The organism is Planobispora rosea, assembly GCF_014648175.1.
In the GTDB taxonomy this organism is placed as follows: domain Bacteria; phylum Actinomycetota; class Actinomycetes; order Streptosporangiales; family Streptosporangiaceae; genus Planobispora; species Planobispora rosea.
Map to the genome: position 1 here is coordinate 57143 of NZ_BMQP01000015.1, position 57265 is coordinate 114407.

The 57265-nt window shown below is 71.9% G+C and carries 49 protein-coding genes and 3 pseudogenes (1 of these 52 only partly in view); 26 read left to right on the forward strand and 26 right to left on the reverse strand.

The features are described from left to right. Both IEZ08_RS16770 and IEZ08_RS16775 read right to left on the reverse strand, forming a co-directional pair. A protein-coding gene (locus IEZ08_RS16770) for an MMPL family transporter (RefSeq protein ID WP_229803184.1) crosses the window boundary here: on the reverse strand, positions 1–275 show its beginning. It extends 3358 nt beyond the left edge of the window; 275 of the gene's 3633 nt are visible here — the first part of the coding sequence; the start codon lies at positions 273–275; its stop codon lies off the left edge, out of view. Then, entirely contained in the window at positions 275–2041 is a 1767-nt protein-coding gene (locus tag IEZ08_RS16775) for a fatty acyl-AMP ligase (RefSeq protein ID WP_229803186.1), read from the reverse strand. The genes IEZ08_RS16770 and IEZ08_RS16775 overlap by 1 nt, the downstream gene beginning before the upstream one ends. Before the next feature lie 167 nt (positions 2042–2208). On the opposite strand from IEZ08_RS16775, the gene IEZ08_RS16780 reads away from it, so the two are divergent. Beyond that, the gene (locus tag IEZ08_RS16780) at positions 2209–2853 is read left to right on the forward strand and encodes an IclR family transcriptional regulator (RefSeq protein ID WP_229803187.1); all 645 of its coding nucleotides are present in this window, start codon (positions 2209–2211) and stop codon (positions 2851–2853) included. Between the two features lie 70 nt (positions 2854–2923). Here IEZ08_RS16780 and IEZ08_RS16785 read toward each other — a convergent pair whose 3' ends face one another. Genes IEZ08_RS16785 through IEZ08_RS16800 form a run of 4 tightly spaced genes read right to left on the reverse strand, consistent with a single transcriptional unit; the run spans position 2924 to position 6550 of the window. After that, positions 2924–4156: an ABC transporter permease gene (locus IEZ08_RS16785; RefSeq protein ID WP_068927613.1), complete on the reverse strand. Its 1233-nt coding sequence runs from the start codon at positions 4154–4156 to the stop codon at positions 2924–2926. Then, complete coding sequence (locus IEZ08_RS16790; protein WP_189242453.1) at positions 4153–4968, reverse strand: ABC transporter ATP-binding protein; 816 nt, start codon at positions 4966–4968, stop codon at positions 4153–4155. Before IEZ08_RS16790 ends, IEZ08_RS16785 begins: the two co-directional genes overlap by 4 nt. Continuing rightward, entirely contained in the window at positions 4965–6029 is a 1065-nt protein-coding gene (locus IEZ08_RS16795; protein ID WP_189242454.1) for a peptidoglycan-binding protein, read from the reverse strand. Before IEZ08_RS16795 ends, IEZ08_RS16790 begins: the two co-directional genes overlap by 4 nt. Then, positions 6026–6550 (reverse strand): hypothetical protein, encoded by a 525-nt coding sequence (locus IEZ08_RS16800; RefSeq protein WP_068927617.1) that lies wholly within the window; start codon positions 6548–6550, stop codon positions 6026–6028. The genes IEZ08_RS16795 and IEZ08_RS16800 overlap by 4 nt, the downstream gene beginning before the upstream one ends. Positions 6551–6696: 146 nt before the next feature. Here IEZ08_RS16800 and IEZ08_RS16805 point away from each other — a divergent pair, with 146 nt between their 5' ends. Together IEZ08_RS16805 and IEZ08_RS16810 are read left to right on the forward strand one after the other, a co-directional pair. After that, positions 6697–7359: a response regulator transcription factor gene (locus tag IEZ08_RS16805; RefSeq protein ID WP_068927619.1), complete on the forward strand. Its 663-nt coding sequence runs from the start codon at positions 6697–6699 to the stop codon at positions 7357–7359. Between the two features lie 80 nt (positions 7360–7439). Then, positions 7440–8627, forward strand: coding sequence for a HAMP domain-containing sensor histidine kinase (locus IEZ08_RS16810; RefSeq protein WP_084780742.1), 1188 nt, complete (start codon positions 7440–7442; stop codon positions 8625–8627). Positions 8628–8641: 14 nt separating this feature from the next. On the opposite strand, the gene IEZ08_RS16815 is transcribed toward IEZ08_RS16810, so the two are convergent. Beyond that, positions 8642–8821: a hypothetical protein gene (locus IEZ08_RS16815; RefSeq protein ID WP_068927621.1), complete on the reverse strand. Its 180-nt coding sequence runs from the start codon at positions 8819–8821 to the stop codon at positions 8642–8644. Between the two features lie 104 nt (positions 8822–8925). Here IEZ08_RS16815 and IEZ08_RS16820 point away from each other — a divergent pair, with 104 nt between their 5' ends. Further along, complete coding sequence (locus IEZ08_RS16820) at positions 8926–9513, forward strand: TetR/AcrR family transcriptional regulator (protein ID WP_068927623.1); 588 nt, start codon at positions 8926–8928, stop codon at positions 9511–9513. 526 nt (positions 9514–10039) lie between these two features. Here the strand turns inward: IEZ08_RS16820 and erm are convergent. After that, the gene (erm, locus tag IEZ08_RS16825; RefSeq protein ID WP_084780743.1) at positions 10040–10879 is read right to left on the reverse strand and encodes an ErmE/ErmH/ErmO/ErmR family 23S rRNA (adenine(2058)-N(6))-methyltransferase; all 840 of its coding nucleotides are present in this window, start codon (positions 10877–10879) and stop codon (positions 10040–10042) included. Positions 10880–11232: 353 nt separating this feature from the next. On the opposite strand from erm, the gene IEZ08_RS16830 reads away from it, so the two are divergent. Together IEZ08_RS16830 and IEZ08_RS16835 are read left to right on the forward strand one after the other, a co-directional pair. Then, positions 11233–12090 carry an alpha/beta fold hydrolase gene (locus tag IEZ08_RS16830; protein ID WP_068927625.1) on the forward strand — a complete coding sequence of 286 codons (858 nt, stop codon included), beginning with the start codon at positions 11233–11235 and terminating at the stop codon, positions 12088–12090. A 192-nt stretch (positions 12091–12282) separates the two neighbouring features. Continuing rightward, complete coding sequence (locus IEZ08_RS16835; RefSeq protein WP_068927627.1) at positions 12283–14844, forward strand: ATP-binding protein; 2562 nt, start codon at positions 12283–12285, stop codon at positions 14842–14844. A gap of 84 nt (positions 14845–14928) precedes the next feature. On the opposite strand, the gene IEZ08_RS16840 is transcribed toward IEZ08_RS16835, so the two are convergent. After that, a complete protein-coding gene (locus IEZ08_RS16840) occupies positions 14929–16566 on the reverse strand; it encodes a histidine kinase N-terminal 7TM domain-containing diguanylate cyclase (protein ID WP_084780745.1) in 1638 nt (545 codons plus the stop codon). Between the two features lie 166 nt (positions 16567–16732). Between IEZ08_RS16840 and IEZ08_RS16845 the strand changes: the two genes are divergently transcribed. The 11 genes from IEZ08_RS16845 to IEZ08_RS16895 all read left to right on the forward strand — a co-directional run bounded on the left by IEZ08_RS16845 (position 16733) and on the right by IEZ08_RS16895 (position 29339). Then, on the forward strand, positions 16733–17710 hold the full coding sequence (locus IEZ08_RS16845; protein ID WP_068927631.1) for an aldo/keto reductase: 978 nt from the start codon (positions 16733–16735) through the stop codon (positions 17708–17710). Positions 17711–17882: 172 nt separating this feature from the next. Then, positions 17883–19052, forward strand: a complete 1170-nt coding sequence (locus tag IEZ08_RS16850) for a homogentisate 1,2-dioxygenase (RefSeq protein ID WP_068927633.1) — start codon at positions 17883–17885, stop codon at positions 19050–19052. After that, positions 19034–19894, forward strand: a complete 861-nt coding sequence (locus IEZ08_RS16855; RefSeq protein WP_229803188.1) for a hypothetical protein — start codon at positions 19034–19036, stop codon at positions 19892–19894. Before IEZ08_RS16850 ends, IEZ08_RS16855 begins: the two co-directional genes overlap by 19 nt. After that, positions 19891–21036 carry a fumarylacetoacetase gene (gene fahA / locus IEZ08_RS16860; RefSeq protein ID WP_068927635.1) on the forward strand — a complete coding sequence of 382 codons (1146 nt, stop codon included), beginning with the start codon at positions 19891–19893 and terminating at the stop codon, positions 21034–21036. Before IEZ08_RS16855 ends, fahA begins: the two co-directional genes overlap by 4 nt. Before the next feature lie 89 nt (positions 21037–21125). Beyond that, positions 21126–22292: a L,D-transpeptidase gene (locus IEZ08_RS16865; RefSeq protein ID WP_068927637.1), complete on the forward strand. Its 1167-nt coding sequence runs from the start codon at positions 21126–21128 to the stop codon at positions 22290–22292. Positions 22293–22422: 130 nt separating this feature from the next. Continuing rightward, complete coding sequence (locus IEZ08_RS16870) at positions 22423–22860, forward strand: NfeD family protein (protein WP_068927639.1); 438 nt, start codon at positions 22423–22425, stop codon at positions 22858–22860. A 3-nt stretch (positions 22861–22863) separates the two neighbouring features. Further along, entirely contained in the window at positions 22864–23973 is a 1110-nt protein-coding gene (locus IEZ08_RS16875; RefSeq protein WP_068927641.1) for an SPFH domain-containing protein, read from the forward strand. A 337-nt stretch (positions 23974–24310) separates the two neighbouring features. Continuing rightward, positions 24311–25903: a cellulase family glycosylhydrolase gene (locus tag IEZ08_RS16880; RefSeq protein WP_068927643.1), complete on the forward strand. Its 1593-nt coding sequence runs from the start codon at positions 24311–24313 to the stop codon at positions 25901–25903. A 247-nt stretch (positions 25904–26150) separates the two neighbouring features. After that, positions 26151–27179, forward strand: coding sequence for an L-threonine 3-dehydrogenase (tdh, locus tag IEZ08_RS16885; RefSeq protein WP_068927645.1), 1029 nt, complete (start codon positions 26151–26153; stop codon positions 27177–27179). Continuing rightward, a complete protein-coding gene (locus IEZ08_RS16890; protein WP_189242480.1) occupies positions 27179–28360 on the forward strand; it encodes a glycine C-acetyltransferase in 1182 nt (393 codons plus the stop codon). The genes tdh and IEZ08_RS16890 overlap by 1 nt, the downstream gene beginning before the upstream one ends. Positions 28361–28412: 52 nt before the next feature. Then, positions 28413–29339 (forward strand): LysR family transcriptional regulator, encoded by a 927-nt coding sequence (locus IEZ08_RS16895; protein WP_068927649.1) that lies wholly within the window; start codon positions 28413–28415, stop codon positions 29337–29339. A 74-nt stretch (positions 29340–29413) separates the two neighbouring features. Here IEZ08_RS16895 and IEZ08_RS16900 read toward each other — a convergent pair whose 3' ends face one another. Then, positions 29414–29980: an isochorismatase family protein gene (locus IEZ08_RS16900; RefSeq protein ID WP_068927651.1), complete on the reverse strand. Its 567-nt coding sequence runs from the start codon at positions 29978–29980 to the stop codon at positions 29414–29416. A 171-nt stretch (positions 29981–30151) separates the two neighbouring features. On the opposite strand from IEZ08_RS16900, the gene IEZ08_RS16905 reads away from it, so the two are divergent. Both IEZ08_RS16905 and IEZ08_RS16910 read left to right on the forward strand, forming a co-directional pair. Further along, positions 30152–30739, forward strand: coding sequence for a TetR/AcrR family transcriptional regulator (locus tag IEZ08_RS16905; protein WP_068927653.1), 588 nt, complete (start codon positions 30152–30154; stop codon positions 30737–30739). A gap of 106 nt (positions 30740–30845) precedes the next feature. After that, positions 30846–32051, forward strand: coding sequence for a cytochrome P450 (locus tag IEZ08_RS16910; RefSeq protein WP_068927655.1), 1206 nt, complete (start codon positions 30846–30848; stop codon positions 32049–32051). A gap of 14 nt (positions 32052–32065) precedes the next feature. On the opposite strand, the gene IEZ08_RS16915 is transcribed toward IEZ08_RS16910, so the two are convergent. Both IEZ08_RS16915 and IEZ08_RS16920 read right to left on the reverse strand, forming a co-directional pair. Next, positions 32066–33952 carry a GTPase gene (locus IEZ08_RS16915; RefSeq protein ID WP_068927658.1) on the reverse strand — a complete coding sequence of 629 codons (1887 nt, stop codon included), beginning with the start codon at positions 33950–33952 and terminating at the stop codon, positions 32066–32068. Further along, positions 33949–35742 carry a GTPase family protein gene (locus IEZ08_RS16920; protein ID WP_229803189.1) on the reverse strand — a complete coding sequence of 598 codons (1794 nt, stop codon included), beginning with the start codon at positions 35740–35742 and terminating at the stop codon, positions 33949–33951. The genes IEZ08_RS16915 and IEZ08_RS16920 overlap by 4 nt, the downstream gene beginning before the upstream one ends. Positions 35743–35923: 181 nt before the next feature. On the opposite strand from IEZ08_RS16920, the pseudogene IEZ08_RS16925 reads away from it, so the two are divergent. From IEZ08_RS16925 to IEZ08_RS16935, 3 genes and pseudogenes are all read left to right on the forward strand, one after another. After that, a pseudogene (locus IEZ08_RS16925) lies at positions 35924–36013 on the forward strand (transposase family protein); the annotation flags it as partial. Then, positions 35991–36564 (forward strand): annotated as a pseudogene (locus IEZ08_RS16930) (DUF6461 domain-containing protein). The pseudogenes IEZ08_RS16925 and IEZ08_RS16930, both read left to right, overlap by 23 nt. A 400-nt stretch (positions 36565–36964) precedes the next feature. Then, on the forward strand, positions 36965–37687 hold the full coding sequence (locus IEZ08_RS16935; RefSeq protein ID WP_068927662.1) for a DUF6882 domain-containing protein: 723 nt from the start codon (positions 36965–36967) through the stop codon (positions 37685–37687). Between the two features lie 127 nt (positions 37688–37814). Here IEZ08_RS16935 and IEZ08_RS16940 read toward each other — a convergent pair. From IEZ08_RS16940 to IEZ08_RS16985, 10 genes and pseudogenes are all read right to left on the reverse strand, one after another. Then, positions 37815–38311: pseudogene (locus tag IEZ08_RS16940) on the reverse strand (transposase family protein). A 385-nt stretch (positions 38312–38696) separates the two neighbouring features. After that, positions 38697–39395, reverse strand: coding sequence for a response regulator transcription factor (locus IEZ08_RS16945; RefSeq protein WP_068927664.1), 699 nt, complete (start codon positions 39393–39395; stop codon positions 38697–38699). A gap of 104 nt (positions 39396–39499) precedes the next feature. Next, positions 39500–40363 carry a bifunctional 5,10-methylenetetrahydrofolate dehydrogenase/5,10-methenyltetrahydrofolate cyclohydrolase gene (locus tag IEZ08_RS16950; protein ID WP_068927666.1) on the reverse strand — a complete coding sequence of 288 codons (864 nt, stop codon included), beginning with the start codon at positions 40361–40363 and terminating at the stop codon, positions 39500–39502. Positions 40364–40406: 43 nt separating this feature from the next. After that, positions 40407–41027: a cyclodeaminase/cyclohydrolase family protein gene (locus tag IEZ08_RS16955; protein WP_068927668.1), complete on the reverse strand. Its 621-nt coding sequence runs from the start codon at positions 41025–41027 to the stop codon at positions 40407–40409. Positions 41028–41170: 143 nt separating this feature from the next. Next, entirely contained in the window at positions 41171–42559 is a 1389-nt protein-coding gene (locus tag IEZ08_RS16960) for a sensor histidine kinase (protein WP_068927670.1), read from the reverse strand. Then, a complete protein-coding gene (locus tag IEZ08_RS16965; protein ID WP_068927672.1) occupies positions 42559–43266 on the reverse strand; it encodes a response regulator transcription factor in 708 nt (235 codons plus the stop codon). Before IEZ08_RS16965 ends, IEZ08_RS16960 begins: the two co-directional genes overlap by 1 nt. A 35-nt stretch (positions 43267–43301) precedes the next feature. Next, positions 43302–44504 (reverse strand): L-2-hydroxyglutarate dehydrogenase, encoded by a 1203-nt coding sequence (gene lhgD / locus IEZ08_RS16970; RefSeq protein WP_189242455.1) that lies wholly within the window; start codon positions 44502–44504, stop codon positions 43302–43304. A gap of 177 nt (positions 44505–44681) precedes the next feature. Continuing rightward, entirely contained in the window at positions 44682–44888 is a 207-nt protein-coding gene (locus IEZ08_RS16975; RefSeq protein ID WP_068929239.1) for a cold-shock protein, read from the reverse strand. Between the two features lie 342 nt (positions 44889–45230). Then, complete coding sequence (locus IEZ08_RS16980) at positions 45231–48056, reverse strand: SCO7613 C-terminal domain-containing membrane protein (RefSeq protein ID WP_189242456.1); 2826 nt, start codon at positions 48054–48056, stop codon at positions 45231–45233. Between the two features lie 191 nt (positions 48057–48247). Further along, positions 48248–49435 carry a hypothetical protein gene (locus IEZ08_RS16985; RefSeq protein WP_229803190.1) on the reverse strand — a complete coding sequence of 396 codons (1188 nt, stop codon included), beginning with the start codon at positions 49433–49435 and terminating at the stop codon, positions 48248–48250. Positions 49436–49835: 400 nt separating this feature from the next. Here IEZ08_RS16985 and IEZ08_RS16990 point away from each other — a divergent pair, with 400 nt between their 5' ends. The 4 genes from IEZ08_RS16990 (at position 49836) to IEZ08_RS17005 (ending at position 53613) form a co-directional block, all read left to right on the forward strand. Then, a complete protein-coding gene (locus IEZ08_RS16990) occupies positions 49836–50372 on the forward strand; it encodes an RNA polymerase sigma factor (protein WP_068927678.1) in 537 nt (178 codons plus the stop codon). After that, positions 50372–51514, forward strand: coding sequence for a CU044_5270 family protein (locus tag IEZ08_RS16995; protein WP_189242457.1), 1143 nt, complete (start codon positions 50372–50374; stop codon positions 51512–51514). The genes IEZ08_RS16990 and IEZ08_RS16995 overlap by 1 nt, the downstream gene beginning before the upstream one ends. 341 nt (positions 51515–51855) lie before the next feature. Then, the gene (locus IEZ08_RS17000; RefSeq protein WP_189242458.1) at positions 51856–52560 is read left to right on the forward strand and encodes a class I SAM-dependent methyltransferase; all 705 of its coding nucleotides are present in this window, start codon (positions 51856–51858) and stop codon (positions 52558–52560) included. 84 nt (positions 52561–52644) lie between these two features. Then, positions 52645–53613 (forward strand): aldo/keto reductase, encoded by a 969-nt coding sequence (locus IEZ08_RS17005; RefSeq protein ID WP_068927684.1) that lies wholly within the window; start codon positions 52645–52647, stop codon positions 53611–53613. 208 nt (positions 53614–53821) lie between these two features. Here the strand turns inward: IEZ08_RS17005 and thpR are convergent, their stop codons facing one another. The 4 genes from thpR to IEZ08_RS17025 form a co-directional block, all read right to left on the reverse strand. After that, a complete protein-coding gene (gene thpR, locus IEZ08_RS17010; RefSeq protein ID WP_068927686.1) occupies positions 53822–54439 on the reverse strand; it encodes an RNA 2',3'-cyclic phosphodiesterase in 618 nt (205 codons plus the stop codon). After that, positions 54393–56075 (reverse strand): MFS transporter, encoded by a 1683-nt coding sequence (locus IEZ08_RS17015; protein WP_229803192.1) that lies wholly within the window; start codon positions 56073–56075, stop codon positions 54393–54395. The genes thpR and IEZ08_RS17015 overlap by 47 nt, the downstream gene beginning before the upstream one ends. Continuing rightward, positions 55982–56437: a MarR family winged helix-turn-helix transcriptional regulator gene (locus IEZ08_RS17020; RefSeq protein WP_068927688.1), complete on the reverse strand. Its 456-nt coding sequence runs from the start codon at positions 56435–56437 to the stop codon at positions 55982–55984. Before IEZ08_RS17020 ends, IEZ08_RS17015 begins: the two co-directional genes overlap by 94 nt. Before the next feature lie 181 nt (positions 56438–56618). Further along, positions 56619–57080: a hypothetical protein gene (locus IEZ08_RS17025; RefSeq protein WP_068927690.1), complete on the reverse strand. Its 462-nt coding sequence runs from the start codon at positions 57078–57080 to the stop codon at positions 56619–56621. Positions 57081–57265: the final 185 nt, after the last annotated feature.

The following is a 57265-nucleotide window of genomic DNA, read 5'->3' on the forward strand; positions in this document are numbered from 1 at the left end:
AGGGCTGTCTGCACGGCCTCCTTGAACCGGTCGTCGTCGGCGTCGATCTGCGGGTGCGTATAGAGCACGATCACGTCGGGCGAGCTGCCGCCGAACCACTTCCCGCTCCACTGCGCGGCCTTGGTGGACTCGGCTCCCGGGTCGTCGAACCCGCCGTCGGTCATCCGGCCGAACAGCCCCAGCCCGAGGTACCCGGCCACGACGGCGAAGACCGTTCCCAGCACCAGCAGGGACCAGCGCCCGCGGTAGACGGCCCGTCCAAGCGACTCGAACATCAGGCTCCGGCACCCTCTGCGACGATTCCCCGGGCCGTCCCGAAGACGCCGTCGAGGTAGGCCCGCGCGCACGCCCGCCGGGCGATCTTCCCGCTCGACGTTCGCGGTACGGCGCCCGCCTCGACCAGCACGAAGTCGTGCAGCCTCAGGTCGTGGTTGCGGGCGACGGCGGCCCGGACGTTGGCCTCGACCTCGGCGGGGTCCCGGCCCTCGGCCTTGCGGGAGCGCTCGGCCACCACCACCAGCCGCTCGGTCTCCTCTCCCGGCACCGAGAACGCCGCCACGTGATCCCGGCGGATGGCGGCCTCGGCCTCCTGCGCGGTCACCTCCACATCCTGTGGATAGTGGTTACGCCCGTCTACGATGATCAGATCCTTGATCCGCCCGGTGATGTAGAGCTCGCCCCCGTGGATCACGCCCAGGTCCCCGGTCCGCAGCCAGGTTCCCTCCGTGCCCGCCAGCACGTTTCCGAACGTCTCCGCGGTGCGCTCCTCGTCGCGCCAGTAGGCCCTCGCCACGTTCGGCCCGCGCACCCAGACCTCGCCGACCTCGCCGTCGGGCCTGGCCGTGCCGTCCTCGGCCACGACGGCCACGTCCTGGCCGGTCGGCACCCCGCAGGAGACCAGCTCGCTGACCCGCCCGGCGGGCGCCTGTCCGGCTCCGGCGACCGGCCCGGTGATCGGTACGGCCCGCCCCGCGGTGAGCGCGTCCCGGTCGAACGCGGTCACCCGGACCGGCAGGTCCCGGTCCATCGCCGTGACGAACACGGTCGCCTCCGCCAGGCCGTACCCGGGGGTGTGCGCCTCGGGCCGGAGCCCGCAGGAGGCGAACGCCTCGGAGAAGCGGTGGATCGTGCTGCCCCGCAGCGGCTCGGCGCCGTTGAGCATGACCGTGACCCCGGACAGGTCGAGCGTGGCCTTCTCCGCCTCGGTGACGCGGCTCGCGGTGTACTCGTAGGCGAAGTTGGGGCCGCCGGTGAACACGTCGTCGTACGCGCTGAGCAGACGCAGCCAGCGGACCGGGTGCATGACGAACGCCACCGGGTCCATGAACACCGCCTGGTTCCCGCCGACGATCGGCGCGGCGATGATCGCGATCAGGCCCATGTCGTGGAAGAGCGGCAGCCACAGCGCCGCCGTGGACGTGCGGGGGGTGGCGCGGAACGCCTCCCAGAGCTGCTCGGCGTTGGCCGTGACGTTGCCGTGGCTGATCTCGACTCCGGCCGGGGCGCGGGTGGAGCCCGAGGTGTACTGCAGGTAGGCGAGGTCCCCGAGGCCGATCGGCTCCGGCTCCCACTCGTCGGCGAGCAGGTCGGAGACCGTGTCCACGGCGACGATCGCCTTGGGCCGGGGCGCGGCCTGCCCGTCGATGAAGGCCCTGACGCCCTCCAGCGCGGGGGTCGTGGTGAGCACGCAGACGGGGTCGGCGTCGCAGTAGGCCCGGACCAGCCGGTCGGCGTGACCGGGCAGGTCGGGGGCGAAGAGCGGTACCGCGATCACCCGCGCGTACATCGTGGCGAGCATCGCGACCACGTAGTCCAGTCCCTGCGGCGCCAGGATCGCCGCCCGCTCCCCGGGCCTGGCCACCTCGCGCAGCCGTACGGCCAGCGCCCTCGCCCGCAGGTCGGCCCCGGCCCAGGTGAGCGTGTGCCTGGCGCCCTCGGCGGAGTCCGCGTAGTCCACGAAGGTGTAGGCCGGGGCGTCCGGGATCTCCCTCGCCCACCGCGCGACTCGGAGGATCAACGGCTCGCTCATACTCAGTCCCATCGCCGGAGTACAGGGAGTTGGTGCCGGTCGCGGCACTGGCAACCTACGGCAGGCGAGACGCGCACTTCTTGCCAAGGCGCTGCACATTCCTCGTCGCCGCTTGTTACCGCCATGACAACAGGCGGCCCTCTCCCCGTCCCGGATAATCGGGACATGCACCGCACTCCGTGGACGCCCTGATGGCGGCCGAGTCCTCGCAGACCCTCGACCGTGGCCTGCGCCTGCTCCGCCTGCTCGCCGACGGCCACCGCGGTCGCACCCCCACCGAGCTCGCGGTCGAGCTGGAGCTGAGCCGCCCGGCCGTCTACCGCCTGCTCACGACCCTGCAGAAGGAGGGCTTCGTCCGCCGCGACGGCGACGGCCGCGTCCACCTCGGCTTCGCCGTGCTCGTCCTGGCGCGCGCCGTGCAGCCGCTGCTGCGCGAGGGGGCCCTGCCCACCCTGCGGCGGCTGGCCGAGGAGGTCGGCGCCACCGCGCACCTGACCGTGGCCGAGGGCGAGGACGGCCTGGCGGTGGCGGTCGTGGAGCCGTCCTGGACCGACATGCACGTCGCCTACCGCGAGGGGTCCCGCCATCCCCTGTCCCGTGGTGCGGCGGGCCTGGCCATCCTCGCCCTGCGCGAGGGCCGCGGCGGCTACGTCGCGACCGAGGGCCAGCTCCAGGCGGGCGCCCACGGCGTCGCCGCCCCCGTCCCCGGCCTCCCCTGGCTGGAGGCCTCCGTCGGCGTCGTCTCCTTCACCTCCCTCGACCCCGCCGTCGTCGGCCCCCGCGTCGCCACCGCCGCCGAAGCCCTCTCCCGCTCCCTGGCCTGAAGGGCCTGAAGGCCGTGACCGGAGCGACTCAGGCCGGGGGCAGGACGGCTCAGGCCGTGGACAGGGCGGCTCAGGCCGTGGACAGGGCGGCGGTCGGGGACATGCGGGCGGCGCGCATCGCCGGATAGATCCCGGCGACGGTGCCGATGAGCAGGGTGGCGCCGACCGCGCCGCCGACCGCCCACGGCGGCACGACGGGGGGCCAGTCACGGGACAGGGCGTATCCGGCGGTGGCCAGAGCGCCCAGGGCCGTCCCGGCGACCCCGCCCAGGGCGGACAGCAGCAGTGACTCCGCCAGGAACTGGACGCGGACCTGGCCGCGGGTCGCGCCGAGCGAGCGGCGCAGGCCGATCTCCCGGCGGCGCTCCAGCACCGAGATGACCATGGTGTTCGCCACGCCCACCCCGCCGACCAGCAGCGCGACCGCACCGAGCCCGAGCAGCAGGCTGGTGAAGGCGCCCGCGGCGGCGGCCCTGGCGGCCAGCGCGTCGGACGGCCTGCTGACCTGCACCTCGCCCGGGTTCTCCGGGTTGACCGTGCGGGGCAGCACCGCCCGCACGGCCTCCACCGCCTCCTCCTCCGAACGCTCGTAGATCGTCGTGGGGTGCCCGTCGAACCCCAGGAGCCGCTCGGCGACCGGGAACCCGACGAGGGCCGAGCGTTCGATCTCCGGGGCCAGCGGCATCGGCTTCAGGATGCCGATGACGGTGAACCACCGGTCGCCCATCCACACCCGCACACCGGTCCTGGTGATGCCGAGCCGTTCGGCGGCCGTGGAGCCGAGGACGACGGCGGGCTGCCGCTCGGTCGCGGCGTTCAGCCAGGTCCCCTCCGCCACGCCGCCCTCCAGCGTGGTCAGCAGTCCGGTGGTCGCGGCCTGGACGGTGAGGCCGCCGGTCACGGCCTCGGGGATGCGGTCGGTGCGCCGGACGCCGGTCCCGACGGCTCCGGTGGCGGAGGCCGTACGGACCGGACCGATGCGTTCGACCATGTCGAGCGCGGTGGTGGGCAGCCGGGCCTCCTCGCCGAACATCGTCTGCCCCGGCGACACCGTGAGCAGGTTGGTGCCGAGCCTGTCGAGCTGGCGCAGCAGCTGCTCGCGTGAGGAGGACGAGATGCCGATCACCGCGATCATGGTGGCGATCCCGATCGCGATCCCGAGCGCCGACAGGATCACCCGGGTCGGGCGGGTCCGCAGCCCGGACGCGCCCACCCGCAGCACGTCGGAGGGGCGGAGCCGGGCGGGGACGGGCCGCCGGCCGGGAACCGGCCCCCGGGCGGGAACGGGCCGCTCGCGTGTCACGTCCGGACCTCCTTCATGGTCTGCGCCGGTCTGCCGGTGCCGTCACCGCGGTCGTCGACGATCCGGCCGTCGCGGACGCGGACCCGGCGCGGGCACCACTCGGCGATCTCCATGTCATGGGTGATGATCGCGATCGTCGTGCCCGCGGCGTGCAGGTCGCGCAGCACCCCCAGCACCTCGGTCCCCGCGCCGGAGTCCAGGTTCCCGGTGGGTTCGTCGGCGAGGATCAGGGGCGGGTCACCGGCCACCGCGCGGGCCACCGCGACCCGTTGCTGCTCCCCGCCCGACAGCTGGTTCGGCCGGTGCGCCAGCCGGTGACCGAGGCCGACCCGTTCCAGCGCCGCCGCGGCCCGCTCCCTCCTGTCCCCGCGGGGGACGCCGGTGTAGAGCAGCCCCTCGGCCACGTTGTCCAGCGCGTTCAGGCCCGGGTCCAGGTGGAACTGCTGGAAGACGAACCCCAGGGTCCGGCCGCGCAGGGCCGACAGCTCACGGTCGGACAGGCCGGCGATGTCATAGCCGCCGATCCGCACGGTGCCGCCGGTGGGCCGGTCCAGGGTCCCGATGACGTGGAGCATGGTGGACTTGCCGGAGCCGGACGGCCCGACGATGGCCAGCAGCTCGCCGCCGGACACCGCCAGGTCCACCCCGCGCAGCGCGTGCACACCGCCGGGGTAGACCTTCGTGACGGCGCGGAGCTCCACGACGTACGGCGTGCCCGGATCACGGGCGTCGCAGGACGTGTCCGGATCACGGGCGTCGCAAGGTGTTCCCACGGCACGGGCGTCCCCGCCCCCGGAGTACGGGACGCTCATGTCGCGGGCACCCCGACCTTCATGCCCTCCGTCAGCCCGGCACCGCTGATCTCCACCATGCCGCCGCCGTACGCGCCGGTCTCCACCGCCACGACGCGGGTGGAACCGCCCTCGACCACCTCGACGCCGAACCCGCCCTCGCGCAGCGCCAGCAGCGCCTCCACGGGTACGGCCAGCACGTTCTCCCGCCGTTCGCTCTCCATCTCCACCTCGACGGGGGCCTGGTCCAGCCTGGTCTTGGGCGCCTTGGCCAGCGTGATGTCGACGTCGATGGTGGTGGTGCCGTCCTCTCCCTGGCCCGAGGAGGCGCGCTCGGCCACCGCGCCCACCGAGGTGATCTTCCCGGCGACGCGCTCACCGCCCGGCAGCTCCACCGTCACCCCGGCCCCCTTGCGGGCCAGGGCCTGGTCGGCGGTGTCGAGGTCCACGTGCACCAGCCGGCGGACACCGCTGACCGTGAAGGTCTCCCGGCCGGGGCCGATCCTGTCGCCGACCGCGACCTTGACGTCGGTGACGCGGATCGCCGAGGGCAGGAACACCACCTGGGACGCGTCCACCCGGCCGGTCTCGGGCAGCCCCCGGTCGTCCTGCCACTCCTGGACGGCCAGGCGGGTGGCGTAGCTGAAGTGGTCGTCCACGGTCAGGTCGTCGCCGTATCCGAGCGCCCTGAGGTTGCGCTCCAGCTGCTCCACGTCCGGCCCGTCCGAGACGCCCTGCCGCAGCTCCCGGTAGAGCGGGAGCCTGCCGTACATGAGCACGACCGGCTTGCGGTCCGCCTTGAGCAGCGGACGGCCGCGGCGGATCACCGTCCCCTCGGCGGCCACCCAGGTCACCGTTCCGGATGCGGCGATGTTCAGGCGGCGCTCGCCGGAGTAGGTGAGCACGCCGTCGACGCTCTTGGTGTCCACCAGGTCCTGCCGGGTGATCGGCGCCGTGGCCGGTACGGACGCCGTGGCGGGCGCCGCCGCACCGGTCCCGTCGTCGCCGAGGACGGTGATCGCCGCCCAGGCGGCGACCACCGCGAGCAGGCCTCCGCCCGCGAGGGTGAGCCCCTTCCTCATGACGGGCCACCGCCGGGCTCGAACTCCTTGCACGCCTCCTGGGCTTCCTTGACCTTCTCCTCCGGTATCCCCTGCGGGATCTGGATCATCATCTTGCCGTCGGCGCCGGGATCCTTCATGGGGATGCCGTGCTCGCGCATGCACTGGGCGAACTTGACCCCCTGGTCCAGCATCTTCTGGTCGGGCTTGCCCGCCCGGTCGCCGACCGCGGCGTCCATGAAGTGCTTGCACGCCTCCTGGGCCTCCTGGATCTTCGCGCGCTCCCCCTTCACCCTGATCCTGATCGCGCCGTCGGGGCCGGGATCCTCCATGTCGACGCCGTGCTCGCGCATGCACTGGGCGAACTTCAGCCCCGCCTCCCTCGGATCGACGGAGACCGAGGCCGACGGCGAGGCGGCGGCCGTACCCGTACCGGCGCCGTCCGCGCTGGCCACTCCGGTGTTCTCGGCGGGGGCGCCGCACCCGGCCAGGGGCAGTGCCAGGGCCAGGGGTACGGCGGCCAGCAGTAGCCGAACGTTCATGACTGTCGCTCCTTGACGCCGCGGATCGCTCGTCCCCGGCGCGAAGCCCACTTCAGCGGCCCCGGTGCTAAACCCGGATAAGCCAGTGCCTTATCCCCGGTTAACACCTGATCCGTCACCCTCGGGGCGGAGGAAGGGGGCACGGGATGCGGGTGCTCGTCGTGGAGGACGAGGAGGAGCTGGCCGACGCCATCGCACGCGGCCTGCGGCTGCACGCGATAGCCGTCGACGTGGCCTACGACGGCCGGGAGGCGCTGGAGATGGCGGCCTACGTGCCCTACGACGTCGTCGTCCTGGACCGGGACCTGCCCGAGGTGCACGGCGACGACGTCTGCCGCGAGCTCCGGGAGCTGGGAGCCGGGGGCGCGGGCGGGCGGGTCCTCATGCTGACGGCGGCCGGGCAGGTCCACGACCGGGTCGGCGGCCTCTCGCTCGGCGCGGACGACTACCTGGTCAAACCGTTCACCTTCGCGGAGCTGGTGGCCCGGGTGCGGGCGCTCTCCCGCCGCGCGTCGCGGGCGGTGCCGTCCACCCTGGAGCGGGCCGGGATCAGGCTCGACCCCGCACGCCGTACGGTCACCCGCGACGGGCGGGAGGTCACGCTGAACCGCAAGGAGTTCGACGTGCTGCACGAACTGATGCGCGCCGGCGGGCGCCTGGTCGCCTCGGCGGAGTTGCGCAGGAGGGTGTGGGACGAGTACGCCGACGCGGGCAGCGGGGTGCTGCGCGTCACCCTGACCTCACTGCGCAGGAAGCTCGGCGCCCCGTCCGTGATCGAGAACGTGCCCGGCCGGGGGTACCGGTTGTGAGCGCCGCGCGCCGTGCCCTCCCCCGTGCCCTCCCCCGCGTCCTCCCGCGAGTCCGCCCATGGCACCGGCTGGGCCTGCGGATGCGGCTCACGCTCCTGTACGGCGGGCTGTTCTTCCTGGCCGGGTCGCTGCTGCTCTGGTCGACCTACCTGCTGACCGCCCGAGCTCTGGACCAGCAGTTCTCCCTGAAAATCATCGACCGGGGCCCGGCCGCGCGCCCGCTGCCCGGGAGCACGGAACCCCCGCCCGCGGAGGCGGTCCCGAACGACGTGGTCTTCCAGCGGGTGGTGCAGGACGTCCAGCAGCGGGCCGGCAGCGTGCTCGACGAGCTGCTGCGTTCCTCGCTGGTCATCATGATCCTGATCGGGGTCGTCGCGCTGGTGCTCGGCTACCTGGTCGCCGACCGGGCGCTGCGCCCGCTGGACCGGGTGACCGAGACCGCGCAGCGGCTCTCGGAGAGCACCCTGCACGAGCGGATCGCGCTACGCGGCCCGCACGACGAGGTCAAGCGGCTGGCCGACACCTTCGACGCGATGCTCGACCGCCTGCACCGGGTCTTCGACGGCCAGCGGCGGTTCATCGCCAACGCCTCCCACGAGCTGCGCACTCCCCTGGCGATCAACCGTACGGTCCTGGAGGTGTCGCTGGAGGAGCCCGGCGCCTCGCCGGATCTCAAGGCGCTGGCCCGCGCGCTGCTGGCCACCAACGCCCGCTACGAGCGGCTCATCGAGGGGCTGCTCCTGCTGGCCCAGTCGGAGCAGGAGCTGACCGCGCGCAAGTCCCTCGGCCTCGACCAGGTCGTACGGGCCGCCCTCGACCAGCTCGACCTGCACGCTCCGGCCTCCCGGAAGCGGCCCGTCACCATCCACCGGGATCTGAGCCCGGTGACGGTCGAGGGCGACCCTCTCTTCCTGGAGCGCGCCGTCTTCAACCTGGTGGAGAACGCGATCAAGTACAACGTGCGGGACGGCCAGGTGTGGATCTCCTGCGGGGAGGACGGCCTGGTGGTGGAGAACACCGGCGCGCAGGTCCCGCCGTACGAGGTGGAGGAGCTCTTCGAGCCCTTCAGGCGGCTGCAGGGCGACCGCGTGCGCTCGGCCCGCGGGTCGGGCCTCGGCCTGTCGATCGTCCGCGCCATCGTGGACGCGCACGGCGGCACGGTCACCGCCGTCCCGCGTCCGGAGGGGGGCCTGCGCGTCGTCGTCAGCCTGCCCTCCTCCCCGGCCGCGACGGCCGGGGAGGAGGGTGACACCCACGGAGTCCCGTAACCCTTCACGGCAGGTCACCGGTTGCCGCCGGGCTTCGGCAGGGGCCTGGGCCGCGGGACGGAGCGCGGACGCGGGGCCTGCCGCCGGGGCGCCGGCTTGGCCGGGGGGAAGGGACGTGAGGACGTGCCCGCGGTCCACGACGGGGCGGTGGCCGGAACGGGGAAGGTGATCTGGATGTTGAGCTGGTCTCGCATCCGCGTTTCCTCTCTACCACTTTGACTGTAGTACTCCGGGTGGAGTGGTCAAAACGTAGTACTACGATTAGAGTGGTGTCAACACCGACTGAGGAGAAATTGCGATGCGGCAGAATCCGGCACGGCGGGCGGCGCTTCTCGACGCGGCCATCGAGGTCCTGGCCCGCGAGGGGGCGCGCGGACTGACCTTCCGCGCCGTCGACGTCGAGGCGCAGGTGCCCAACGGCACGGCCTCCAACTACTTCGCCAACCGCGACGACCTGCTCACCCAGGTCGGCCACCGCTTCTACGAGCGACTGGAGCCGGACCCCGCACTTCTGGCCGGCGGGCTGGAAGGCCCCCGAGACCGCGACAAGGTCACCGAGCTGATGCACGAGCTGGTGGACCGTGTCAGCCACTTCCGCTCCGGATACCTGGCGCTCCTGGAACTGCGCCTGGAGGCCACCCGCCGCCCCGAGCTGCGCCGCCTGCTCACCGAGCGCATCCGCGCCGACGTCGACGCCAACATCGACTACCACCTGAAGTCGGGCCTGCCCGGCGACGCGACCACCGTGGTCCTGCTCTACCTGGCACTGAACTGGCTGATCGTGGAGCGGCTCACGCTGCCCGACGTCTTCCCCGAAGAGCAGATCCACGCCCTGGTCACCGACGTGGTCGAACGCGTCCTACCCGGCCCCGCCCGCTCATCCTGACGCCCAGCACCCCGGCACGCCGACTGCGAGTCTTCGGCAGATTGAAAGTCGGCCTCCGTCAGATTGCACCTCGATCTTCGACAGATCGACCACATACCTCACGGCAAGCCGACCACGCACCCACCGGCAAACCGACCATGTGCTTCATGGCAGACCGACCGCACACCCTCCGGCAAACCGACCACACACCCATCCCCAGCTGGGGCGCCTTCTTCTCCATGGGTGGAATGAGGATCTTCACCAGGCATGCCGATTCCAGATGACGGAAGCCCCGGCAGACACCCGGGCGATCGTTGTGAACGGCGCCCGACAGGTAGGGAAGCGCGCTCTCGCCAAAATGATCACCGGTCGCCTTCCCGATGCCAGAGAGCTCTACCTCGACGATCCTGCGACGCCGGCAGCAGCCCGAGACGACCCCAGGGGACTCGTGCATCACGACGGCTGACGTAAAGATAAACGAGAAGCGTTCGTGAGCGTATCGGGGTCCGGCGGGGGGCCGCGGGGCGCGGTCCCCCCGCCGGGTGGGTCAGCCCACGGGGTGAAGGCGGTCGAAGACGATCCGCCATTGGTCCGGGTGGACGTGGGCGACGACCGTCGCGGGATCGACCCCGGCCTCGGCGAAGGCGGCGTCGACCCGGGCCCGCGGATAGCGCAGCAGCAGGGTCGCGTGCAGCGAGCCGCCCAGCCCGGTGAATCCGTAGGCCACGAAGTCCTCGTAGCCGGACAGGTCGGGCCCGTCCGGACGGCGGTCGATCCGCAGGACGGCGGAGTCGACCGCGGGCACGGGCCGGAACGCCTCGGCGTCGACGTGGTCCAGCAGCCGCCAGCCGTACCAGGGCCAGGTCTGCACGGTCAGCATGCTCCAGCGGCCGAAGTCGCCGGTGCGCTTGCGGGCGTACTCCAGCTGGGTGAGCAGCGTGGCCGAGGTGAGGGACGGCGCCCGCAGGCACCAGTCGACGATCTTCGAGGTGATCCCGTAGGGGATGTTCCCGGCGACCGCGAACGGCTCGCGCGGCGCGCGGGCGGCCAGGAAGTCGCCCCGGACGACGCGGATGCGAGGGTCGGTCCGGGTGCGGGAGGCCAGTCTCCCGGCCAGCAGCGGATCGACCTCGTAACCGACGACCTGCCCGCAGATCTCGGCGAGCGCCCGGGTCAGGACGCCCTCCCCCGCGCCCGGTTCCAGGACCAGGTCGTGCGGGCCCGCGGCCTTGACGAACCGGGCGACGGCGTCCGGGTCGACGAGGAAGTTCTGCGACAGGACACGCCGGGTCCGGTCGCGGTCGGTCCGGCCGGAGACGGCACGGGCCTTCTTCTGAGTGTGCTTCTGCGTGTGGGAGTAGTTGCCATGAGCGAAGGACTGCGCCACAGGTGTCGCCCTTTCGGGTCCGAGAGGAACTGGTCTCGGAAGGCCCGGGGCACGCGCAGAGAAAGAGAAGGGGTGGACTCCCCGATGGGCACGGGTTCCCGTGGAACGGGTTCCCGGACGGGGCGGACGCTCTCCGCCGATTCCCTCTCTACCGGCCCGGGACCGGGCCGCGGCGGAGGCGGATCGAGAAGAAGTGGGATGCGACGCATATTGCGGACATGCGGCTCAGGCTAGGCGGCGCCGTGCCCGGGGCACAAACGGTTTTCCGCCGGCACGACGCGCCCGGCCACCACGGTTGTGCGCCCAGGACGAACGTTCCCTCCGGGAGGGACGTCCGGCAGTAGGTTGCGGGCATGGCCATGATCGACTGCAACGGGGTACGGCTGGCGTACGACGAGGCCGGCAAGGGATCACCCGGGACGCCCGCGGTGGTGTTCGTGCACGCGGGGATCGCCGACCGGCGGATGTGGGATCACCAGTTCCGGGCCCTGTCCGCGAGCCACCGGGTCATCCGCTATGACTGGCGCGGGTACGGCGAGTCCGGCGACGCCGAGGGCGAGTTCGCCCACCACGAGGACCTGCTGGCGCTGCTCGACGCGCTGCGGGTGGAGCGGGCCGTGCTGGTCGGCTGCTCGATGGGCGGATCGTACGCGGTGGAGGCCGCCCTGGCGGCTCCCGGGCGGGTGGCCGGGCTGGTGCCGATCTGCTCGGGGCTGAGCGGCCACGAGTGGCCGCCGGAGATGCTGGCGCAGGCCCGCGAGCGGGTGCACGGCTCCGTCCCGGCCGAGCGGCTGAGCGCCTACCGCGCCCGGATCGGCCCGGTCGATCCCGCCGACGTGGAGGCGATGGCCAGAGCCCAGGTGCTGTGGCAGGTCGCCGGTCCCGGCCGGGGGCGGGAGGATCTCGCACCCGAGGTCTGGGAGAAGGCGGTGGAGATGTGCCGCGGTGTCTTCACCCGGCTCTGGAGCGGTCCCGCCTCCACCGAGCGGCAGCTCGATCCGCCCGCCAGGGGCCGCCTGGGTGAGGTCCGGCAACCGACGCTGGTGGTCAACGGGCTCGCCGACGTGCCGGGCATCCAGCAGGTCTCGGGCCTGTTGTCCGAGGGCATCGAGGGGTCCCGCAGGATCGACCTGCCGGACACCGGTCACCTGCCGCCCCTGGAACGTCCGGCCGAGATCACCGCGGCCCTCGCCGGTTTCCTCGCCGTGTGATCTCGCGCCCGCAGCGACGCCCACAGTGACTCCCACAGTGACTCCCACAGCGACTCCCACAGTGACGCCTGCAACGGCGCAGGCACCGGCTCATCCGCCGGGGATGGATTGCTTGACCTGCTGGTGGGCAGACCGACAGGGCGGCCGGTCTCACGAGGGAGATCAGGGGGAGATCAGGGGGGAGCTGAGGCCGTGACGGCGGTGAATTCCGTGCGCGGCTCGCAATGGCCGGGGGCGCTGCGCGCCACCGGACTGCCGGGCGTCCCCGAGGCGCCTTCGCTGGACCGGCTGGTCCGGCTCGCGGCCCGGGTCCTGAACGCCGCCGTCGTGTCGGTCTCCGCGGTCGATCGTGACCACTGGCTGCTGCTGGACGCGGCGGGGCCCTCCGGACGACCGGCTCTCCGGCGACAGGACTTCCCGCCGTCCCCTCTCTCCCGGCACCTCGTCGACTCCGGCACCCCGCTGGTCATCACCGACCCGCGGGGCGACCGGCGCTGGCAGGGTGATCCCGCCGTCCGCGCGCTGGAAGGAGAGGAGGCGACGGCCTACGCCGCCTTTCCACTCCGTACGGCCGGCGGCGAGGTGCTGGGCGTCATGTCCGTGATCGACACCGCGGCCGGCGCGGGGTCCGGGACGTGGAGCCGGGAGCGGACGGAGACCGCCGAGGGCTTCGCCGCGACGGCGGAGTCGCAGCTCGCCCTCTGGCTGGCGCGCGACGAGGCCGTGCTGACCGGGGCCCGGCTGCAGATGATCCTCGAACGCACCCCCTACGCCTTCATCTCGATCGCCGTCACCGGGACGGTGACGGCGTGGAACGCCGCCGCCGAGCGGCTGTTCGGCTGGTCGTCGGAGGAGGCCGTCGGGCGGGACGTGGCCGATCTGATCATCCCCCGGCCGCTCCGGCAGGCGCACTACGAGGGCCTGCGCCGGGTGCAGGAGACCGGCAGGTCGGCCCTGGCGGGTCAGCGGCTGGAGATGACCGCCGTCGACCGCAACGGCCGGGAGTTCCCCATCGAGATGGTCCTCCAGGTCAACACCGAGTACGGCGAGTCGGTCTTCCATGCGTTCCTGACCGACATCAGCGCGCGGCGCCGCAAGGAGATACTGCGGGAGGCCCAGCACGCCGTGGCGCGGGTGCTGGCCGACGCCTCCTCCACCGCCCAGGCCGCCGTCGGCACGGTCACCGCCGTCACCAGAGCGCTCGGCTGGGCGTGCGGCGAATACTGGCGGGTCGAGCCCGACGAGACCGGCATCACCCGCGTCTGCTCCTGGAACAGGCCCGACCTGGACCTGTCGGCCTTCACCGGTGACGATCCGGTGACACTGCCACCCGGGCAGGGACTGCCCGGGCTGGTCTGGGTCACCGGCCGCGACGCCTGGATCCGCGATCTGCCGACCGACCCCAAGGACTTCGCCCGCCGGCAGTCCGCCCTCCAGGCCGGTCTGCACACGGCCGTCGGGCTCCCCGTGAACAGCGGTCACAAGGTGCTGGGAGTGCTGGCCTTCTTCGCGGACACGATCGAGGACCCCGACGAGGATCTCGTGGCCACCCTCGACGCCATCTCCGCCCATCTCGGGCGTTACAAGGAACGCCGCCGCGCCGAGGAGCTCACCCTGGCCCTGGCCGCCAGCCGCCGCCATCTCGACCGGATCATCAACCAGCTCAGCGACTTCGTCTGGACCATCGAGGTGACCGCCGACCGCCGGATCCTGCCGGTCTACACCAGCCCGGACAGCACCGGGGTGTTCGGCGGGACGATCCCCCGCGGTTCCAACATCCTCCGCCTCATCAGGGAGCACATCCACCCCGACGACATCCCGGCCTTCGAGGCCTACCGCACCACCCTCGCGTCCGGGGAGCCGTCGGAGGTCGAGTTCCGCATCACCGGCGCCGACGGGGTCGTGCGCTGGCTCTGGACGAGGGCGATCCCCCGTCGTGAGGACGATCGCCTGTTCATCGACGGCATCAGCACCAATGTCACCGAGCGCCATCAGCTCGCCGAGGAGCGCGAGCGCCTGCTCGTCCGGGAGCAGGAGCAGGTGCGCCGGCTGCGGGAACTCGACCGGATGAAGGACGAACTCGTCGCCATGGTCAGCCACGAGCTGCGCAGCCCCATCGGGGCCATCCGCGGTTACGCCGAGATGCTCCTGGACGAGCCCGGCCTCCCGGACGAGCACCGCATGTTCGTCGATGTCATCGACCGCAAGAGCGCCCACCTGCAACGCCTCGTCGACGACCTGCTGGACCTGGCACGGTTCGACGCCGGGCACATCAATCTCGACTCCCGGCAGCTGTCCCTGGCCGAGCTGACCTGCCAGGCCGCCGACGACCACCGGCCCGCGGCCGAGGCCAAGGGGCTCACCCTCGACACCGACCTGGTCACCGGGGTGACCTTGCAGGCCGACCCGGTACGGCTGCGCCAGGTGCTCGACAACCTGCTGTCCAACGCGATCCGGTACACCCCGCCGGGGGGAACCGTCTTCCTGGCCGTCAGGCACGACGACGGCGGGGCGGTCGTCACCGTCGCGGACACCGGCATCGGCATTCCCGCCGAGCAGTATCCCCAGCTGTTCGACCGGTTCTTCCGCGCCTCCACCGCCCTGCAGTCCGGGATCAAGGGCACGGGGCTCGGCCTGGCGATCACCCGCGCGATCGTCGAGGCCCACGGCGGCACGATCACGGCCACCCCCCGGGAGGGGGGAGGCACCGTCTTCACGGTGCGCCTGCCCGCCGACCCCCCGGCGGAGTCGTAAGCCGGTGCGCACTCAGCCGTGAGCCGGTGCGGGCTCCCACGCCTCGCGGCTGAGACGTAGGCCGGTCCGGGGCCCGCACCGGGGTCAGGCCGCCTCGGTCCCGGCCTCGGCGGCCCCCGCGGTCCCCGGCGGCCGGGGCACGGCCCGCTCGACGCGGTCCCGGCCCAGCCGCTTGGCCTCGTACAGCGCCTCGTCGGCGATCCTCAGCAGGTCCGCCGGGCTCGACACCTCCGCGGAGAGGGTGGCGACACCGGCGCTGAACGTCACCGAGAGCAGGTCTTCCCCCACACCGACGGAGGTTCCCTTCACCCGTTCGCGCAGCGCGTCGATCCGCGCCCAGGCGGCCTCCGCCGTCGCACCGGGCAGGACGAGCACGAACTCCTCCCCGCCGTAACGGGCCACCACGTCGTCGTGGCGGACCTCGCCGACGAGCGTCCTCGCGACGTGGACCAGGACGCTGTCGCCTTCGCCGTGTCCGTAGGTGTCGTTGATCCGCTTGAAGTGGTCGACGTCGAGGAGCGCGAGGCTGAGCGGCGTACCGTCCTCCACGGCCCGCGAGAACTCCCCGGCCAGCACGTCCATCAGGCGCCGGCGGTTGTACAGCCCGGTCAGCGGGTCCCGTACGGCCTGCTCGGCCAGGTCCGCGCGGAGCGCCTCGATCGTCTCCAGCTGCTCGCGCAGCCGTACGTTGGACTCCTCCGCCTCGCGCCGCCGCCGGTTGGCCTCGGTGGTGTCGCGGGCCACGAGCACCCAGCCGATGCTCTCACCCCGGCGGTCGCGGAGGACGCTGGTCCGCACATGCAGATCGACGTCCCGGCCCAGCACGTTGGTGACGTCCTGCTCGGTGTCGACGTCCTCGGCCGGGAAGAGGCCGAGGCCGGGGATCTCGGCCAGCGAGCTCCCCTCCGGTCGGTCGGACAGACCGGCCTTGCGCAGCAGGGCCCGGGCCGAGGCGTTGACGTTGAGGATCCGGCCGGAGCGGTCGATCACACCGACCGCGTCGCCGATCGTGTCGAACACCTGGTCGAGCGCCACCTGGATCTGCTGCTGCGGCAGCGAGCGCACCAGCACCCCGTAGGCGATGATCATGCTGACGGCGAGTCCGGCCGCGGTCAGGTCCACGGTGGGGGCCGGCAGGGAAAGACCGACGACGTTGGCCACGATCGGCGGGACGAACGCGGCGATCGTCCAGTCGTGCAGCTCCCGCCGGCCCGGGGGCGCCTGCCGGCGGGCCCGCACCACCAGGACGAAGCTGACTGTGAGCAGGCTGTAGATGTAGGCAGTGTGCGGCCAGAAGGCCGCGCCCAGGACGGGGACGAGCCCTCCCCCGGGGCCGACCGGCTCGAACCGGTCGAAGAACAGGTGGTGCCACGGGTTGGTCAGCATCGCGCCCGCCGCCGCCACCGGTTCGATCGACAGCAGCAGCAGGGTCCGGCGGGTGACCCGCCAGGCGCGGTCCGCCACGATCCTGGACAGGCAGAAAACGGAGGCCACGACGACGGCCGACATCAGATACGAGGCGGTCGCGAGGAGCCAGGCGGCGGTCGGATGGGACACCAGGACCTGGGCCAGGTTCAGCAGGGACAGCACGGCGGTCACCGTCCCCATGAAGCTGTTCACACCGGAGAGCGGGGACTGCCACCGCGGGAGCCGGTGGACGATCGTCACCGCGCCGGCCACGGCGGCCGACATCGCGAACGCGATGGCGAAGGCCACTGCCATGGACTCCCCTTCTCCCCGTAACCGGCCCGGTGCGTATCGTGTTCTCCATCGGCACGGGCATCGCCCGCCTGAGCACAAGCCAGGGGAAACCGAGCAGGTCCGGGCCGGGAACCGGGGCCGGGCCCGGATCCACCCCGGTGACGGAGCCGGAGTTACGATCGTGCCCGTGAAACAGCACACATTGGGCAAAACGGGCAAGAAGGTCGGCGTCGTGGGACTCGGCGCCTGGCAGCTGGGCGCCGACTGGGGCGAGGTCGGCGAGGACGAGGCGCTGGCCATTCTCACCGCCGCCGTGGATGCCGGCACGACGTTCATCGACACCGCCGACGTGTACGGCGACGGCCGCAGCGAGCGGATCATCGGGCAGTTCGTCAAGGACAGGCCCGGCCTGACCGTGGCCACGAAGATGGGCCGCCGGGTGGCCCAGGAGCCGTCGGCCTACACCCTCGACAACTTCCGCGCCTGGACCGACCGGTCCCGCGCCAACCTCGGCGTGGACACCCTCGACCTGGTGCAGCTGCACTGCCCGCCCACCCCGGTCTACTCCGCCGACGCCGTCTTCGACGCCCTGGACACCCTCGTGCAGGAGCGGCGCGTGGCCGCCTACGGGGTGAGCGTGGAGACCTGCGAGGAGGCGCTGACCGCCATCGCCCGGCCGGGCGTGGCGACCGTGCAGATCATCCTCAACGCCTTCCGGCTCAAGCCGCTGGAGCGGGTGCTCCCGGCGGCGGCCGAGGCCGGGGTCGGCATCATCGCCCGCGTCCCGCTGGCCAGCGGCCTGCTGTCGGGCAAGTACAACGAGTCCACGGTCTTCGCCGAGGACGACCACCGCACCTACAACCGGCACGGCGAGGCCTTCGACGTGGGCGAGACCTTCTCCGGCGTCGACTACACCACCGGCCTGGCCGCGGTGCGCCGCCTGGCCCCGCTGGTGCCCGAGGGGCTGACCATGGCGCAGTTCGCACTGCGCTGGATCCTCGACCAGCCGGGTGTGTCGGTGGTCATCCCCGGTGCCCGCAACGCCGCCCAGGCCCGCGCCAACGCGGCGGCGGACCGGGCGGAGTCCCTGCCGGAGGAGACGCTGCGCGCCGTACAGGAGGTCTACGACGAGCTGATCCGGCCCCAGGTGCACCACCGCTGGTGACGGGAGGGGCGGCGGGCGGGGACCGGCCCCGGCCCGCCGCCCTCCGCCGCTCGCGGGCGGCACCCCGGCCCATGTTTGACATCTCCCACACGGTGACGGATGGTTGTTCGTATAAAGGACGTTAATGTCCGATAAGCGGACACTCTAAAGCGAGCAGGGCGGGAGAGAGCAGATGCCGTACTACCGCGTCGTGGGCGAGGTACCCCGTAAGCGACACGTCCAGTTCCGGCGACCCGACGGCGGGCTGTACGCCGAGGAGCTGATGGGCGAGGAGGGGTTCTCCAGCGACTCGTCCCTCCTCTACCACCGGCACCTCCCCACCGCGATCCTCAAGGCCGAGCCGGTCGAGCCCCCCGCCGCCTCGGCTCTGACCCCCAACCTGCCCCTCTCCCCCCGCCACTTCCGCACCCAGGACCTCCCGGCAGGCGGCGACCTGGTCACCGGGCGCGGGCTGCTGGCGGGCAACGCCGACGTCCGCATGTCGTACGTCGCGACCGAGGCCCCCAGCGAGCTCTACCGCAACTCCATGGGCGACGAGTGCGTCTACATCGCCAGCGGACGGGTCGTGTTCGAGTCCACCTACGGCGCCCTGGAGGCCGCCGAGGGCGACTACGTCGTCGTCCCGACCGGCACGATCCACCGCTGGGTGCCCGACGGCCGGGTGACGGCCTTCGTCATCGAGGCCGCCGGGCACATCCGCCCGCCCAAGCGCTACCTGTCGAAGTACGGCCAGTTCCTGGAGCACGCCCCCTACTGCGAGCGCGACCTGCGCAGCCCGCAGGAGACGCTGATCGTCGAGGGCGAGGAGGTGCCGGTGCTGGTCCGCACGCGCGGTGGCCTGACCCGGCTGGTCTACCGCAACCACCCCTTCGACGTGGTCGGCTGGGACGGCTGCCTGTACCCCTACGCGTTCAACATCAACGACTTCGAGCCGATCGTGAAGGGCATCCACGCCCCGCCCCCGGTCCACCAGACCTTCGAGGGCCCGAACTTCGTGATCTGCTCCTTCTGCCCCCGGCCGCTGGACTTCCACCCCGAGGCCGTGCCGATCCCGTACAACCACCACAACGTCGACTCCGACGAGCTGATGTTCTACGCCGGCGGTGACTACAGCGCGCGCAAGGGCTCCGGCATCGACGTCGGCTCGATCTCGCTGCACCCGGCCGGGTTCACCCACGGCCCGCAGCCCGGCGCCGTCGAGGCGGTCATCGAGGCGGTACGGCAGGGACACACCCGCACCAACGAACTGGCCGTCATGGTCGACACCTTCCGCCCCCTCGACCTGGGCCCCGCCGCCCTGTCGGTGGAGGACCCCGGCTACGCGTGGACCTGGGCGCGATGACCATGGCGACGACTCCCGCGACTCCCGCGACTCCCCCGAGCATGATGACGACGAGACTCTTCCGCGACCTCGTCGACGACGCGGGGCTGTTCCCGCCCACCGCCCTGCCGATGGACGAGGCGCTGGCCCGACACCGGAGCGACCTGGACGCGGGCCACCCGGTCCTCACCCACCGCTTCCTGTGCCCGGCGAGCCGGCTGCCCGCGCTCCGCGCCGCCCTGTCCTTCCCGATCCGGCTCGGGCTGATCCTCGACACTCCGGACCTGCCGCCGCTCGACGGCCTGGACGTGGAACTCGTCGAGATCCCGGGCGCCCGGTTCGAGACACCGTCCGGACGGATCGAGATCCCCGCCGATCCCGGGCCTCCCGGCACGAGGGCGCGCCGGTTCGTCGAGGTCACCGCGGCTCAGCTCCCGGTCGCCCCGCCGGAGGGGACCGGCCTGAAGATCAGATGTGGCGGGTCCTCCGCGGAGTCCTTCCCCAGCCCGCACGACCTCGGCGCCTTCATCTCCCACTGCGCGGGCCACGGCATCCCGTTCAAGGCCACCGCCGGGCTGCACCACGCGGTCCGGCACTTCGACCCGGCGCTCGGCACCGACCGGCACGGCTTCCTCAACCTGGTCCTCGCGGTCGTCGCGGCCGTCGAGGGACGCGACCCTGTGCCGGTGCTGAAGCTGACCGACGTGGGCGAGCTGGTCCGGCTGGCGCGGGCCGTACCGGACGAGACCGCGCGGCGGGCCAGAGAGCTGCTGGTGTCCTACGGCTCGTGCAGCACGAGCACCCCGATCGACGATCTGCGCGCCCTCGGGCTGACCAGGCTGACCAAGGAGGACGACCGATGACCGCGAGCCCCTGGGGCCTCGACAACCTGCCCTACGGGGTGTTCTCCCGCACCGGCGGTGAGACGCCCCGCGTGGGCGTCCGGTACGGCGACCACGTGCTCGACCTGGCCGGGGCGCTGCACGACGAGGTGTTCGCCACCGGTTCGCTCAACGCGTTCATGGCCCGCGGCTCCGCCGCCTGGCGCGACACCCGCGCGGTGATCCGCAACAAGCTGGCCACCGACCCGGCCGCCGTCGAGCCGCACCTGATCCCGCTGGACCGGGTCAGGCTGCACCTGCCGATCGAGGTGGGCGACTACGTCGACTTCTACTGCTCGCTGGAGCACGCCTCCAACCTCGGCCGGATGTTCCGCCCCGACGAGGAGCCGCTGAAGCCCAACTGGCGGCACCTGCCGGTCGGCTACCACGGCCGGTCCGGGACCGTCGTCGTCTCCGGCACCCCGATCGTCCGCCCGTCCGGGCAGCGCGGCGCCGGGGTCTTCGGCCCCTCCGCGAAACTGGACATCGAGGCGGAGCTCGGCTTCGTGGTGGGCGGGCCGTCCCCGCTGGGCGGGCGCGCGGGCCGGTTCGAAGATCACGTCTTCGGTGTGACGCTGGTCAACGACTGGAGCGCCCGGGACATCCAGGCGTGGGAGTACGTTCCGCTGGGGCCCTTTCTCGGTAAATCCTTCGCGACCTCGATCTCCCCGTGGATCACTCCGCTGGAGGCGCTCGCCTCCGCCCGCGTCCCGGGGCGCGCGCAGGACCCCGAGCCCCTGGACTACCTGCGACGCGCCGGGCAGTGGGGGCTCGACCTGGCCCTGGAGGTCCGGCTGAACGGCGAGGTCGTCTCGCGCCCGCCGTACCGGGAGATGTACTGGACGCCCGACCAGATGCTCGCCCACATGACCGTCAACGGCGCCTCCCTGAGGGTCGGCGACCTGTACGCCAGCGGCACGGTCTCCGGCCCCGAGGCGGGCCAGCGCGGCTCGTTCATCGAGCTGACCTGGAACGGAACCGAACCGATCAAGCTGTCCGACGGGTCGGTGCGGACCTTCCTGGAGGACGGCGACACCGTCACGATCACCGCGACCGCGCCGGGCCCGGACGGGAACGTGATCGCCCTGGGCGAGGTGTCGGGAACCGTCAACCCTGCGAGGTAAGTCCACGATGTGACTCGGCGTGCTTAGGCGCTCACTGAGCGCTAATCTTGGCAGCCGACCGTCCGTGAACTCCCCGAAAGCAGGAATCGATGCGGCGCGCCGCGGCCCCTCTCCCTGTCCTTCTCCTCCTGCTCGCCCTGGTGGGCTGCTCCACGGCCGCCGACGGCGGTGGGGAGCGAGCGGGAAAGGCGGCCGCGCCCGCGGTGCAGATCTACCCGAGCCCGGGCTCGGAACGGGCCCCCACCGGCCGGGGCCTGACCGTCCAGGCCAGCCAGGGCACGCTGACCGGGGTGGTCGTCTACGCCGGCGGGGTGCCGGTGCCGGGCAGCTTCGACGCCACCCGGACCGTCTGGCGCTCCGACCGGCCGCTGGCCCCCGGCCAGGACTACGCGGTGAGCGCCATCGCGGCGGCTCCCGACGGCACCTCGGCGAGCACCACCGGCAGGTTCCGCACCCTCACCCCCAAGCGGACCTTCCGCATCGTGTCCGTCCTGCCGGAGCCCGGCGAGACCGTGGGCGTCGGCATGCCCATCATCGTCGACTTCGACGTGCCGATCCGGGACAAGGCCGCCGTCGAGAAGGCCCTGACGGTACGGTCCGAAACGCCGGTCGAGGGCGCCTGGCACTGGACGGGGGACACCCGGGCGATCTACCGCCCCCGGCACTACTGGCCTGCCGGGCAGCAGGTCGGCTTCACCGCGCACCTGACCGGCGTCCGCGCGGACAAGGGGATGTACGGAACCGAGGACCACGTCACGCGCTTCACCGTCGGACGCTCGCAGATCAGCACCATCGACACCCGGACCCACCAGATGGTGGTCCGGCGCGACGGGAAGATCGTCCAGCGCATGGCCATCAGCGCGGGCATGGCCACCACCCGGGAGTACACCACGACGAGCGGCGTGCACCTGACCATGGACAAGAGCAACCCGGTGCGGATGATCTCCCCGAACCGGAGCAAGGGCGACCCCGGCTACTACGACGTCATGATCAGCCATGCCGTGCGCATCTCCAACAGCGGCGAGTACGTGCACGCCAAGGGGAACGTCTGGGCCCAGGGCCGGGTCAACGTCAGCCACGGCTGCATCAACGCCCGTCCCGACCAGGCCGCCTGGTTCTACACCACCTCCCTGCGCGGCGACCCCGTGATCATCCGCGGCACCGACCGCGAGCTCGAATGGGACAACGGCTGGGGTTACTGGCAGCTCCCCTGGAACGACTGGCTCAAGGGAAGCGCCCTGCACTCCGGCTCCTGACCGGCCCCGGCGCCGCCGTACGGTGAGAGCCGATCCATCCCCCCACTGTCAGGTGCGTCGGCGACGACATACGGTAGGAACAGGAACCTTCCGGATGCCGGACCCGTTGCACTGGTAGGAGGGCCTGAGCATGGACGACTGGATCATCTGGTTGATCCTCGCAGTAGTCCTCGGCGTCGCCGAGATCTTCACCTTGACCACCGCGCTGGGCCTGATCGGCGGCGCGGCCCTGATCGCCTCCCTCGGCGCCCTCATCGGCCTCCCCGTCCCGCTCCAGCTCGTCGTCTTCGCCGGCTCCCTCGCCGCGGGGGTCGTCGTCATCAGGCCCGTCGCCCGGCGGCACCTCAGGCCGCCCCCGCTCGGCCAGCGCTTCGGCGTCCAGGCGCTCGTCGGCAAGACCGCCTACGTGACCAGCGAGGTGACCGGCAGGGAGGGCCGGGTGAAGATCGGCGGCGAGGAGTGGTCGGCCAGGGCCTACGACGAGACGCTGGTGATCCCGGCCGGGGCGACCGTCGACGTCATCGAGATCGAGGGCGCGACCGCCCTCGTCTACCCCAGGGAGCAGTGACCCATGGATCCGTTGCTGATCGTCGGGATACTCGTCGTCCTGTTCGCCGTCTTCACGGTCATGAAATCGGTGCGGATCGTACCCCAGGCGAGAGCCAGGAACGTCGAGCGGCTCGGCCGCTACCACACCACGCTCAAGCCCGGCCTGAACTTCGTGATCCCCTACATCGACCGGGTCTATCCGATGATCGACCTCCGCGAGCAGGTCGTCTCCTTCCGCCCGCAGCCGGTCATCACCGAGGACAACCTCGTCGTCGAGATCGACACCGTGCTCTACTTCCAGGTCACCGACCCGCGCGCGGCGGCCTACGAGATCGCCAACTACATCCAGGCGATCGAGCAGTTGACGGTCACCACCCTGCGCAACGTCATCGGTTCCATGGACCTGGAGATGACGCTCACCTCGCGCGACACGATCAACAGCCAGCTCCGGGGCGTGCTCGACGAGGCGACCGGCAAGTGGGGCATCCGGGTCAACCGGGTCGAGATCAAGGCCATCGACCCGCCGAAGACCATCAAGGACGCGATGGAGAAGCAGATGCGCGCCGAGCGGGACAAGCGCGCCGCCATCCTCAACGCCGAGGGCCAGCGCCAGTCGCAGATCCTCACCGCCGAGGGTGACAAGCAGAGCGCCATCCTGCGCGCCGAGGGCGAGCGCAGCGCGGCCATCCTCAAGGCCCAGGGCCAGGCCCAGGCCATCGACGAGGTCTTCCAGTCCGTGCACCGCAACGACCCCGACCCCAAGCTCCTGGCCTACCAGTACCTCCAGGTGCTCCCCGAGCTCGCCAAGGGTCAGGGCAACACCTTCTGGGTCATCCCGAGCGAGGTCACCTCCGCCCTGCAGGGCGTCTCCCGAGCCTTCACCGAGTCCCTCCCCCAGTCCCCGGCCACCCGCGAGGTCTCCCACGAGGACCGGTCCACCGCCGCGAAGGAGGCCGCCCAGGCCCAGCAGGCCGCCGCCGAGGCGGTCGCGGAGGCCAGCGAGGCCGACACCGGCACCGGTCCCCGCCAGATCGGGCCCGGCGCCGTCACCCCCGACGCCCTCGCCCATCTCCAGGACGAGCGGCCCCAGGAGGAGCGGCTTCAGGAGGAGCGGCGGCAGTCCGCTCCCTGACCCCCGCGGGCACCGCACCGTCCACCGGCCGGCCGGCCCGCCGCGTCCGCGATGAAACTTTCATCGGCGCCCGCGGCGGCCGGCCGTATCGTGTAGTGACGTGTGAGCAGGGACAAGAGGGGATTCGGCGGATCTCCGGCCGCCGGTTCGACAACCGGTCACATCCCTTCAAATGTGGCTCGCAGCCATCGAACTGGTAGAAACCCCTCCGGACTTTGCAGTGCTCGGGGCCTCCCACGGCCCCTCCTCCATACGGTCCGCGAGGGGTGACACGCCGGGAAGTCGTTCCGCCGTCCCTCCTCGCCAGGGCCGGACCAGAGAACGAAAGGCCACTGTCGTGAAACCTCTCGCGCGTCCGCGCCGCGGATTCCTGAGGATCGGCGCCACCGTCGCGCTCGCGCTGGGCTCGCTGGCGGCCATGCCCGTCGGCAACGCCATGGCCACCGCCCCCGGCTGCGCGGTCACCTACACCACCAGCAGCTGGCCGGGCGGCTTCAGCGCCAACATCACCGTCAAGAACCTCGGCAGCGCCGTCGACGGCTGGAAGCTCGGCTTCTCCTTCCCGAGTTCGGGACAGAAGGTCGGGCACGGCTGGTCGGCGGTCTACGACCAGAACGGCACCGCCGTCACCGCCGCCAACGTCGCCTACAACAAGTCGTTGTCCACCGGGGAGTCGGCGCAGATCGGGTTCATCGGGACCACGACCGGCGGCAACCCGATCCCGACGACGTTCACCCTCAACGGCGTCACCTGCAACGACACGGCCACGAGGCCGCCCGCGCCGCCGACCGCCACGCCGACGCCGACGCCCACGGCGACCCGTACCGCGACGCCCACCCCCACGCCCACGGCGACCCGTACGGCCACGCCGACGCCGACGCGCACGGCGACCCCCACGCCCACACCCACCCGCACGGCCACGCCGACGCCGACGCCGACGCGTACAGCCACGCCGACGCCCACGCCGACGACCACGACGGTCCCCGCCACCGGCACCCCCGTCGCGATCAACGGCAAGCTGCACGTCTGCGGCGTCTACCTGTGCAACAAGTACAACCGCCCGATCCAGCTGCGCGGCATGAGCACCCACGGCATCCAGTGGTTCCCCAAGTGCTACACCGACGCCTCGCTGGACGCGCTCGCAGGCGACTGGAAGGCCGACCTCTTCCGGGTCTCCATGTACGTGCAGGAGGGCGGGTACGAGACCAACCCGGCCGCCTTCACCGAGCAGGTGAACAAGTACGTCGACATGGCCACGGCGCGCGGCCTGTACGCGATCATCGACTTCCACACGCTGACGCCGGGCGACCCCAACTACAACCTGGCCCGCGCGAAGACCTTCTTCGCCTCGGTCGCCGCCCGCAACGCCGGCAAGAACAACGTCATCTACGAGATCGCCAACGAGCCCAACGGGGTGAGCTGGGCGTCGATCAAGAACTACGCCGAGCAGGTCATCCCGGTGATCCGGGCGGCGGACCCGGACGCGGTGGTCATCGTCGGCACCCGGGCGTGGTCGTCGCTGGGCGTCTCGGAGGGCTCCAACGAGACCGAGATCGTCAACAACCCGGTCAAGGCCGAGAACATCATGTACGCCTTCCACTTCTACGCCGCCTCGCACAAGGACAACTACCGGGCCACGGTGAGCCGGGCGGCGGCGAAGCTCCCGCTGTTCGTCTCGGAGTTCGGCACGGTGACCGCCAGCGGGAACGGTGAGGTCGACCTCGCCAGCACCGCCGCCTGGATCGACATGCTGGACCAGCTGAAGATCAGCTACGCCAACTGGACCTACTCCGACGCCCCGGAGAGCAGCGCCGCCTTCAAGCCCGGCACCTGCTCGGGCGGTACCTTCGCGGGTACCGGGGTGCTCAACCAGTCGGGCGTCTACATCCGCGACCGCATCCGCACCGCGGACAACTTCCCCACCAGCTGATCTCCTTCCCCTTCCCCATCGGCTGGTCCAACCCGCCGGACCCCGCCGGTCCGGCCCGATCGAGAGGGCCCCTCCCGCGCGGGAGGGGCCCTCTCCCCGTTCCCGGACCGGCATGGCCGTGCCGCCGCGGGGCAGAGCCGTACCGAGTGTGAAGCCGAACTGTGGGCGGGATTAAGAAAACCGCGATGGACACCTCCGGAGCCGACCCGGCACAGTGCGTAAGGTCTGTACCGAGGGGGGATTCGTGATGAAGGCACTGGTCAAGGAGAGGGCCGAGCCCGGCCTGTGGCTGACGGACGTGCCCGAGCCCACGGTGGGACCGGGCGAGGTGCTGATCAGGGTGCTGCGCACCGGGATCTGCGGCACCGACCTGCACATCCGGAACTTCGACGCGTGGGCGCGGCAGACCCTGACGCTCCCGCTCATCGTGGGGCACGAGTTCTGCGGTGAGGTCGTCGAGGTGGCTCCGGGCGTGGAGGACATCGCGGTCGGGGACCTGGTCAGCGGCGAGGGGCACATCGTCTGCGGGAAGTGCCGCAACTGCATGGCCGGGCGGCGCCACCTGTGCCGCAACACGATCGGGCTCGGGGTGAACCGCGACGGCGCCTTCGCCGAGTATGTGACGCTGCCGGCCTCCAACGTGTGGGTGCACCGGGTCCCGGTGGACCCCGACGTGGCTGCGATCTTCGACCCGTTCGGCAACGCCGTGCACACCGCCCTGTCGTTCCCGATGGTCGGCGAGGACGTGCTCATCACCGGGGCCGGGCCGATCGGGCTGATGGCCGCGGCGGTCGCCACCCACGTGGGCGCGCGCAACGTGGTCATCACCGACGTCAGTCCCGAGCGCCTGGCCATCGCCGGCAAGCTCGGGGTCAGTCTCGCACTGAACGTGGCCGAGACGTCCATCCCCGACGGCATGGAGCGGCTCGGCATGCGCGAGGGCTTCGACGTGGGCCTGGAGATGTCCGGGCACCCGCAGGCGCTCCGCGACATGATCGCGAGCATGACCCACGGCGGGAAGATCGCCATGCTGGGCCTCCCCGCCGAGGAGTTCGCCGTCGACTTCTCGACGGTCGTGACCTCGATGATCACGATCAAGGGCATCTACGGCCGGGAGATGTTCGAGACGTGGTACGCCATGTCGGTGCTCCTGGAGAAGGGCCTCGACCTGTCCCCCGTCATCACCGACCGCTTCTCCTACCGCGACTTCGACGCGGCCTTCGACACCGCCGCGAGCGGCACGACCGGCAAGATCATCATGGATTGGACGGCCTGATGTTCGACGACATCCGCGACGACCTGCGCGCCACCCTCGACGAGATCGCCTCGGCGGGCCTGCTCAAGCCGGAGCGGGTCATCACCACCCCGCAGCGGGCCGGCATCGCCGTCTCCGCCGCGGACGGGCCCCGCGAGGTGCTGAACTTCTGCGCCAACAACTACCTGGGCCTGGCCGACCACCCCGAGCTGGTCGCCGCCGCCAAGGAGGCGCTGGACCGCTGGGGTTTCGGCATGGCCTCGGTCCGCTTCATCTGCGGCACCCAGGAGGTGCACAAGGAGCTGGAGGCGCGGCTGGCGGAGTTCCTCGGCCAGGAGGACGCCGTGCTGTACAGCTCGTGCTTCGACGCCAACGGCGGGGTGTTCGAGACCCTGCTCGACGACCGCGACGCGGTGATCTCCGACGCGCTCAACCACGCGAGCATCATCGACGGCATCCGGCTGTGCAAGGCCCGCCGCCTGCGCTACGCCAACCGCGACATGGCCGAGCTGGAGGCCCGGCTCAAGGAGGCCGCCGACGCCCGGCGCAAGCTGATCGTCACCGACGGCGTGTTCTCCATGGACGGCTACTTCGCCCCGCTGGACGAGATCTGCGACCTGGCCGAGCGGTACGGCGCCATGGTCATGGTCGACGACTCGCACGCGGTCGGCTTCATCGGCGACAACGGCGCGGGCACCCCCGAGCTGTACGGCGTGCGCGACCGGGTCGACATCATCACCGGCACGCTCGGCAAGGCTCTCGGCGGGGCGAGCGGCGGCTACACGGCGGCCCGCAAGGAGATCGGCGAACTGCTGCGCCAGCGTTCGCGCCCCTACCTGTTCTCCAACTCCCTCGCCCCGATGATCGCCGCCACCTCATTGCGCGTCCTGGACATGATCAGCGGCTCCAGCGACGCCCGCGAGCGGCTGCGCGCCAACACCGAGCGGTTCCGCACCCGGATGACCGAGGCGGGCTTCGACATCCTGCCCGGCCACCACCCCATCGTCCCGGTCATGATCGGCGACGCGGCCGAGGCCGGCGCGATGGCGGATCGCCTGCTCGAACAGGGCGTCTACGTGATCGGCTTCTCCTACCCGGTGGTCCCGCACGGCCAGGCCCGCATCCGGGTCCAGCTCTCGGCGGCCCACTCCACCGAGGACGTCGACCGGGCCGTGGAGGCGTTCGTCACCGCCCGGGGATAGTCCTTCGCGGTGGAACCGGAGAGCATCGGCCGCCCTGCCCGACAATGGAAGCGTGATTGACACACGGCGGCTGCGGACCCTGCGCGCGGTGGCCGACCACGGGACGGTCACCGCCGCCGCGTCGGCGCTCCACCTCACCCCCTCCGCCGTCTCCCAGCAGCTGGTCGCCCTGGAGCACGAGGTCGGCCACCGGCTGCTGGAGCGTGACGGCCGGGGCGTCCGGCTCACCGCCGTGGGGCGCATCCTGCTCGGCCACGCCAACGAGGTCCTCGCCCAGCTGGAACGGGCCGGGGCCGACATCGCCGCCTACACGACCGGTACGGCGGGCGAGGTGAAGGTCGCCTCCTTCGCCACCGCGATCGGGCTGGTGGTCGCCCCGGCGGTGAGCGCGCTCAGGGAGAAGGAACCCGGCATCCAGGTACGGGTCCTCGACGCCGAGGGCGACCAGAGCCTCACCATGGTGCTGGACGGCGAGGTGGACGTCGCCGTCTCCGTCGAGTACCGCGGGGCTCCGGCCGAGGACGACCGCCGTCTGTCCCGCATCCCGCTGTACGCCGAGCCGTTCGACGTCGTCCTCCCGCGCGGCCACCGCCTGGCCGGGACGGACGGCGGAGGGCCGATCACCGTCGCGGACCTGGCCGGCGAGACCTGGATCGGCCCCTACCCGGGCAACCCCTGCCACGACGTGATCGCCCTGGCCTGCGAGCACGCGGGCTTCACCCCGGAGTTCGCCCACTCCTCCGACGACTTCAGCGCGGTGGTCGCGCTGGCCGGGGCGGGGGCGGGCGTGGCGATGGTGCCCCGCCTGGCGCTGCGCGGCACGGACCTGTCCGGCGTGGTGATCCGCCCGGTCGAGGGCCCGCAGCGCCGGGTCTTCGCCGCGGTACGGCGCGGCGCGGAGCGCCACCCCCTGCTCATCCCCCTTCTCGACGCCCTCCACCGCGCCGCGGCGGCCCTGCGCCACACCCCTCCGGACTGACCTCCCGCCCGCCGGGTGACCGGTGGACGACGGCGTCGGAACACCTGCCGGTCCGCTTCCGGCTCCCAGCCGGCTCAGCCCGCGTCGTCCGCCGTGAAGGCCACCTCCGCCGTGCTGACGGTCCCCCCGCGGCGCCCGGGTGCGTCCTGCCACTGCCAGTAGAGATTGGTGTGCGCGATCACCTGCTCCGGGGGCGGTGCGCCGTACGCGCTGAAGTCCTCCGTCGTGTGCGCGTCGCCGACCAGTGTCACGTCGTATCCGCGGGTGAAGGCCCCGTGCATGGTCGAGCGGATGCAGCCGTCGGTCTGGGCTCCGGTGACGACGAGACGGCCCACCCCGCGCTCGGCGAGAAGCGCCTCCAGCTCGGTGGCCTCGAACGAGTCGCCGTAGTTCTTGTGGACCAGCGGCTCCGAATCCTGGCGGACCAGCTCCGGGACGTACTGCCAGGCGTCGCTGTCCCGCTTGAGCTCGTCGCTGGAGTGCTGCACCCAGACCACCGCAACGCCCTCCGCGCGCGCCTTGGCGACCAGGCTGTCGATGTTCGCGATCACGCGGTCGCGGTCGTGGGCGGCGGCCACCACCCCGTTCTGGACGTCGATGACCAGCAGCGCGGTGTTCGGCCGGTCGGGCAGGGTCGTCATGGGGGCCTCCCGGTTCCCGTATAGATCATGCGTTCAGGATCATGCGTCGCCCCACAGTAGACCGGGCCGCCGACAGAGAGCCGTCTCCTCCGCACCTCTTGACGTACCGCGCACATCATGAAATATCGGAAAGTGAAGGTATGTAGGGATCCCGATATTTCTGAGGCGAGTGTGGCGAGGACGCAGGAGCAGCGCAGGGCCGAGACCCGCGCCCGGCTGATCGAGGCGGCCTCCGACCTGTTCGCCGCCAAGGGGTTCCACGCCGTGTCGGCCGAGGCCGTGGCGGACGCCGCGGGCCGTACGACCGGCGCTCTCTACAACCATTTCGGCGGCAAGGAGGGCCTGCTGCTGGCCCTGCTGGAGGTGTGGAAGGACCAGGTCGCGGACGAGCTGCTCACCGCGTTCGGGGACAGACCCGGGCTCGACGACCGGCTGTCCGCGGTGTACCAAGCGATCACCGACGGGAATCGCGGTGTGCCATGGCTCCTGCTGGAGATGGAACTGTGGCTGCACGGCGCGCGCGACTCCCACATCGGCGACCTCCTCGCCAGGCGGTACGCCGAGATCCGGACCCTGCTGGCGGACGGCCTGAGCCAATGGGCCGAGCTGGCCGGGACGTCCCTACGACGATCACCGGAGCACACCGCGGTCGCGGTGCTGGGTGTGCTCATCGGCTGCGCGATCCAGCACCGGCTGGATCCCCCCGCGGTCGAGACGCAGGCCGTCGTGGAGAGCCTGCGCGACCTGCTCGGCTTCTGAGCCCCCGGTCCTGACCGGAGCCGACGCTCCGGGCCCGGGGCGCGGTGGCCGGGCGCCAGCCGTACCCGGACAACTCCTGCAAACGCGCCGGAAGGGAGCCGTCGGCATGCAGATCGACCTGCTTGAGGACACCTGGGAGCGAGAGGTCCCGCACGAGCAGTTCGCCTACCTCCGCAGGGAAGCACCGGTCCACTGGCACGACGTGCCGGACGACACCGGCTTCTGGGCCGTCACCCGCTACCACGACGTCAGGGCCGTCAGCCGCGACCACCAGACCTGGTCCACCGAGGCGGGCAGCACCTTCATCCGCACGCAGGCGCCGGAGGCCCTGGACGTCATGCGGCTGATGCTGCTCAACATGGACCCGCCCCGGCAGAGCCGCTACCGCAAGCTGGTCAGCGCCGGGTTCACCCCCCGGATGATCCGCAAGCTCACGGAGACCATCACCGCGCGCGCCGCGCGGATCGCCGACACGGTGGCCGACAAGGGCGGGGAGGTCGAGTTCGTCACCGACGTCGCCCAGCACCTCCCACTCCAGATGATCTGCGACATGGTCGGGGTGCCCGAGGCGGACCAAGCGATGATCTTCGACTGGTCCAACCGGATGGTGGGCTTCCAGGACTCCGACTTCCGCACCACCCCCGAGGACGGGGAGATCGCCGCGGCCGAGATGTACGCCTACTGCGACGCGCTGGTGGAGGAGCGGCGGACCGGCCCCCGCGACGACATCCTCACCGCCCTGATCAACGCCGAGATCGACGGTGACAGACTCAGCCGCGACGAGATCGACGCCTTCTTCGTTCTCCTGTCCGTGGCCGGGAACGAGACCACCCGCAACCTGATCGCCCACGCCATGCGGGCGCTGATCGAGCGCCCGGACGTCTACCGCGAGCTGGTGGACCGTATCGGCGACGAGGACCTGTGGCGCTCGGCCACCGAGGAGTTCCTGCGCTGGGGCTCCTCCATCCACAACTTCCGCCGTACGGCCCTGCGCGACACCGAACTGCACGGCCAGAAGATCGCCGAAGGCGAGAAGGTCGTCACCTTCTACGCCTCGGCCAACTACGACGAAGAGATCTTCACCGACCCGCTGACCCTGGACATCCGCCGCAGCCCCAACGACCACGTCACCTTCGGCGGCGGCGGCCCCCACTTCTGCCTGGGCGCCGGCCTGGCCCGCGCCCAGATCACCGCCATGCTCCGCGAACTGCTCCGCCGCTTCCCGGCGGCCGAGTTCACCGCCCCGCCCAAACGCATGCGCTCGGACTTCATCAACGGCATCAAACACATGCCGGTCCGCTTCCGGCGGTGACGGGCACGTCAGAGTCAGCGGCGCCGGGCGGTCGTGACCGCCTCGGTGAAGCGGTGGTGGCGGGTCAGCTCCTCCTCCACCGGTTCCAGCACGAGCGCGCGGCCGACCTCCGCCACGCTCGCGCGCAGCGCCTTGGCGGCCTTCCGCGCCCGGCGTCGGCCGCCGAGCCAGGCGACGGCCCGGGAGAGCAGGGCGAGCACGAGGCCGAGCAGGAGGCCGCCGAGCAGCAGCAGGGTGGGCCACGGCATCTCGCCCGCGGTCGGCACGGGGGGTTCGGGCAGGCGGAGGTAGTCCATGGCGAACAGGCCGAGCAGCCAGAGCGCGCCCGCCAGCGCCGCCGCGAGCACCAGCCACTGGGCGGCCCCCACCACCCTCCACCACGCCGGTCGCCGGGACGCCCCGAGCGAGGTGGTGGCCACGGCCCGGTCGAGCCGGTCCTCCAGCTCGTCCACCCGTGATCTGGCCGCGTGCCGTACGGCCGCCGCCCACGGTTCGGGGAGCCCCGCCGAGGCGGCGGTGGCCGTGTCGCGGATCGCGATGTCCATCTGGGAGCGCTGGACCGTGGTGGCCGCCGGGATCGAGGTCCGCCCGACCACCGTTCCCGTCGTGTCCCCCGGGGTGCTTCCGGGCCCGGCTCCCGCCTCCGGTTCGGCCCGGGACCCGCCCGTGCCCGGGGGCGTACCGAGGCGGAGCCTGCGGAGGGGGTCCGGCCGGAAGCGGCGGATCCACCGGGTGACCGGCCAGCCGGTGGCGGCGATCGAACGGTGGCGGTGCGCCCTGGCCACCGCGGTGACGACCAGCGGGACCCCGGCGGCCTGCGAGAGCGCGGAGGTCAGCGGTCCCGCCAGGGCGTCCACGGACGCCTCCCGGGCCTTCACGAGGTCGGCCGCCGTGGGCGGCGCGGTTCCCGTCCGGCCGTCCCCTGATCCGAGAGCGGCCCGCCCGTTCCGCGTCCGCCGGTCGGTGCCGTTCCCGCCGGTCCCGTTCCCGCCGGTCCCGTGCGCCGCGCGGACCAGGACGTCGGCGGCGGTGCCCACGTCGGCGGCCAGGCGGGCGGCCCAGGAGCGCCGGTCGGCGACCCGGGCGGCCAGCAGGGAGCGCAGCTCCGGGACCCCCGCTCCGGTGCGCGCCGAGACGCCGATCACCGGTACCCCGGCCAGCCCGTCCTCGGCGAGCAGCCGCCGCAGGTCCGTCAGGCACCGCTCGGCCGCGGCCGGGGTGAGCCGGTCGATCTGGTTGAGGACGACCACCATGACGTCCCGGTGCCGGGCCAGCGGCTTGAGATAGCGGTCGTGCACGGCGGCGTCGGCGTACTTCTGCGGGTCGAGGACCCACACCAGCAGGTCCACCAGCTGGGCGAGCCGGTCCACCTCCAGCCGGTGCGCCAGCTCGATGGAGTCGTGGTCGGGCAGGTCGAGCAGGATCAGGCCGGAGATCTCCCCGGCGTCGTCCTCGCCGTGTCCCCGGCCGTCCTCGCCGTGGGACCTCCGGCCGTCCCCACCGGATCCTCCGATGTCACCGCGCGCCGTACCGGCCTCCGCCCCGTCCACCTCGTGCCGGTTGGGGATCTGCAGCCAGTCGAGCAGCGGGCCCGATCCGGCCCCCCGCCACAGGGCGGCCTGCGCGGTGGAGGTGGTCGGCCGGGTCACTCCGACCGCGGCGAGCGCGGTGCCCGAGAGCAGGTTGAACAGCGACGACTTCCCGCTCCCGGTGGCTCCGGCCAGCGCCGCCACGGTGTGGTCCACCGACAGGCTCCGCCGTGTCCCGGCCCGGGAGACCACGGTCCGGGCGTGCGCCACCGCCTCGGCGTCCAACCGCCCGTCGGCCAGGTCCGCCGCCTCCGTCAGGGCCGCCAGCCGGTCGTCCAGGGAGACGGTGCTCTCACGCCGCAGCAGCTTCACCGGTCGCCCGCCTCCCGGCCCGGCAGGCCCTCCGCCGGGATCTCGCCACCGCCGTCCGGGACGGCTCCCGCCGGGACGGTGCCGCGGCCGTCCCGTACCGCCGACACGGCGGCGCGCAGGGCCTGGGCCGTTCCCCCCGGAGGCTCGACCGCGTCGAGGAGCCCGGTGAAGCGGGCCGCCTCGTCCCACATGATGGCCTCCACCCGGACGCGCAGGTCGTCGCGGGCCTTGGTGGTCAGGGTACGGACGGCCTGGTCGCCGAAGACGGCCTCGAGAAGCTTCTGGCTCAGCACGCTGGTGCCCCCGGCGATGCCGACCTCGATCCCGGTCAGGCCCCCGGTGGAGGCGAAGACCGCGATCATGAGCAGCAGACCGATCCCGTTGACGCCGAACGAGGCGACCCGGGCGGTGGTGCGCCGTTCGGCGCCTTCCTCGCGGACCAGGTCGAGCACGTACCCCTGCCACCCCCGCACCGCCTCCTCCGCCTCCTGGCGCAGGCCCGCCGAGGCCCGGCCGAGCCGTCCGGCCGCCACGGCCCCGGCCCGGTCCAGCAGCGCCCGCCCGGCGGGCAGGGACGACCACGACTCCAGCGCGCGCTCGGCCGCGCCGTCGGCGGCGGCCCTGACCAGCGCCTCCACCCCGTGCTCCAGCGCCACCCGCAGCTCGCTCTCCGGAGCGGGCCGCCCGGTGAACAGCGAGACGAGGCGGTCCCGCAGCCGGCCCACCCGGCTCTCCAGCGAGCGCATCAGGTCACCGGTGCCGATGAAGTCCTGCCAGCGGGCCAGTACCTCGCCCCGGAGCAGCGAGCCGTCCAGCATGCCCTCGTCGAAGGTGGCGAGCCCGGCGGCGTAGGCGGCGTCGACCGCCGCGCGGAGCTCCCCGGCCCCGGCACTCTGGCGGTCCACCGCGTCGGCGAGCGCGGGAACCCGCGTGGCGAGGCTGTCCAGCGCGCCCGACAGGGTCTGCCGGACCACGTCGGCCCTGGCCTGGGCGTCGGCCGCGATGCCGGTCAGCCAGCCGGTGACCTCCTGGACGGCGGCGCGGGGCAGCCGGGCGTTCTCCCGGGGGAGGTGCAGCTCCGGCACCTCGAACAGCCGCGTCCCGCCCAGCCCGTTGGCCTCCAGCAGCCGGGCCAGGTCCCCGGCGACCAGGCCCAGGGCCTCCGGCGGGACACGGGAGAGGATCACCGCCAGCGCCGTGCTCCGCTCGCGCGCGGCGCGCAGGAAGCCCCAGGGCACCTCGTCGGCGTAACGGGAGGCGGTCGTGGTGAACAGCCACAGGTCCGCGGCGGCGAGGAGCTGGGCGGCCAGCTCGCGGTTGGCGGCGACGACCGAGTCGATGTCCGGCGCGTCGAGCAGGGCCAGACCGGGTGGGAGCGCCTCGGCGACCACCACGCGGAGCGTGCCCGGCTCGCCCCGGCCGCCCCCGGTGACGCGGGGCAGGCCGGGCAGCACGTGCGGGGAGACGAACCAGTCCCGGTCGGCCGGGCTGGTCACCAGCGTGGGGGCCAGGGTGGTCGGACGCAGCACACCGGGCTCGGTGACGTCGGCGTCGACCAGGGAGTTCACCAGGGTGGACTTGCCCGCCCCGGTGGAACCGCCGACGACGGCCAGCAGCGGGGCGTCGATCGCGCTCAGGCGCGGGATGAGGTAGTCGTCGAGCTGCCCGGTCAGCTCCCGCAGCGTCCGGCGGTCGGCCTCGACGTCCCCGACCGCCAGGGGGAACAGGTCATGGTCGAGGTGACGCCGCAGTTCCCGCAGCGCCTCCAGCGTGCCGTCGTTCCCGCCCATGGAACCGATCGTTCCCGGCAGAGAGGCCCCTAGACATATCCCGTCAAAGGAGCCTGGTCATTCCTGCGAAAGGCACATGCCGGGTGGCGCGGCCGTACCGCGAAAGATCACAGACATGGAGGCTTTTTCATCCTGATGTCCCAGGTCACGACGGGTCTGCAGAAGCCGGTAGCGGATGAGACGAGGCTCCCGATGGCGGCGCCTGAACCCCAGACAGCAAGTCCTCCTGGTCTTGGCCCACCTGCGCAATGGCGACCCCTACGTCCACCTGTGACGACTACTCCTGGTTCTCTCGGGCGCGCTTCCCCGGCCTGGCGGATGCCTACTGCTTTACCTACGTCCGCGGCCTGACGCCTGGGGAAGTGGTGACCCGGCTCGGCGTCCGGGTTGACGACTGCTCTCGCGTGACGCTTGATGAGCTGATCCGGCGGCAGACCCTCGGTGCCGTCGCCGTTGGCGACTGGGTGCTCCTCGTCGAGGCCTGCGGCGGGGTCGGCGTCACAAGAGATCACTATGCCGCTGCCGGCGGGCATCCGTCTCGGCTCCCACTTCTCCCTCGACGTCGACGGCATGGACTGCTTCTACTGGATCGACGACGGGAAGATCCAGTTCAGGTTCAGGCATCATGAAGGCTACTCGGAGGAGATGCCGGACGAACGCACAGAGACCCTGGAGCGGATCGACTCCCCCGTCTACCCGGGCGCCGACCCCCACGAGGGGCCGGCGTTCCTCTTGGCCGAGCGCCTCACCGGGATCACGATGACGCCGTGGCTGCTGGAGGAGTCCACTTACCTGTGCGGAGTCGTTCCCGGATCGAGGTGAGCAGAACCCGTCGGCCACACCCCCGCAAGGTGGCCGTGGCCGGTGGATCACTTCGCTGCACGCTCCTGCAGGCTCCACCGGGGCACCGTTCTGTGCGAGCCTGCCGTACCAGGCCGCCGGGATGAAAAAGCCTCAAGGATGAGGTTCGCAACTCGCCCTCACGGGAGTGCGCGGTCACATGGTCTTGCTGGTGCAGGTGCTGACAACAGGTCTGGACGACCACGGGCTGGAGGATCCGGTAGAGCCCGCCCGACCAGGCCCGGAAGACGGCGGTGAACGGTCCTCGGCCATGAGCCGGAGAACCTGGAGACCGAGAGGGCGACGCACACCGTTTGGCAGGAGAGCAGGGGGCTGGGAAGCCGGGACCGAGGTCACCGCGAAGGACTGTTAGGCTGCCCGCGTGCCGGAAACGATCACTTTGCTGAACCTTCTCGACGACGCGGCGATGCTCTCGCTCGAACACCAGCTCCACCTGCTGGAACTGGTCGGTGACCATAGCTGGAACGTCGACATGAATCAGCAGCGGTTCGACTTCGTCGGCCCCCGCGCGACCACCTGCACCGGCTTCCAACTGCTCGGCACCGCCGCTCCCGGTCCGCGATCGTGGTTGTGGGCGTGGGCGAACCCGTCCGGGTTTCCCGAGTCGCTGATAGCGGCGTCCGCGGCCCTGCGCGACTTCGGGGAACAGCACGGCATCGCCGAGCTCGCCTCAGCTGAGGTCCCGTTCGACGCGCTGCCCGGCTCACCCGCCGAACCGGTTGCGGCCGTCGGGCTTCTCATGGACGCCGCCAAGGCTGTGACGGGCCGCTGGACCTCCTACAACGGCGACGCCGGGGGCGGTACCCGTGCCGCGTTCCTCATCGAACATCCGGACTTCCGGCTGCCGCCGCCCAACCCGCCCCGCACGATGCGGGTCATCATGCAGGCGCTCACCGACACGTGGGTGACAGACCACCGGCGCGCGCTGCACAGCTACGGCCTGCGGCGGCAGCTCAACCCTGTGTTCAGCCCTGACTTCGCGAAGCTCACCTTGTCGGGGCCGGGCTTCGAGGCAGTCGTGGAGTTCGATCAGTACGGCCGCGTCGCCGACATCGACGCCTCGATGTCACAGCACGACGCATAGGCCTCTCCGGCAGCCTTCAACCGAGCTGCTCGGCCAGTGCGACGATGATGACCTCAGGGCCGCGGACATAGAGCGTTTTTCATCCTGGGTGGCGACCCTCTTCGGTGAGCTGCAGGGCGAGGATGGCCTAGACGATCGCGGTGGTGCGGTGGGGGCAGCAGCGCAGCCGGACCAGCGCCTTCCATGCCTTCAGGGTCGCTGCGGCGCGTTCCCCGATCGCCCGGATGCGGGCGTGGGAGCGATTGACGGCCTTCTGACGGCGCGACAGGCGCGGCCGGTGCCGGTGGCGTTTGAACGGCGTGCGGATCACCCCGCCCGCACCCTGGTACCCCCGATCGGCGAGGAACTGGACGTTGACCCCGTGCCGGTGGTGTTTTCCGAAAGGAGTACCGCCTGTCGCCGGCCAACCGGTCGATCGGGATGAGCGTGCCGTCCAGAACGGCATAGGCCAGGCGGGCATAGGTGTCGCCGCCCGCGCAGGTGCGCCAGGACAAGGAGCGCTTGTTGTCCGGGGCCGAGGCGGCGCCATCGGGAGCGCCGTTGCGCGCGGTGAGCGCGGATCAGGTCGGCCAGACGGACAAGGGTACGGTCAGACAGCGGAATCGCGGCACGGTAAGACAGCAACGAGGCTCCCGGTTGGAGCATCGGATCTTGGTCGACTGCTGTCTTACCGGGGACCTCATCTCACCTCAACCCAGCCTCCTTGCGCCCACGCCGATCAGCGCCGTCAGGTTGAAAAGGGCTCATGGGTCCCGGGCATACATTCCGGACATGGATCCCGGACATGATTGTGCCCCACCGCTCGACCGGGTCACGGGGGCGAACTCGGTGAAGCGATGGGGCCTGTCCCCGGAGTCGGCGGCGGGGCCGTTGCCGGACTCGCCTCCCCCGCAGCTGGAGGCGAATCCCGGACCCGCCGTGTCGTCCAGGGCGTTCTGGGGTCGTGCGGTCCATTGGACCCCACGAAGCTCAGGGCCAGATCCGGCGAACCTGAATATTGGCTGAAAGTTCAATCACCTTGCGGCGGTCGCAGAACGTATCCCACCCCGCGCAGAGTGTGGATCAGCCTCGGCTCGGCCGTGTCCACCTTCCTCCTGAGATAGGAGACGTAGGACTCCACGACCCCCGCGTCACCGCCGAAGTCGTAGTTCCACACGTGGTCGAGGATCTGCGCCTTCGACAGGACCCTGCCGGTGTTGACCATGAAGTAGTGCAGCAGCTTGAACTCGGTCGGCGAGAGCCGCACCGGCCGGCCGGCCTTCCAGACCTGGTGCGCGTCCTCGTCCAGCTCCAGGTCACCGACCTGCAGCCGGATGGGGATGTCCAGGTCCCCTCTGGTACGGCGCAGCACGGCCCGGATCCTCGCCAGGACCTCCTCCAGACTGAACGGCTTGGTCACGTAGTCGTCGGCCACCTTCAGCCCCGTGACCTTGTCGTCGATGCCGTCCCTGGCGGTGAGGAAGACCACGGGCATCTGCCCGCCCATCTCCCGCAACCGTCCCGCCACCGCGAACCCGTCCATGTCGGGCAGCATCACGTCGAGCAGCACGAGGTCGGGGCGGATCCGCTCGGCGAAGTGCACCGCCTCGCGGCCGTCTCCCGCGGTCACGACCTCGAACCCGGACATGCGCAAGCTGGCCGAGAGGAGCTCCCGGATGTTCGGCTCGTCGTCCACCACCAGCAGGCGGGCCTCAACTCTGTCCAGCACAGAGACGAGGTTTTCCCATCTCTCTGGGATGCGGCTCAACGTCACCTGAGTGTTTCCTGTAGGCCGATCACCGGGCAGCTCCCGAAAGAACAGGCCGCTCCCGGTCAGCCGGAGCCCTTCTCCCCGGCGCGGGCGGCGGCGTGGACGGTGTGCCGCAGCAGCAGCGCGGTGGTCACCGGGCCGACCCCGCCGGGTACCGGGGTCAGCGCCCCGGCCCGGTCCGCGACGGAGCCGGCGTCCACGTCGCCGGTCAGGCCGCCGTCGTCGGTGGGGTTGGTTCCCACGTCCACCACGATCGCTCCCGGCCTGACGTGCTCGGCCGTGATCAATCCGGCCCGGCCCACCGCCGCCACCAGGACGTCGGTCCCGGAGGTGACGGCGGCCAGGTCGGCGGTGCGCGAGTGGCAGACGGTGACGGTGGCGTTCCGGTCCAGCAGCAGGTGGGCGGCGGGCTTGCCGACCACCGTCGAGCGTCCGACCACGGCGACGTGGCGGCCGGTCAGCTCGATCGCATAGTGGTCCAGGATCGTCACCACGGCCTCCGCCGTGGCCGGGGCGAACGCGGGGAGCCCGGCGACGAGCCGGCCGAGGGAGAGCGGGTTGGCGCCGTCCACGTCTTTTTCGAAGGCGATGGCCGAGGCGAGGTCCTCCAGCGCCGCGCCGCCCGGCAGCGGCGTCTGCAGGATGACGCCGTGCACCGCCGGATCGTCGCTGAGCCGGGTGAGCGTCTCCCGGATCGTCCGGGCTCCGGCAGCGGGTCCCAGATCGACGACGTCGCAGACGATTCCCGCCTTCTCCGCGGCCCTGGCGATCGAGCGGACGTACCAGGCGCTGGACTCGTCGGCCGTGGCGACCACCACGGCGAGCCGCGGAGGGATGCCCGCCGCGGCGAGTCCGGCGGCCTCGGTCGCCGTCTCGGTGCGGATCGTCTCCGCGAGTTCCTTCCCGGACAGGACGGCAGCGCTCATCTGGCTCCTTCGGTGGTGGGATTCGGTTCCGGCCTCGGAGGGGTCAGCCGGCGATCTCCGCGCGAACGGCCGCGGTCACCCGCTCGGCGCGGGCCTCGATCTCGTCGACCTGCGCGGCCTGGGTGACCAGCTCCGCCCGGATGCCCTCGTCCCGGACGCCGCCCAGGTTCACCTCGACGTTCACACGGGCGGTGGTCGCCGCCGCGCGGGCGGCCTCGGCCGCGGCGGCGATGTCCGTGATGACGTTGCGGTTGCCGACCGGCAGGAGCTCCTCGGCCAGCCCGACCACGCTCGACGCGACGCCGATGACCGCGGCCGGGGGCCTGCTCGCCTCGGTCAGCGCCGCGGCGATGGCGGCCGAGCGGGCGGCCTTCTCCTCCTCCGTCGCCTTGGGCAGCCGGTAGGCGTCGGTGACGGTGGTGAACGCCGCCGCGTCCTGCTCGGCCAGGAGCAGCGCGGAATATCGCAACCCGTCCGTCTCCGCGATGATCCGCTCGACCACCTTGCGGTGCTCGGCGTACTTCTCCCCGACGCTGTAGCGGGCCACCATGCCCAGCAGTGCCGCGGCCTGGGCCGCGTGCAGCGCGGCCGACGCTCCCCCGCCGGGGGCGGGGACCCGGTCGGCGAGACTGTCCAGGAAGTCGCCGATTCTCTCTTCGCGCATGAACGCCCGTCCTCCCGATCGGGTGAGGTCACGTCACGCCGGGAATCCTTTCACGAGCCCCCCACCGGAGCTGGGAACGGGGCCGACATCCGCGCCGCCCGGACGAGACGACGGAAGAGAAACGGGAGAAAGACGGAAGAGAGTCAGTCGGCCTCGGGTGCCAGGGGCAGGCGGACGCGGAAGACCGCGCCCGAGCCGGGGACGGAATCGACCTCCACCCGTCCCCCGTGGGCCTCGACCATGGCGGCGACGATGGCCAGGCCGAGGCCGCTGCCTCCGGAGGAGGAGTCGGGGCGGCCCCGGGAGGAGTCGGCGCGGTAGAACCGCTCGAAGACGCGCTCGCGCTGCTCGGCGGTGAGACCCGGCCCCTCGTCGGCAACCTCGACGACGGCGCTCCCGTTCTGCCCGCGCAACGCGATCCGCACGGGCGTGCCCTCCGGCGTGTGGGTCAGGGCGTTGGACATCAGGTTGCCCACGACCTGGCGGAGCCGTACCTCGTCGCCCGAGACGATCAGCGCGCTGCCGTCGACCGAGAGCGTGACCTCACGGTCGGGAGCCAGGATGCGGGCGTCGTGCACGGCGTCCGCGGCGATGGCGAGCAGGTCCACCGGGCGCATCGCCATCGGGCGCTGCTGGTCCAGCCGGGCGAGCATCAGCAGGTCGTCGACCAGCAGGCCCATCCGCACCGCCTCCGACTCCACCCGGCGCATCAGCGGCGCCGGATCGATGTCGGGCGCCTGGCGGTAGAACTCGGCGAAGCCGCGGATCGACGTCAGGGGCGTGCGCAGCTCGTGGGAGGCGTCGGCGACGAACCTGCGCATCCGCTCCTCCGATCTGCGGGCCGCGCTCTCCGACTCCGACCTGGCCCGGAACGCGGCCTCGATCTGGGCGAGCATGCCGTTCAGGGACCGGCCGAGGCGTCCCACCTCGGTGTTCGGATCGGCATCCGGGACACGGCGGCTCAAGTCCCCGGCGGCGATGGCCTCGGCGGTGCGCTCGATCTCCTCCAGCGGGCGCAGGCTCCGCCGGATGACCGCCACGCCCACTCCGGCGAGCGCCAGCATCAGCCCGCCGCCGCCGAGGACCTCCACCAGCGCGAGCTGCCCGACGATCTGCCGGACCTCGGTCAGGTCCACCGCCACGACGAGGCTTCCCCCGGTGTCCAGCCGGGTGACCCTGACCCGCCACTCGCCGCTGTGGTACGGCTCCGGCATCGTGACCGGGAGCACCTGCGGGCCCGGCTTGCCCTGCACGTCCGCCCCGGTGAGCAACATGATCGTCCGGCTGCGGGAATCGCGGAGCTCCGCCCTCACCTCCGGCGGGAGGGTCTTGCCCGCCTGGTTGAAGGGGGTGCGGCGGTCCAGGCGGCGCAGGAGGTTCCCCGTGGTGATGTCGATCTGGGTGTCCACCCGGTCGATCAGGTACCCCCGCATGATCGAGACGCTGCCGACGCCGATCAGGGCCAGCGCGAAGACCAGCAGAATCAGGATGACCGAGATCAGCTTGACCCGCAGGGGAAGCCGGGTGAGCATCACATGTCCGGAGGGAGCCGGAGCACGTAGCCGACCCCGCGCAGGGTGTGGATCAGCCGGGGATCGGCGTTGTCGATCTTCCGTCGGAGTACGGACACGTAGGACTCCACGATCCCGGCGTCGCCGCGGAAGTCGTAGTCCCACACGTGGTCGAGGATCTGGGCCTTGGACAGCACCCGCCCGGCGTTGGCCATGAAGTAGCGCAGCAGCTTGAACTCCGTCGGCGACAACGCCACGACCTTGCCCTTGCGCCAGACCTCGTGGCTCTCCTCGTCGAGCTCGATGTCGGCGAAGGTCAGCCGGGGCGGCCGGACCGGGGACTCTCCCCCGCTGGTACGGCGCAGCACGGCGCGGATCCGGGCCACGACCTCCTCCAGGCTGAACGGCTTGGTCACGTAGTCGTCGCCGCCCAGCGTCAGTCCGCGGATCCTGTCCTCGACCGCGTCCCGGGCGGTGAGGAAGAGCACGGGTGTATGAGTGCCTCCGCCGCGCAGCCGCCGTACGACATCGAAGCCGTCCATGTCGGGCAGCATCACGTCGAGCACGATGAGGTCGGGGCGGTGCCGCTGCACGGCGGCGACGGCGTCGGTGCCGGTGCCCGCCGTGCTCACCCCGAATCCGGCGAACCGCAGGCTCGCGGCCAGCAGCTCAAGGATGTTGGGCTCGTCCTCGACGACCAGCAGGCGGGCTTCGGGCGATTCGCTCACAGGAATTATCCTCACCCGCCCACATGAGAAAGCCGTTAAGAGTCCAAAAGAGAGGTTATCCCTACAACGTGTCTGGCTATCGCCATGCTGGACGTCGCCGCAGGGGACGGGGCGTTACGGATCAGAGCGATCCGGCCGTGCGTGTCGATCACGAAGTCGTCCACCATGCTCCCGTCGCGGGCCACGGCCTGCGCCCGGACACCGCCGGTGGTCCTGACCAGGTCGGCCCCGGTGAGAGCGGGCACGTAGCGGCGCGCGGCCGAAAGGAACGCCCGCTTGGCCAGCGAGCCGAACACCTCCCTGACCCCGGTCCGCCAGTGCCGGGCCGCCAGCCTCCGGGTGCCCTCCCAGGCCGCGACCCGGCGCAGGTCGGTGAGATCGATGTCACGCCAGGAGTAGCCCTCCATGGCCAGGGCCATCACCGCGTTGGGGCCGACGAGCACCTCGCCGTCGATCCTCCGGGTCAGGTGCACACCGAGGAACGGGTAGCGGGGGTCGGGAACGGGATAGATCAGCCCGCGGACCAGGTCCCTGGCGTCCCCGGCGAGCGCGTAGTACTCCCCGCGGAAGGGGATGATCCGCACATCGCCGGAGACCCCCGCCATCCGGGCGACGGCGTCCGTACCGAGCCCGGCGCAGACGACCAGCCCGTCGAAGCGCAGCCTGCGCGGTCCGTCCGGCCCGCCGGCCAGCACCTCGACACCGGTCGGAGTCTCCCGCAGCGCGCGGACCGGGTGCGAGAGCCGTACCGAGCCCCCGGCCTCCTCCACGTCCCGGGCCAGGCGGCGGGCCACCGCCGGGAAGTCCACGATCGCGGTGTGCGGGGAGTGGAGCGCCGCCACCCCGACGGCGTACGGCTCGACCTCGCGCAGGGCCAGCGCGTCCAGCTCGGCGAGGCCGGGGACGCCGTTCTCCCGGGCGCGGTCGGCGATGGCCCGCAGGCCGGAGCGCTCGGCCGGGGTGGAGGCGATGACGAGCTTGCCGACCTCGTCGTAGGGGATGGCGTGCTCAGCGCAGTACTCCCGCAGCAGGGCCACGCCGTCCCGGCAGAGCTTCGCCTTGAGCGACCCCGGCCGGTAGTAGATGCCCGCGTGCACGACCCCGCTGTTGTGCCCGGTCTGGTGGGCCCCGACGCGGTCCTCCTTGTCGAGCACGGTCACCCGCGCACCCCGGGTCAGCGCGAGCTCCCTGGCCACCGCCAGCCCGATGATGCCCGCGCCCACAATCCCGATGTCCATGGCGTGACCTGTGACCTTCCGAGAGCTCCGCACGGCACGCCCCGGCCCGCGAGCGCGCATTCCCGAAAGCTAGCGGCAACCCGCCCCCAGGAGAAGAGGGGCGTCTCCACAGCGGCGGGAAACGGCTCAGGGCCCGCCCCCTGTGAGGGGCGGGCCCTGAGCTGTGGAACTGTTTCGTCAGGCGGCGACGATGTTCTCGGCCTGCGGGCCCTTCTGGCCCTGCGTGATGTCGAAGGCCACCCTCTGGCCATCGCGCAGCTCGCGGTAACCGCCCTGAGAGACGATGTTGGAGTAGTGCGCGAAGACGTCGGGGCCGCCGCCGTCCTGCTCGATGAAGCCGAAGCCCTTTTCCGCGTTGAACCACTTCACGGTGCCAGCAGCCATGTCGATCTCCTCTTGATAGGTGTAAAGCCGGAATCCGCACCGCGCGGATTCCGTGTCGCCGAGATAGGCCCACACCCGGAGAAGACCGGAAAACAAAAAATGCACCTGAGGCTACATACCGTCAGGCGCACACAAGTTCATTATGGGTACCACAACTGCAACTACCATCCAGGCTATCACACGTGCAGCCGTGGTTGAAAGGCCCGTGATGGAAAGGCGGGTGTCACGGCGGTTCGAGGACGAGGCCGCTCACGCTCGGCGCGCTGCTCGGCGTGCCGCCCAGCGGCCAGTCCGCCGCCTTCGGCCGCGGCATCGTCCTCACCGGACGGACACCCCTCCGGATCACCGCATCCGGCCGATGGCCTCCCGCAGGCGGCGCATCTCCCGCAGGCGGGCCTCGTAGGTCGCGCCGATCACCACCAGGAGCAGCCCGCCGAGCGCCATCGGCACCCACCGGGGAACCTCCACGGCCACCCGCGCGATCCAGGGCGCCAGCTCGTGCAGGGCGACGGCGGCCAGGGTCAGGCCGCCGAGAACCGCCGGGGCCTGCAACCGGAGCCGGGTCCCGGCCAGGAGCACCGCGAGCGAGACCGTTCCCAGCAGCAGGGGCCGGAGCCAGCCGGAACCGGAGAACATCGCGATCGTGCTCGGCAGGAGGCCGGAGGCGAGAGCGGCTCCGTACGCGGCCCAGGAGGAGGTGGTCCCGGCCCTCGCCCGCCACCAGCCGAAGGCCAGCAGCACCAGGGAGAACGGCACCGTGTACGCCTCGACCACGGTGATGTCGGAGGCGAGCAGCCGTGCCCAGGTGGCGAGCAGCAGGAATCCGGTCCCCGCGTACGCCGCCCGCCGGCGGTCGGGGCGCAGTGCCGTACCGGTCAGCATGAGGCCGACGACGGCGCAGGCCAGGCTGACCGTCGGCAGGTCGGGGTTGCCGGACGGCAGGCCGGAGCCGATCAGCGGCGCACCGGAGGTGGCCAGGAGCAACCCCCAGGCGGCGAGGACGTAGCCCGCCGTCTCCAGCCCGATCGCGGCGTCGGCCACTCGTGATCGCCACAGGCCCGTCGTCGCCGGGTCCGCCGTCGCCGGGCCCGTCGTCATCTCCCGGTCCGTCCTGGCCGCCAGACCCGTCCTCACCGCCAGGCCCGCCGCCGTGGCCGCCAGGCAGGCCGCGGCGAGCAGGCCGAACGCCGCCTGCCGGGGCGGCAGGCCCAGCGCCGCCCCGACCGCCAGCACCTCCCCACCCGCGAGCAGTGCCGCGGTCCCGGCGGCGACCGCGCGGAGGGCCGGGATCCGGGCCGCCGAGGCCGCACCTCCCCAGGCGAGCATGAGGATCACGAGCGCCGCGTGGGTGGTGGTCCGCCCGGCCAGCGCCGTGACGACGGCCAGCACGGTGACGGTCCCGGCTGCGGAGGCGAGGACCCACACCCACCAGGGCCGGCGGGCCGCGGCCGTACCGGCGGCCAGGACGGCCGCGACGGTGAGCAGGAGCGCCAGCTCCGCCGCGTGGCTCCAGGTGAAAGCGGCCGGAAGGAGGGTCGCCGTCAGCGTGCCGGACAGCAGCGCGGCGGCGCCCAGGAGTCCTCGGAGTCCTCGGAGTCCTTCTACGGTCCGCACCGGAGCGGGGCTCACCGCGACCGCCGCCGAGGCCGCGGTCAGCAGCGCGAGGATGATCAGCAGCGGGACGGACACCACAGGCCATTCGTCCTGGTAACCGCGCGCTCCCTCCCAGATCCCGTCAAGGTGGGCGAACCGCTCGACGTAGGCGTAGATGATGTTGTCGTTGAACGGAATCACGGTCAGCACCGCCAGGACGCCACCGGTGACCGCCCCGGCGGAGCGCATCCGCCGTCCGTTCAGGCCGGGCGCATACAGGGCCGCGGCGGCGACGGCCAGACCCGCCACCGTGTAGAGGGGCATCGACCACGCCGAGTGGACGAGCGGAAGCCAGGGGGCCGCGGCCCCGGCGACCAGGACGCACGCCGACGCGACGGTGAGCACCGTGAGCCGTCCCGCCGTGACCCGCGACACCACGGTGATCCCCGTCAGGGCCAGTACGGCCAGCAGCGCGCCGTTCGCCAGGGAGGCCGGCCAGTCCTCGTCGGAGGTGAACCCCATCAACAGCCCCACCGCGGATTCGAGGAGCCCGCATCCCGCGCCGAGCACCCACACGATCCCGAACGCGACCGCCGTGACCCCCCGGACCCCGGGCGCGGCTCCCCGGGCCCCGGGCGTGACTCCCCGGGCCCCGGGCGCGGCCCCCTGGACCCCGGGCGCGGCCCCGGCGGTCCTTTCGGCCCCGGACACACCCGGCGCCTCCGCGCCCTCCGGTGCTTGCGCACCCCGGTTCCTTGCCGCGAGGAGGAGCAGCAGGAGGGCGTCGGCCACGGCCGTCACCGTGAGCGCGGCGGTGAACCACGTCACCGTCCCGTCCGTCGCGAGCAGGGGCAGCGGGAACTGGGCGAGGACGATCGCCGTCGGCAGCGGCAGCCTCAGCGGGAGCAGCCTCGAATAACCCGCCATGGCGAGCGCCACCACGGCGAACAGACCGGCCGCGTAGTCGTCCCCGGCGACGTCGCCGAAGCCGGCCAGGCCGACCCGCCGGGCGGCGTAGCCGTCCAGGAAGAGCAGGGCGACACCGAGCATCGCGACGGTCTCCGCGGTGGCGGTCAGCCCGCGTGCCACCAGGACTACCGGCACGGCGAGGGTCACCGCGGTGAATCCCGCCAGGACCGCCGCCCGCCCGCCGATGCCGAGGCTTCCCCAGCTCACGACGGTGAACACGACGGCCGCGACGACCAGCAGCAGTCCGCCGAGGGAGAGCAACAGGTTCTGTACCGCCCTGGGAGAGATGTCCCCGCGCGACTCCCCGGACGCCGCGAGTCCCGGCGACGCTCCTGACGCCGCCCCCGACGCCGCGAACTCCGCCCCCACTCCCGTCCCGGATCTCGCCCCCGCGGAGATCCCCGCCGGGCGGTCCCGCTCCTGCCGGAGGATGCCGAGCAGCTCCGTACGGCGGGCGAGCAGCCCGGCCTCCCTCTCCCGGATCTCGGCCAGAGCCCGGTCGAGCTGCCACAGCTCAGCCGCCGCAGGCCCCTGGAGGGGCAGCGCGCAGCGCGGGCAGCGGTCCCGGCTCTCGGTGAGGACCAGATCGCAATCCGGACACCTCACCTCCGCCCGTGATGAGGACAGACCAGTGGGAATGCTGTTGAACGGCATGGCACAAGGATTCCCTCGCCGCTCTCCGGATCGCTTCCGGCGGAGTACTCAACCCCGCCTGAGTATCCGCGCCCCGTGAGCGCACACCTGAGCGCACCCCCGTGAGCGCGCCCCGGTCACCCGCCGTACGGCGCCGCCACGGATCAGCGGGTCCGGCGGGCGATGAAGGCGATGATCCCGGTGGCCCCGACCGCCACGGCCAGCCAGAGGGCGACGACCGAGAACGGCACCCCCGCGTCGTCCTGGCGGTCCGCAGCCTCCGTACCGCCCCCCGACGCCTCCGAATCGGCGCGCGAACCGGCCCCCGTCCCGGTGCCCGGTCCCGGCGTGGGCTCCGGTGCCGGCGTGGGTGTGGAGGCCGCCGCTTCCCGCACTTCGTCGGGCAGCGGCACGCGGTAGACCGGGCTGTCACTCCCCTCCGTGCCCGTCAGCAGCGCCGTGCCGTCGGCGGTGTACGCGATCGACTCGGCCTGCTCCAGCGACGGCATCGCTACCCGGGCCAGTTGCTCGCCGGGCGCGCTGTAGACCGTGGCGGAGATGTACGTGCGGATCACGAAGCTCGACCCGTCGGGGGCGTAGGCGGCGTCGGTCGCCATGATGGGGGCCGGGCCCACCCGGCGCAGGATGTTGACCCTGCCGGTGCGCAGTCGCGCCGGAGCCTGGTAGATCGAGCCGGAGAACTCCTTGCTCACGATGTACAGGCGGCCGGTCCCGGGATGAACCATGATCCCTTCGGCGTTGTGCCCGCCGTCCTCGTAGCGGAAGCGGTAGCGCACGGCGGGCAGGGTGGCGTCCCGCAGCGAGGACGGCTCCCGCACCTTGTAGACGGAGACGTCGGGCCAGGCTCCGTCGAAGTTGTCGCCGATGTCGGCGAACCAGAGCACCCCGCGACCGGTCTGCGGGTCGCGGGAGGCCGCCATCCCCTCCCAGTCGCGGGCGGCGGCGCCCCGCAGGGTGAACGTCGCCCGGGTCCGCCCGTCGCCCCCGACCGCGAAGAAGACCGGCCCGGCATCGCTGTCGTTGTGGGTGTAGTAGACGTCCTCGTGCGCGGGTGAGAGCGCCAGCCCGCTCGACTCGGTGATCCGTTTGTCCCGGAACCGGAAGAGGACCCGCCCCTCCTCCTCGTCCGGCGCGACCGGCGTCCCGCTCCCGAGCACCGTACTCTCCCGGTTCTCCCGGTTCTCCCGGTTCTCCCGGTCCTCGCGGGTCTCGCGCACCGTGCTGCCGTGCGCCTCGCCGCTCCACGCCCCGGCTCCGGTGAGAACCGTCACCGCGACCGCCCCGGCCGCGATGAACCCTCGAATCAGGACATCCCCCGCTCTGCTCCGCATTCAGCAATCATGCCTCGACAGCAGCTCGCGCAGGCGCCGCAGGAGCCGTTCGTCCGCGTCGAGGATCTCCCCGGCGTTGTCGAACCGGGCGATCGCCCGCGGGGAGCCGCACGAACTGCCGGGCGAGCGGGTCTTCGTCCCGGCCGATGCCGCGGACGCGCTACTTCGCCAGGATGAAGGGCGAAGTCGAGCTGACGTCCGTCGGCGAACCGGCGCAGGAGATCGCGATGCTCTGGAGCGGCCACGAGGTCACCGCCCACCGTGTCGCCTGGCCGTTCTCCGTCCGCATCGTCAGAGGTGCACCTCCCAGGCGGACGGCGCGGATCGAAAACGCGGGGAAGGGATGGCGGACAGCGACGAAGAAGGGGTGTTCCCGTTCTCACCGCAGAGAGACTCTTGCATGATCACAGCTCCTGACGAGGTGTCGATCACCGACCCCGAGCGGTTCGGCGTCGTCTTCGACACCCACTACGAGGAGATCCGCCGCTACATCGGACGCCGGCTCGATCTCGACATCGCCGAGGACCTCGCGGCGGAGACCTTCCTGATCGCCTTCCGCCGGCGCGACCGGTTCGACCCCGCGCGGGGTTCGGTACGGCCCTGGCTGTACGGCATCGCCACCAACCTGGTGGGCCGGCACCGCCGGGCGGAGCTGCGCCGCTACCGGGCCCTGGCCAAGGCCGGGCCGCCCCCGGACGACGACGGCCACGACCAGCGGGTGGTGGACCGCGTCTCGGCGGGGGTGACAGCCGGCCGGCTCTCGGGGGCGCTGGCGCGGCTGCCGCGCGGGGAACGCGACGCGGTCCTGCTCGCCGCCTACGGCGGGCTCACCTACGACGAGATCGCCGAGGCCCTCGGGGTGGCCTACGGCACCGTGGCCTCCCGGCTCAGCCGGGCCAGGGCCAAGCTGCGCGACTGGCTGGGAGTGGAGATCTGATGAACGACTTCAAGATCATCGACGACGTGATGCCCGACGTCCCCCCTCCGGCGGCCGGTACGGTCGCCGGGGCGAGGGCCCGCGCGTTCCGGCCCCACCGCTCCGGCCGCCGCTTTCCCGCATGGGCGGGCGTCCTGGTGGCGGCCACCGCCACGGTCGCGGTGATCGGCACGGCCGTCGCGGTCCCACTCCTGGGAGACGGCGCGGACGGCCGGGCGGGAGACGGCGTGACGGCCACGGCCACCGCGCTGAGCGCCGACCCCAGTGCCGAGGAGGTGCTCGACGCCGTCGCGGACCGGCTGGCCCGGCGCCAGGAGCCCGAGCGCGCGCACTGGCGCGTGGAGATGGACCGGTTCGTCCGGTTGTCGTTCGATGGAGGGAAGTTCCTGGTCGAGGAGCGGGGCAGGGAGGTCCGCTGGGCGGGTCCGGACGGCCCGACCGTCATCGTGGTCTCCTCGGTCGGGGCCGAGCCCCTCACCGCCGCCGACCGGGCGGCGTGGGAGAAGGCGGGCTCGCCCCGCATCTGCGGGGCGGACAGCGACTGTGACAACGACCAGATTCCCTACGGCCGCACCCGGTACATCCCTCACCTTCCACAGGACTACGGCCTGTCCAGCGTTCAGCTGACCCCGCAGGAGCTCCGCGAGCTGCCCCAGGACCCTGCGGAGCTGAAGGAGGAGATCCTGGAGCGCTGGGCGGCGGCGCTGAAGGACATCGAGAACAGTGACACTCCCGCCGGGGGGAACACCCCCTCGGACGACGAGAAGGTGTGGTGGGTGGGCACGGGCCTGCTCATCGAGACCCCGGCCACCCCGCAGACCAGGGCGGCCGCTCTGCGCATGTTGTCCGCCCTCCCGGACGTGCGGATCACCGACGGCTCCCGGGACGTCGAGGGACGGGCGGGCCTGGCCCTCACGCGCGAGACCGGCGGGCCGTACGCGGAGCGGATCGTGATCGACCGGGCCACGGGTGACCCCCTGGCGCTGGAGGAGGTTCTCACCGCGCCCGTGCCCAATCTGAAGGGCCTTCCGGCCGGGAGCGTGGCCTTCTCCCGGCTGGTCCGGCGGATCGGCTGGACCGACGAGGCCCCCGTCCTCCCCGAGGGCTGCACCCCGAGAGCCAAGAAGGAGTGCCTCCGGTAGCACCGTGACCGCGGCCTTGGAGGCACACCTCTGAGAGTCACAGCTCTTATGAGGTATGCCTCCGAGGAGCCGCTCAGTGATTGACAGACTCGATCACGTCTTCGCCCGGGACGCGGGGTGGTCCGCGCCGAGCAGGGCGGCACGGCCCGGCGATCGCCTCCGGGCACTCGCTCCGGGGAGGCGGAATCGTCCTCGTCGATCTCCCCGGCTGTACGGCCGGACGGCCTGAGGCAGGACGCGCTCCGCCCTTGGCGGCCCTCGATGGGAACCCTGTCATCCGGTATGTGTCTCGCCCGATTTCTCCCTCCGGGGAGCCCGTGCCTGGGATAGCGTGGCCCGCCATGACCGACTTCATCGCCGTTCCCTTCTACGACCTGTTCCAGGAGAACGGGCACGTGCCGAAGATCCGCGAGAAGCTGCCCGCCCTGCTGACCGGGGTGACGCGGAGCATCCTGGAGATCGGCGCGGGAACCGGGCTGATCACCACGTCGCTGGCCGACTGCACGCCCGCCGAGGTCTTCGCGCTGGAGCCCTCGGCGGGCATGCGCGCGGTCCTGCTGTCGCGGCTGGCCGAGCGCCCGGAGCTGCTGGAGCGGGTGACCGTGCTCCCGTACGACGCCCTGAGCCTGGATCTGGCCGAGCCGGTCGAGGCCATGGTGATGATCAATGTGATGTACGCCCTGGAGCCCGACTACCGCAAGCGGATGTGGCCGGTGCTGGCGGAGCGGCTGGAGCCCGGCGGCCTGCTCGCGTTCACCTGGAGCCCCGGGGGCGCCCCGGAGCCGCGCCCGCTCCAGGAGCTGGAGTCGCGCCGGGTGGGCCGGCACACCTACCGGGTCTCTTCGGAGATCACCTCCTCCGAGGCGGAGGCCTTCACGGCCCGCCACCTCTACCAGGTCGTCGAGGGCGACACGGTGATCGCCGAGGAGGAGATCGTCGGCTCCGCCTACCGCCCTCTCCGGGAGACGATCGAGGCGGAGCTGACCGGGGCGGGCTTCGTCCAGGCCGAGGCACCCGAGGGGATGCTGGGCTGGCGGCTCGGCTGAGGCCGGGAGAGCCCCGCCGACGCGTCCGGACGCTTCGGAGCGGGGCTCGCCTGGAGTGCACTCCAGGTGCCTAGGGTGGAGCGTATGGACTATACGCAGCTTGGCCGTACCGGCCTGAAGGTCAGCCGCCTCTGTCTGGGCACCATGAACTTCGGCCCCGCGACCACGCAGGAAGACTCCTTCGCGATCATGGACCACGCCCACGAGCTGGGGATCAACTTCTTCGACACGGCCAACGTCTACGGCTGGAAGAAGGGTGAGGGGATCACCGAGAACATCATCGGGCGCTGGTTCGCCCAGGGCGGCGGCCGTCGTGAGAAGACGGTCATCGCCACGAAGCTCTACGGCGGGATGGGCGACTGGCCCAACGAGGACCGGCTTTCCGCGCTCAACATCCGCCGCGCCTGCGACGCGTCGCTCAAGCGCATGCAGACCGACTACATCGACCTCTACCAGGCCCACCACGTCGACCGGAACACCCCGTTCGAGGAGTTCTGGGAGGCCATGGACATCCTGAAGCAGCAGGGCAAGATCCTGTACGTCGGGTCGTCCAACTTCGCGGGCTGGCACATCGCCAAGGCGCAGGAGACCGCCCGCCGCCGCAACTCCGTCGGCCTGGTCTCCGAGCAGACGCACTACAACCTGCTCGTGCGCCCCGCCGAGCTTGAGGTCATCCCGGTCTGCGAGGACTACGGACTCGGCCTGATCCCGTGGAGCCCGCTCGCGGGCGGCCTGCTCGGCGGCATCCTCCGGAAGATCGACAAGGGCCGCTCGGCTTCGGAGAACATCGTCAGGGAGCTGGAGAAGCACCGGAGCAAGATCGAGCAGTACGAGGCGTTCTGCGACGAGCTCGGCGCGGACCCGGCCGACGTCGGCCTGGCCTGGCTGCTCCACCAGAGGGTCGTCACCGCGCCGATCATCGGCCCGCGTACGCTCGCCCAGCTCGACGGGAACGTCAAGTCCCTGGACATCACGCTGGACGAGCAGGCGCTGGCCCGCCTGGACGAGATCTTCCCGGGGTTCAAGACGGCTCCCGAGGAGTACGCCTGGTAGGGGCCCGGCAGACGGCCGGGAAGCGGCTCCGCGGGACGGCGGTCGGGGCGCTCAGGGGGGCTCAGGAAGGCCCGGGAAGGCTCAGCAGGGCCCGGGAGAGGGGCTCGGGAGGGCTCAGGAGATGAGAGTGCCGATCACCACGAGGAGCACGAGCAGCGCGAGCACCGTGGGCAGCAGCCACTGACGGGGACGATCCACGCCCTGGAGCCTAGCTCTGCCCACGGGGTGTCCGCGCCCCGAGGGGCCATTCGGCGATGGGCTCGTAGCGGACCCCGGCCCCGAGGTGGCTTCTCACCAGATGGACGGACTCCGCCTCCCACGGGCTCCCGGCGAACCCCTCGAAGGCCCCGACCAGGGCGCGCACGTCGGTCTCCTCACGTGACCTGGCCAGGGTCAGGTGCGGCCGGAACCGCTTGCTCTCATCCACCTGTACGGCTCCCGCCCGCCGGGCCCCGGCCGCCAGGGACTCGGCCAGGCGGACGAGCGGGGACCGGCCGCGGGTCCCCGTACCGTCGTCGCGGGAACCCCCTCCTCCGCCCTCACGCAGACCGGACCAGAAGACGCGCGCCCGGCGGGCCGAGGGGAACGCGCCCGCGCCGGTGAACGCCAGCGTCATCGGCGCGTACCGGGAGGCGGCGCGCCCGAGCCGGGTCTCCAGCCCGGGCAGGACCTCCTCCGGCACCTCACCGAGGAACGCCAGCGTCAGATGCCAGTTCTCCTGGTCGATCCAGCGGAGCCGGGGCCAGGCCGCGCGGTGCGGACCGAGCGCGCGGGCGAGCTCATCGAGCACCGGCCGCGGCGGCAGCAACCCCACGAACAGCCGCATGCGACCTCCTGCCGATCACCTTGCTCAGCATTATCGCCGCGCCGACGCCGAGCAGGGTGAGCGCCCCGCCGACCATCACGCCCGCGCGCGGGCCCCCCAGGTCCGCGATCCAGCCGAGCAGCGGCGCGCCGATCGGGGCGCCGCCGGTGAACACCAACACGTAGATGCCCATCACCCGGCCGCGCATCTCCGGCGAGGTCCCGAGCTGGACACTGGAGTTGGCGGAGGTGTTGACCGAGATCAGCGCGATCCCGGTGGGGACGAGCAGAAGCAGGTAGAGCGGGTACCACGGGGCCAGGCCGGTGGCGATCTGGAACAGGCCGAACGAGACCGCGCCGCCGATCAGCAGCTTCCGGCTGGGCTTGACCCGCCGGGCCGCCATCAGCGCACCGCCCAGCGCACCCACCGCGAACACGCTGGAGGCCAGGCCGAAGGAGGCCGCGCCCTCGGCGGAGGAGGCCGCGCCCGAGCCGAAGACCTCACTGGCCATCAGCGCTATCGACATCGAGAACGACTGCGTGCACAGCGAGACGAAGGCGACCAGCAGGATCGGCATGAGCAGTTCCTGCCGCTCCAGCACGTAGCGCAGGCCCTCGCGGAGCTGTCCCTTCTCCCGGGGCACCGGCTCGGGAGTGGTCAGCTCCGAGGCGCGCATCATCACCAGACCGCCGAGCACGGCCACGAACGAGACCGCGTTGACCAGGAAGATCGGACCGGTCCCGCCGAGCACGGAGATCAGCACACCGGCGACGGCCGGGCCGACCACGCGGGCCAGGTTGAAGCTGGAGGCGTTCAGCGCGATGGCGTTGGGCAGGTCCTTGCGGCCGACCATCTCGACCACGAACGCCTGCCGGGTCGGCACCTCGACGCAGGCGATGAGGCCGAGCGCGAAGGCCATCACCCAGACGTGCCAGACCTGCACGACCCCGGTGACGGTGAGCACGCCCATGGTGAGCGCGAGCAGGCCCAGGAGCGACTGGGCGACGAAGAGCAGCTTCCGCTTGGGGTAGCGGTCGGCGAGCATGCCGCCCCAGAGCCCGAACAGCACCATCGGCAGGAACTGCAGCGCCGTGGTCACGCCCAGCGCGGTGGCGCTGCCGGCCGTCAGGCTCAGCACCAGCAGGTCCTGGGCGGTGCGCTGCATCCATCCGCCGACGTTGGAGACCACGCCGCCGATCGAGAAGAGCCGGTAGTTGTAGTTGCTCAGCGAGCGGAACATCCCGCCCCGGGCCTCCGGTACGGCCTGGGCCGTCCCGGTCTCCGCGGCCTGCACCTCCCGCGCGGCGGCCTCGCGCGCGACCTTCCGCCGCCGCAGCCGCGCCTTCAGCCCCAGCTTCCGGCCGGGTACGGCGGGCCGCTCGGCCTTCTCGGTGCTCTCAGGAACGGCGGCGGGCTCGGAAATCCGCGTCCCGGCACTCTCGGTGTGCTCGGTGTGCTCGGCGTTCTTGGCGCTCTCGGTGTGCTCGGGAACGGCCGACGATTCGGAAACCCGTGCCTCGGCCCCTGCGGGGGCGGCCGAGGCACCGCGTTCCTCAGGCTCGGCTAGATCCGGCTGAGCTTCTCCAGAATCGGAGCCGCCTGCCGGAGCACCGCCCGCTCCTCGGGTGTCAGCTCCTTCAGCCGCTGCGTCAACCACGCCTCCCTGCGGCGGCGCTCCTCCTTCAGCAGCGCCGAACCCTCGGCGGTCACGCTCACGGTCACCTGCCGCCGGTCGGTCGGGTGCGGCGTACGCGACACCAGCCCCCGCTCTTCCAGCGCGGCGATCACGCGCGTCATCGAGGGCGGCTGCACCTTCTCGTGCTCGGCCAATTCGCCGGGGGTTATCCCGGAATGCTGTTCCACGGCGACGAGCGTCGCGACCTGGGTGGGGGTCAGCGAGTGGCCCGTGCCCTGCCTGCGCAGGCGCCTGGTCAGACGCGCCAGTGACACGCGCAGCGCCGATGCCAGACCGGCGTCGCTGCGCAGGTTCGCGACGGGGTCCTTCCTGGGTGAACTCATTTGCAAGACTCATTACTCTTGCTAACGATAGCCAACCGCGTCACATTCCCTCCACCGAGTTTTTATTCCCGCGAGCCGTACAGCGTGCCAGACACACTCCTGATCCCCAACCCGCGGACAGCGGCTCCGGGGGTGAGATCGACCTCACTCCCGGCCGGCGCCGCACAGGCCCGCGCCCGGCTCAGGGCTGAGGGTAGAGGCCGATCAGCTTGCTGATGAGCCTGCCGAGCGTGGAGTCGCGCATCGGCTTGTGATGGACCTTGAAGCTCCACCCCTTCTCTGGGTCGCGCTCCAGCTTGAACTCGGTCCTGATCGCGATCATCACCAGTGCGCCGACCCCGATGAGCGCCGGATCGAACCGCTCGGCCCTGTCGGTCGTGGCGATCTCGGCGGCCCGGGCGACCGTGTCGGCGTCGCTCTCGGCCAGATACAGCAGTGCGGCCCTGGAGGCGTCCCCCGGCGTGGCCTTCTCGTCCGGCCCGATCTCCGCCCGGATGTCGTCCCTGCCCGCCGCCTCCGCGACCCGCGCCTCGTCGGCCCGGAGCTGCGCCACGTCGAGCGGCGCCCCCTGCTGCTCCAGGACCATCCACAGCGCCGCGACGGCCTCGTCGTCCGACAGCGCCATGACCCGGTTCCCGACCATGCGTCCCTCCAGGGGTTGACTTCTACGGGGAAAACGTCCGGAAGGCCCCGGGCGTTTCAGCCTCTCCTCGACCACCCCGGCCGGACCTTCTCCCAGGACGCCGGCCTGCCCCTCTCACCCGCCACCGACGTGCGTCCTGTACCGGCGCCGGTACGGCGGGCGGCCCGGTGAGCGGCCCCGGGTGG

Bases quoted from the DNA above. Each gene is read 5' to 3' on its own strand.
- IEZ08_RS16775 (WP_229803186.1), bottom strand. From the start codon at position 2,041: ATGGGACTGAGTATGAGCGAGCCGTTGATCCTCCGAGTCGCGCGGTGG.
- IEZ08_RS16790 (WP_189242453.1), bottom strand. From the start codon at position 4,968: ATGAGCGTCCCGTACTCCGGGGGCGGGGACGCCCGTGCCGTGGGAACA.
- IEZ08_RS16795 (WP_189242454.1), bottom strand. From the start codon at position 6,029: ATGAGGAAGGGGCTCACCCTCGCGGGCGGAGGCCTGCTCGCGGTGGTC.
- IEZ08_RS16800 (WP_068927617.1), bottom strand. From the start codon at position 6,550: ATGAACGTTCGGCTACTGCTGGCCGCCGTACCCCTGGCCCTGGCACTG.
- IEZ08_RS16805 (WP_068927619.1), top strand. From the start codon at position 6,697: ATGCGGGTGCTCGTCGTGGAGGACGAGGAGGAGCTGGCCGACGCCATC.
- IEZ08_RS16810 (WP_084780742.1), top strand. From the start codon at position 7,440: ATGCGGCTCACGCTCCTGTACGGCGGGCTGTTCTTCCTGGCCGGGTCG.
- IEZ08_RS16815 (WP_068927621.1), bottom strand. From the start codon at position 8,821: ATGCGAGACCAGCTCAACATCCAGATCACCTTCCCCGTTCCGGCCACC.
- IEZ08_RS16820 (WP_068927623.1), top strand. From the start codon at position 8,926: ATGCGGCAGAATCCGGCACGGCGGGCGGCGCTTCTCGACGCGGCCATC.
- IEZ08_RS16830 (WP_068927625.1), top strand. From the start codon at position 11,233: ATGGCCATGATCGACTGCAACGGGGTACGGCTGGCGTACGACGAGGCC.
- IEZ08_RS16840 (WP_084780745.1), bottom strand. From the start codon at position 16,566: ATGGCAGTGGCCTTCGCCATCGCGTTCGCGATGTCGGCCGCCGTGGCC.
- IEZ08_RS16850 (WP_068927633.1), top strand. From the start codon at position 17,883: ATGCCGTACTACCGCGTCGTGGGCGAGGTACCCCGTAAGCGACACGTC.
- fahA (WP_068927635.1), top strand. From the start codon at position 19,891: ATGACCGCGAGCCCCTGGGGCCTCGACAACCTGCCCTACGGGGTGTTC.
- IEZ08_RS16865 (WP_068927637.1), top strand. From the start codon at position 21,126: ATGCGGCGCGCCGCGGCCCCTCTCCCTGTCCTTCTCCTCCTGCTCGCC.
- IEZ08_RS16870 (WP_068927639.1), top strand. From the start codon at position 22,423: ATGGACGACTGGATCATCTGGTTGATCCTCGCAGTAGTCCTCGGCGTC.
- IEZ08_RS16875 (WP_068927641.1), top strand. From the start codon at position 22,864: ATGGATCCGTTGCTGATCGTCGGGATACTCGTCGTCCTGTTCGCCGTC.
- tdh (WP_068927645.1), top strand. From the start codon at position 26,151: ATGAAGGCACTGGTCAAGGAGAGGGCCGAGCCCGGCCTGTGGCTGACG.
- IEZ08_RS16890 (WP_189242480.1), top strand. From the start codon at position 27,179: ATGTTCGACGACATCCGCGACGACCTGCGCGCCACCCTCGACGAGATC.
- IEZ08_RS16900 (WP_068927651.1), bottom strand. From the start codon at position 29,980: ATGACGACCCTGCCCGACCGGCCGAACACCGCGCTGCTGGTCATCGAC.
- IEZ08_RS16910 (WP_068927655.1), top strand. From the start codon at position 30,846: ATGCAGATCGACCTGCTTGAGGACACCTGGGAGCGAGAGGTCCCGCAC.
- IEZ08_RS16920 (WP_229803189.1), bottom strand. From the start codon at position 35,742: ATGGGCGGGAACGACGGCACGCTGGAGGCGCTGCGGGAACTGCGGCGT.
- IEZ08_RS16950 (WP_068927666.1), bottom strand. From the start codon at position 40,363: ATGAGCGCTGCCGTCCTGTCCGGGAAGGAACTCGCGGAGACGATCCGC.
- IEZ08_RS16955 (WP_068927668.1), bottom strand. From the start codon at position 41,027: ATGCGCGAAGAGAGAATCGGCGACTTCCTGGACAGTCTCGCCGACCGG.
- IEZ08_RS16960 (WP_068927670.1), bottom strand. From the start codon at position 42,559: ATGCTCACCCGGCTTCCCCTGCGGGTCAAGCTGATCTCGGTCATCCTG.
- lhgD (WP_189242455.1), bottom strand. From the start codon at position 44,504: ATGGACATCGGGATTGTGGGCGCGGGCATCATCGGGCTGGCGGTGGCC.
- IEZ08_RS16975 (WP_068929239.1), bottom strand. From the start codon at position 44,888: ATGGCTGCTGGCACCGTGAAGTGGTTCAACGCGGAAAAGGGCTTCGGC.
- IEZ08_RS16985 (WP_229803190.1), bottom strand. From the start codon at position 49,435: ATGCGGAGCAGAGCGGGGGATGTCCTGATTCGAGGGTTCATCGCGGCC.
- IEZ08_RS16990 (WP_068927678.1), top strand. From the start codon at position 49,836: ATGATCACAGCTCCTGACGAGGTGTCGATCACCGACCCCGAGCGGTTC.
- IEZ08_RS16995 (WP_189242457.1), top strand. From the start codon at position 50,372: ATGAACGACTTCAAGATCATCGACGACGTGATGCCCGACGTCCCCCCT.
- IEZ08_RS17000 (WP_189242458.1), top strand. From the start codon at position 51,856: ATGACCGACTTCATCGCCGTTCCCTTCTACGACCTGTTCCAGGAGAAC.
- IEZ08_RS17005 (WP_068927684.1), top strand. From the start codon at position 52,645: ATGGACTATACGCAGCTTGGCCGTACCGGCCTGAAGGTCAGCCGCCTC.
- thpR (WP_068927686.1), bottom strand. From the start codon at position 54,439: ATGCGGCTGTTCGTGGGGTTGCTGCCGCCGCGGCCGGTGCTCGATGAG.
- IEZ08_RS17020 (WP_068927688.1), bottom strand. From the start codon at position 56,437: ATGAGTTCACCCAGGAAGGACCCCGTCGCGAACCTGCGCAGCGACGCC.
- IEZ08_RS17025 (WP_068927690.1), bottom strand. From the start codon at position 57,080: ATGGTCGGGAACCGGGTCATGGCGCTGTCGGACGACGAGGCCGTCGCG.